This is a genomic window from Candidatus Solirubrobacter pratensis (assembly GCF_000425945.1).
GTDB lineage: Bacteria > Actinomycetota > Thermoleophilia > Solirubrobacterales > Solirubrobacteraceae > Solirubrobacter > Solirubrobacter pratensis.
This window is the reverse complement of record NZ_AUEK01000008.1, coordinates 113,032-167,968: the sequence shown is the minus strand read 5'-3', so window position 1 is coordinate 167,968 and position 54,937 is coordinate 113,032. Positions and strand designations below refer to the sequence as shown.

The following is a 54,937-nucleotide window of genomic DNA, read 5'->3' as shown; positions in this document are numbered from 1 at the left end:
GGCGCGCGTCGACGGCGCGCACGGGCTGCGCCTGTTCTGGCACATCACGTTCCCGCTGTTGCGGCCCATGACGGCGGTCGTGGTGGCCATCACGATGATCAACAACTTCAAGGTCTTCGATCTGATCTGGGTGATGACCCAGGGCGGCCCGTACCGGTCCTCGGAGACGCTCGCGGTGACGATGTACCGCGAGAGCTTCGTGAGCTTCAGCATCGGCTACGGGGCGAGCGTCGCGGTGGTGCTGACACTCGTGGTGCTGCTGCTGTCGGTCTTCTACCTGCGCTCGATGTTCCGGCGCGTGGAGGTGAACCAGTGAGAGTCACCAAGGCGGGCGTGGTCCTGCTGGCGGCGGCGTGGATCGTGCCGCTGGGCCTGCTGGTGATCACGCCGATGAAGTCCTTCGGCGAGTACGCGGCCAGCTCGCAGTGGTCGCTGCCGCACGATCCGCTCCACCTGTTCGGGAACATCAAGACGGCGTGGAACAGCGCCGGGCTCGGCCCGGGCTTCCTGGCCAGCCTCAGCTACGGGCTCGTCGGCGCCGTGGTCGCGATCTTCTGCGGCGCGCTCGGCGCCTACGCCATCACTCGGCTCGAGATCCGCGGGCGGTTCTGGTGGTTCCTGCTGGTCTTCAGCGGCACGCTGTTCCCGTTCCAGATGTACCTGATCCCGCTGTTCCAGATGTACACGGACACGGGGCTCTACGACACCTGGGTCGGGATGGCGCTGTTCTACTCCGCGATCGCCACGCCGTTCTGCCTGTTCGTCCTGCGCGGATTCTTCTCGACGGTCGCGCGCGAGGTGGAGGAGGCGGCGCGGCTGGACGGCGCGTCGTCGTGGGCGGTGCTGTGGCGGATCCTGATGCCGCTCGCGCGCGGGCCGATCGCGGTGCTCGTGCTCTTCCAGTTCACGTGGATCTGGAACGACTTCATGTTCGGGCTCGTGCTCTCGACCTCGGACGGCATCCGCCCGGTGATGCCGAGCCTCGTCGGGCTCCAGGGCCAGTCCTCGAGCGCAGGACCGCCGGTGATCATGGCCGGCGCGCTGATCGGCTCGCTGCCGACGATCGCGCTCTTCCTCGCGCTCGGCCGCTACCTGCTGAGCGGCCTGACGCTGACGACCGCCGGGAGGCAAGCATGAGCCGCGCCATCGCCGACCCGCCGCATGACGTCCCGCCGCGCGAGGATCTCGCCGCGTACGCCGGGCCCGTCTGCGGCCTGCCGCTGTTCCGCTCGCGCGGCGGCCGGCTCGAGCAGGCCGTCCGCGTCACCGGCGCGGCCACGATCGCGCACGAGGGCACCGTGCTCGACCGCACCGACGGCCCGGGCCTGCTGTTCGTGCCGGAGCTCGACGCCCCCCGCGCGTTCGCGGTGACGCTCGACGGCGTCGAGCATCGGGTCGTCCTGGCGCCGCAGCGCAAGTGGGAGGTCTCGGTGATCCATCACTCCCACCTCGACATCGGCTACACCGATCACCAGCCGCTCGTGCTCGCCCAGCACCTCGCGTATCTGGACGCGGCGCTGGACCTCACGACCCAGGACGACGGCTTCCGCTGGAACGTGGAGGCCAACCTGCCGCTCACGCGCTGGCTCGCGACGCGGCCGGGCGCCGACCGCGAGGCGTTCCTCGCCCGCGTGCGCGAGCGCCGGATCGAGGTCTGCGCGCTGCCGTACACGATGCACACGGAGGCGTATTCGCTGGACGAGCTGGCGCGCACGCTGCGGCCCGCCCAGGCGCTGCGCGAGCGCTTCGGGATCGAGATCGTCAGCGCGATGCAGACCGACGTGCCGGGCGCGACGCTCGCGCTGTGCGAGTTGCTGGCGGCGGCGGACGTGCGCTACCTGTCGGTCGCCCACAACTACGCGGGCCGCTCCGTGCCGCACCTCAACGGCGGCCAGTCGCTGCGCCGCCCGTTCTGGTGGCGCGCCCCGAGCGGGCGCCGCCTGCTCGTGTGGCACACCGACAGCCCGCACGGGATCGCGTACATGGAGGGCAACCTCGCCGGGCTCGCCGAAGGCTACGAGGCGACGCTCGAGTACCTGCCGGCGTACCTGCACGCGCTGGCGACGCGGCCGTACCCGTACGGCGCGGGCACCACCGGCTGGCTCACCGGGATCGCCGCCGGCACCGAGCTCACGCGCGCGCCGCAGGAGCACGAGCTGCTGCACCTGCGCGTGCAGAGCGCGTTCGCCGACAACGCCGCGCCGAGCCCGGTGCCGGCCGAGATCGTGCGCGAGTGGAACGCGAGCTGGGCGTATCCGCGTCTCACGATGGCGACGAACCGCGACTTCTTCGAGGCGGCGCAGAAGCGGCTGGGCGACTCGATCCCGACCTACGAGGGCGACTGGACGGACTGGTGGGCCGACGGCATCGGCTCGGCCGCGCGGGAGGTCGCCGTCGCCAGGCGGGCGCAGCGGGACGTGCGGACGGCGCAGACGCTGCACGCGTGGGCGGATGCGCTGGAGGCGGCCGGAGATCCGCGCGGCGCGGCCGCCTCCGGCGCTTCGCCGGCCCCCGCCACCCCCGGCGCGTCGCCGGGCTGGCCCGCCGAGGTCGAGCGGGCGTACGAGGACCTGGGCCTCTTCGACGAGCACACGTGGGGCGCGGCCAATCCCTGGCGCGACCGGCTGGAGCACGTCGACGCCGGCGCGCTGCAGTGGCAGTGGAAGGCGGCGCGCGCGCACGCCGCGGGCGAGACGGCCGGCGCGCTGCTCGAGAGCGCGCACGCCCGCCTCGCGGCGCATGTCCCGCGCCACGCGGGCGCGCTGGCCGGCGTGCTCGTCTTCAACCCGTCCGGGGTCGCGCGCACCGACGCCGTCGAGCTGCTGGTGCCGGAGACGCGCGTGCCGCTGAGCGCATCGCTCACCGTCGTCGATGTGGCGAGCGGCGAGCGCGTGCCGTGCGAGCTCGCGCCGCAGCCGCACGCCGACTACCGGCCGCGCGGGCGGCGGCTGCGCTTCCTCGCGCGAGACGTCCCCGCGTACGGGTTCGCCCGCTACGCGCTCGCCGGCGGCCGGGCCGGCGTGCGCGACCCCGTGCCGGGCGACCCCGCGGCGCTCGAGTCCGCCGGGCTCAGCGCCGGCCTCGACGCTCGCAGCGGCTGCCTCACGTCGCTCGGCGACCTCGTCAACCCCGACAGCGCGTTCGGCAACCAGTACGTCTACGACCGCTACGCGACGGCGTCCCGCGTCAATCACCTCTCCAGCCGGATCGGCGAGCCCGGCCTGTGGCTGCTCGCGTCCCGCGACGTCGCCGGCGACGGCGTGCTGGTCGAGCGCACGAGCAGCGCCCTGCAGGAGCGCGCGACGGTGCGCCTGCGCGCGCCCGGCGCGCACGCGCTGACCGTGACCTACCGGCTCGTGCACGGCGCCGGCCGGCTCGAGATCTCCAACGTTGTCGACAAGGCGCCCGTCACCGACAAGGAGGCGGTCTTCTTCGCCTTCCCGTTCGCGCGCGAGAACCCGCGCGTGCGCTACGAGCTCACCGGAGGCGTGCACGCGCAGGGCGATCCCACGGTGCCCGGATCGGCGCCGCACATGCGCGCGATCCGCGACTGGATCGCGCTCGACGACGCCGTGCTCGCCACGTTCGACGCGCCGCTGGTCCAGGTCGGCGGGATCCACCTGCCGTACGCGCCGTTCCCGCTGACGACGCAGCGCGAGCCGGGGACGGTCTTCTCGTGGGCGATGAACAACGGCTGGGACACGAACTTCCCGCAGTCGCAGGGCGGCGAGGTCGAGCTCGCGTACGCCGTCGGCGGCGCCGGGCCGCCGCTGACCGCGATCCTGTCCTCGCCGCGGGCGGCGGACGGCATCCCCGAACGGGGAACGCTCTGCACGCTTCCGGAGGGGATCGAGCTGATCGCGATCAGCGCGGGGCGCGCCGGCGGGCTCGTCGCGCAGGTGCGCTCCCGCGCCGCCGGACCCGTGGAGCTCGACGCCGCGTTCCCCGACCTGCCCGTCACCGCGCGCGCGGTCGGCGATCACCTCGAGCGCCCGCGCGGCGCGACGGCGATCCTGCCCGGCGAGCTCCTGACGATCGCGCTGGCATGAGGCGCCACCGTCCACAGCGAAACTGGGGCGCACGGATCCACGAGACGAGCGTCTACGGCATCGACGCCGTCGTGCTCGAGAACGCGACGCTGCGGGTCACCGTGCTCGCCGGCAAGGGCACCGACGTCGTCGAGTGCAACTACAAGCCGCTCGATCTCGACTTCGCGCCGCTCAGCCCGGGCGGGATCCGGACGCCGCGCAACGAAGCCGGCGACCCGCAGGCGGCGTTCATGGAGAGCTACCCGGGGGGCTGGCAGGAGGTGCTGCCCAACGGCGGCGCCCCGAGCGCCCACGCCGGCGCCAGCTACGGCCAGCACGGCGAGATCTCGCTCGTCGCGTGGGACCACTGGATCGAGCGCGACGACCCCGACGGCGTCACCGTCGCCTTCGAGATCGCGCTGCGCACCGTGCCCCTGAGGCTGACCAAGCGGCTCAGCCTCGACCGGACGACCCCGACCCTGCGCTTCGCCGAGACGCTCGTCAACGAGAGCGACCTCGAGGTCGAAGCGATGTGGGGCCACCACATCGCGTTCGGCCCGCCGTTCCTCAGCGGCGAGACCAGGGTCGACGCGCCGGTCGAGCTCGGGCGGGCGAGCTCGATCGACTATCTCGAAGGCCTCGACAGCTACACGATCCGCGACGACCGCATAGGCCTGCGCGTGTCCTGGGACGCGCGCACGATGCCCTACCTGTGGATCTGGCAGGAGCACGGCGGCACGACCGCCTACCCCTGGTGGGGACGGCTCCGGACCGTGGGCCTGGAGCCGTTCTCGAGCCGCCCCACCGACGGGCTCGCGGAGGCCGTGCGCAACGGCACCGCGCTGCGCCTGGCCCCGCGCGAGGCGCGCGACTTCGACCTGACCGCCACCGTGCTGGAAGGAACGCATGCAACTGATCATCGGTGACTTGCGGGCGACGACGGTCACCGTGCCGCTCGAGGCACCGCTCCGCCACAGCAACGGCGCCCACTGGGGCCGCTTCGTGCGCACCGTGGTCGAGGTCGAGACGACCGAGGGGCTCGTCGGCCTCGGCGAGCTCGGCGGCGGCGGCGAGAGCGCGCGGATGGCCGTCGAGGGCCTGCGCGGCCACGTCGCAGGCCACAACGCGTTCGATCTCTCGGCGCTGTGGTTCAAGCTCTGCAACCCGACCGCCTCGCTCTACAACAACCGCGTCCAGGTCCACGCCGCGATCGAGTTCGCGTGCCTCGACATCATCGGGCAGGCGCTCGGCGTGCCGGTACACGACCTGCTGGGGGGCAAGCTGCGCGACCGCGTCGCGTTCGCCGGCTACCTCTTCTTCCGCTACGCCAATGAGCACGACGGCACCGGCGAGGTGCGGACCGCCGACCAGCTCGTGCAGCACGCGCGCGAGCTCAAGGCGCTGCACGGCTTCAGCGCGCACAAGCTCAAAGGCGGCGTCTTCCCGCCGGACTACGAGCTCGAGTGCTACCAGGCGCTCGGCGCGGCCTTTCCGGAGGACGACCTCAGATACGACCCGAACGCGGCGCTCGACGTCAAGCAGGCGATCCGCTTCGGCAAGGCGATCGAGCCGCTGCGCAACGACTACTACGAGGACCCGACCTGGGGGCTGAACGGCCTGCGACAGGTGCGCGACGCGGTCGACCTGCGGATCGCGACCAACACGGTCGTTACCTCGATCGAGCAGCTGGCGGCCAACGTGCTGCACCGCGCCGTCGACGTCGTCCTGCTCGACACGACGTTCTGGGGCGGCATCCGGCCGGCGCTGCAGGCGGCGACGGTCTGCGACGCGTTCCAGCTCGGCGTCGGCGTGCACTCGTCGGGCGAGCTCGGCATCCAGCTGGCGACGATGCTCCACCTCGGTGCCGTCCTGCCCGGCAGCCAGTACAGCGCCGACGCGCATTACCACCACCTGACCGACGACGTCATCGCCGGGGGCAAGCTGGCCTACGAGGACGGCTCGATCGCCGTGCCCGACGGGCCTGGCCTCGGCGTCTCGCTCGACCGCGAGAAGCTCGCCGAGTACGCCGCCCTCTACGCGGAGCTCGGCAACTACCCGTACGACCGCGACCCGGGGCGGCCCGACTGGTTCGCCCTGGTCCCGAACGAGAACTGGGCACGGCCATGATCGAGACGCTCTACGTCGCCAACCACACGCACACGGACATCGGGTTCACCGATCACCAGGACGTCTGCTTCCGCCAGCACGCCGAGTTCATCTCGCAGGCGATGGACGTGATCGAGGCGACGGCGGACCACCCGGAGGAGGCCCGCTTCCGCTGGACGTGCGAGGTCACCGGGCCGCTGGAGAAGTACCTCGCCACCGCCTCCGAAGGCGAGGTGGACCGGTTCCTGCGTCACAACGCGAGCGGCGCGATGGACGTCGCCGCCATGCAGTACAACCTCACGCCGCTGCTCGGCGTGGAGCAGATGGTCCGCAGCCTGATGCCCGTGCGGCGGCTGCGCGAGCGCGGCGTTCGCATTCGCAGCGCGATGCAGGACGACGTCAACGGCATCTCGTGGCTGTTCGCGGACCTGCTGCCGGCGATCGGCGTGGACACGCTCACGCTCGCGATCAACCAGATGCGCGGGCGGGCGCCGAAGCCGCTGCCGGGAGCGTTCTGGTGGGAGGGGCCGGCCGGCGGGCGGCTGCTGTGCTGGAACGGGCTGCACTACCTGTTCGGCCGCAGCGTCGCCAAGCTCGCCGACCCGCGCTACGTGGAACGCGACCTCGCCGCGCTCGTGCGGCGAGTGCAGAGCGATCCCGACTACCCGTACGACTTCCTCTACGTCGAGGCCACGCACCCGATGCGCGTCGACAACGGCCCGCCCGAGCGGCGCGTGAGCGACTTCGTGGCGGAGTGGAACGCGGCGGGGAGGACGCCGCGCATCGAGCTGACCACTCCGGCCGCGTTCGGCGACGTGCTGCGCCGGCACGAGCTGCCGACCTGGCGCGGCGATTGGACGGACTGGTGGTCCGACGGCGCCGCCTCGAGCGCGTACGAGACGGGCCTCAACCGCTCCACGCACGAGCTGCTCGGCGCCGCCGAGGCGATCGCCGCCTGGACCGGCACAGGCGACCCCGAGCGCCTCGACGCGCTGTACGAGCAGATGTCGCTCTACGACGAGCACACCTGGGGGGCGTTCGCGTCGGTCGCCCGGCCCGACTCGCTGTTCACGAAGGCGCAGTGGAACCGCAAGTCGGGCTACGCGTACGGCGCCGCGATGGAGACGCACGACGTCCTCGCGCGCGCCGCCGGCGCGCTTGCGCGGCGCGAGGGCGAGCCCGGCGCGGAGTCGCGCTTCAACCTCGGCGATCTCAGCTACGAGGAGGCGTTCCCGCACAGCGGGGCTGACGAGTGGCTCGTCATCAACACGCTGCCGCATGCGCGCAGGGTCCTGGTCGAGGAGCCGGAGGTGCGCGCGGGCGGCGCCCCGCGTGGGATGCTCGACATGTTCTTCCCGCGCGACGTCCCGTGGGGCGGCGCGCGCAGCCTCGAGGACGTGCGCGTGGCGCGCGCGGAGCTCCCGCCGTGCGGCTGGGCGTGGGTGCGCTTCGACGGCGAGCCGGCCGCCGCGGATCTCGCGGTCGCCCCCGGCGTCATCGAGAACGCGCACTACCGGGTGGAGGTCGATCCGGCGACCGGCGGGCTGCGGTCATGGCTCGACAAGGAGCTCGGCCACGACTTCGCGGGCGAGCAGGACGGCCACCGGCTCGGGCAGTACGTATACGAGCGCGTCGAGGGCGACCGCCGGGCGCTGTTCGCCGACGACTTCTCCGAGTGGGACTTCGGCGTCTGGCCGCAGGACGTCCCGCTGCGGCGAAGCGCGCCCGCGCGGGTCACGGTGGGCGAGCCGGAGATCTCACGCGGCCGCGCCTCGATCGCGGTCGCGATCGAGGCCGAGGGCGTGCGCGGAGCGACCTGCCGCTACACGCTCCAGAGCGACCGCCGCGCGCTCGAGATCGACTGGACGCTCGACAAGCTGGCGCAGCCCGAGCCGGAGTCCGTCTACATCGCTTTCCCGTTCGCGCTCGGCGCGCCCGGCTTCCGGGCCGACCTCAACGGCGTCGCGTGCACGCCGGACATCGACCAGCTCAACGGCACGGTCCGCGACTGGTACCCGCTGCGGCGCTGGGTCGACGTCTCCGACGGCGAGCGCGGCGTCACGCTCGCGCCGCTGGACGCGCCGCTCGCGCAGCTCGGCGGCATCACGACCGGCCGGGCGGCGTACGAGCTGCAGCCTGACGGGCCGGCCGTGTACTCGTGGGCGCTCAACAATCACTGGAGCGTCAACTTCCGCGCGTTCCAGGAGGGCGAGATCCCGCTGCGCTATCGGCTCACCACGCACGCCGGCGCGTGCGACGACGCGGCCGCGGCGCGGTTCGCGGCCGAGGCGGCGACGCCGCCGCTGGTGCTGCGTGACTGGCTGCGGCGCGGCGACGAGCGAGGCGGGTTCCTCGAGCTCGACGGCGACGGCGTCGAGCTCGCGCTCAAGCCCGCCGAGGACGGCGACGGGATCGTGGCGCGCCTGCACGACCAGCGCGGGGAGGCACGGGTGGTGCGGCTCAGCTTCGCCACGCCGCCGGCGTCGGTGCACCTGACCTCGCCGCTCGAGCACGACGGCGAGTCGCTCGAGCTGCGCGACGGCGCCGTCGCGGTCCTGCTCGGCGCCCGCGCGCTCGTGAGCCTGCGCGTCCGATGAGGGCGAAGCCTCGGCCTGCGGCCTCGTTTCGCTGGGAGTGTTCGCCCAGGGGGCGAAACTCCCGCCGGGGCGAGACTCCCGCCCCGGGGGCGCGCCGATGAGGGCGAAGCCTCGGCCTGCGGCCTCGTTTCGCTGGGAGTGTTCGCCCAGGGGGCGAAACTCCCGCCGGGGCGAAACCCCCGCCCCCGGGGTGCGCGGGTGACCATGGACGTCCTCGTCATCGGCGAGGTGCTCGTGGAGGTGTCCTCGCCCGTGCCGTTCGCCGCCGGCGTGCCGGCCACGCTGTCGTTCTCCGGCGACGCGCTCAACGCCGCCGCGGCGGCGGCGGACGCGGGCGCGTCGGTGGCGCTGCTGACCAAGGTCGGCGACGACGAGCTGGGGACGGCGCTGCTGCGCCACGTCGAGCGGCTCGGCGTCGACACCTCGCTCGCCGCGCGGGTGGCGGCGCCGAACGGCGTCTACTTCAGCGTCGCCGACCTCAATGGCGGGCGCGAGTTCGTCTACGTGCGCCGCGGCAGCGCCGCCTCCACGCTCTCGCCGGATGACGTCGAGCGGCTCCCCGAGCATCGAGTGCTGCTGGCCGGCGGCATCGCGCAGGCGATCTCCGCCGGCGCGGCCGCCGCGGTTCAGCGCGCCGCCGAGCGCGCGCCGCTGCTCGTCTACGACCCGAACTTCCGCCCGCGCCTGACGACGCCTGAACGCGCGCGGGCGGCGCTGGCGAGGATCGCCCCGTTCGCCCGCGTGGTGACGCCGTCATGGCCCGCCGACGGGCTCGGGGACACACCGCGCGCCGCCGCCGAGGCGGTGCTCGCGCTCGGCGCGCAGGCCGCCGCCGTGACGTGCGGCCCCGACGGCGTGCTCGTCCGCGACGGCGCCGAGACGGCCGAGATCCCGGCGGCGCCGGCGGAGCGGCTGGTCGACGCGACCGGCGCGGGCGACGTCTTCGCGGGCACCCTGGCCGCGCACCTGGCCCGCGGCGCCACGGTCGTCGAGGCGGCGCGCGAAGGCGTGGTCGCGGCCGCCCGCTCGCTCGGCGGCCAGGGCGGCACGGGCCATCTCGCATACGCAACCCAAGGAGAGCCGGTATGAGATTCGCGGTCCCGTCCATCGTCGTCGCGCTGCTCGCGCTGCCGGCGACCGCCTCGGCGGCGTCCTGTCGCCTCGATCCATCCACGCCGGCGCAGGCGCGCCCCGCTGTCGCCCTGAATCAGATGTTCGCCGCCTACGGCGACTCCAACCGGCGGCTCGACGACTGGACGGGCGCCGACAACACGGCGTCGGTGCCGCTGCCCGACGGCCGCACCGCGTGGGTGTTCGCCGACACCTTCCTCGACAAGGTCAATCCCGACCACTCGCGCGACAACGAGGACTTCATCCAGAACTCGATCGTGCTCCAGCGCGGCGACCGGCTGACCGACACGCTGACCGGCGGCACGCCGCGGCATCCCGAGACGCTGATCCAGACCGATGACGGCCACCAGTCCGACGGCAAGGAGCAGGTCGGCGACTCGTGGTACTGGGCCAACGGCGCGACCGTCGACGGCGGCAAGCTGCACGTCTTCGTCAACAAGTACTGGATGTACTCCGACGAGGTCTTCGGCTTCGAGTGGCTCGGCAACGCGATCGCCACGTTCTCGCTGCCCTCCCTGAAGCTGGAGGCCGTCCGCCAGATCGTCTCGGCCGACGGCGTCACCTGGGGCTCCACGGTCGTCCACGAGGGCGGGTACTCGTACGTCTACGGCAACAAGGCCAACGCGCTCATGCTCGCCCGCGCCAAGCAGGGCGACCTGCTCGGCCGCTGGGAGTACTGGACCGGCAGCGGCTGGTCGATCCACTTCAAGGATTCCGCGCCGCTGTTCCAGGGCATCGGCACCGCCGTGGGGATCCAGAAGGTCGGCGACGCCTACGTGCTCGTCACGTTCGACAACCGCAGCCTGCTGCCGGCCGACATCGTCGCCTACAGCGCCTGCAGCCTCACCGGCCCGTGGAGCGGACCCACCACCGTCTACCGGACGCCGGAGACGGGCGGGAACCTCTTCACGTACGACGCCCGCCTCCATCCCCAGCTCAGCCGCGGCGGCAAGCTCGTCCTCTCCTACAACGTCAACAGCTTCGCCTTCGACGACCTGATGCGCGACGTCCGGATCTACCGGCCCCGCTTCGTCGAGGTTACGCTCCCGCCGCTGGTTCCGTGAGATTCGAGGGCAAGACCGCGCTGGTCGTCGGCGGCACGCTCGGCATCGGCCGGGCCGCCGCCGAGCGGCTCGCGCGCGAAGGCGCGACGGTGATCACGGGCGGCCGCGAGCCGGAGGCCGGCCTGGCCGGCGACGTCCGCGACGAGGGGTACGCGCAGGCGCTCGTGGAGCGGTGCGGGACGCTCGACGTGCTCGTCTACACCGCCGGCGTGCAGCGCTACGGGACGGTCGAGACGACCGCTCCGGAGACGTGGGACGAGGTCTTCGGCGTCAACGTGCGCGGCGCCTACCTGGTCGCGCGCGCCGCGGTGCCCGCGCTGCGCGAGCGCGGCGGGGGCGCGATCGTGATCGTCTCGTCGGTCCAGGCGACCGCGTCGCAGACCGGCGTGGCCGCCTACACGGCGAGCAAAGGGGCCCTGAGCGCGCTCGTGCGCGCCATGGCGCTCGACCACGTGCGCGACGGGATCCGGGTCAACGCCGTCGCCCCGGGCTCGGTGGACACGCCGATGCTGCGCTGGGCGGCCGAGCGCTTCCGCGGCGACGGGAGCGCCGAGGACCAGGTCGCCGCGTGGGGACGCATGCACCCGCTCGGCCGCGTGGCGTCGGCCGACGAGGTCGCCGCGGCGATCGCGTACCTGGCAAGCGACGACGCGTCGGCCATCACCGGCGCGGAGCTGCGCGTCGACGGCGGGCTGCTCGCGGGCCTGTCCGTGGAGCTGCCGGAGTGATCGCGCTCGAGCGGGCGTCGATCTTCTTCGACGGCACGACGAGCGAGCCGCGCCTGAGCCATCCGGAGTGCCTCGCCTTCGACGCCGAGGGCGCCGCCTGGTGCGGCGGCGACCGCGGCGAGCTCTATCGCGTCGCTCCCGACGGCTCGGCGATCGAGCAGGTCGCGACGACGGGCGGCTTCACGCTCGGCGTGGCGCTCGACGGCGAGGGCGCGCTGTACTCGTGCGACCTCGCGCACCGCGCGGTCTTCCGGCTCGACCTCGCGAGTGGCGAGATCTCGCGCTTCGCGGAGGGGATGCGAACGCCGAACTTCCCCGTCGTCGACGCCAGGCGCGGCTGCCTGTGGGTGTCCGACAGCCGGGATCCGGCCGGCCCGGGGATCTGGCGGGTGGACCTCGAGACCGGCGCGGCGGAGCTGTGGCACGAGGGACCGCTGCACTTCGCCAACGGGATGGCGCTGGAGCCCGGCGGCGACGCGCTCTATGTCGTGGAGACATGGGCGCAGCGGGTCGTGCGGATCCCGATCGCCGGTGGCGCGCCGGAGCCGGTGGTCGAGGGCATCGAGCGCGTGCCGGACGGCATCGCCCTCGACGCCGGGGGCTTGCTGTACATCGCGTGCTACGAGCCGTCGCGCGTCTACAGGTGCGACCCTGCCACGGGCGCGCTCGAGCTGCTGCTCGACGATCCGACCGCGCACGTGCTGTGCCATCCGACCAACTGCGCGTTCCGCGGGACCGAGCTGTTCATGGCCAATCTCGGCCGCTGGCACCTGACCCGCGTCGACGTCGGCGTCGAGGGGGCGTCAACCCGTTAGGAAGGCCGCCAGCGCGCGCTTGACCGCCGCGACGCCCTGGGTCTGCAGCGAGTGTCCCGCGCCGGGCACGACCACGAGCTTCCCGCGCGGCGCGTGCGCCCGCTCCGCCCGCGCCCACTCGAGCGGGGTCGAGAGGTCCTTGGTGCCGGCGAGCAGCAGCGTCGGGACGGCGGGGAGGTTCGCGGCGAGCCGGGGCGGCGCGACCGGGGTCGTGGGCCAGTAGAGGCACTGGAGCGCGATGCCGTTCGCGCTCGCCGTCTCGCGGTCGTACGGACCCACGTCCACGCCGGCGGCCGCCGTGCGCAGCTTCTGCGCGCGTCCCGCCGCCGGCGCGTCCTCGCCGCCCCAGGGAGCGCGCGTGTCGGCGCACAGCGTGCTGGCGTGCAGGCCCTGGCTGAGATCGGAGGCCTTGAACGCGCGCTCGCCGCGCAGCACGGCGGCGGCGAGCCCGTCCAGCGGCCGCCGGTCCCCGGCCGCGGCGCTGCGGAGCGCGCGCACGGCGACGCCCAGGTGCGGGCGCCCGATCGAGAGGCTGGTGAGCATGTCGAGCAGCTCGGGGCCGTCGTGGCGCGAGCGGACGACGGCGGCGAGGTCGCGCGTCGCCGCGGGGCCCAGGACGCGCGGCGTCGCCTGCATCGAGACCTCCGACATCAGCGTCACGCCCGCGTGGGGCACGACGGAGTCGAGCACGAGCCGGCTGACGTTGGCGGGGTGCGCGAGCGCGTAGCGCTCGGCGACGTAGGTGCCGTAGGAGACGCCGTCGAGCGCGAGCTTGCCGGCGCCGAGCGCCTGGCGCAGCAGCTCGAGGTCGGCGACCGTGTCGCCGGTGGTGAAGTAGCGCCGCTTCTCGCCGATCCGCGCCGCGCACGAGCGCACCGCCGCGGCCGTCGGCCGGGCCAGGTCCGATGCCCCCATCTGCCGCTGCAGGGCCGGGCAGCGGAGCGCGCCGCGGCCGGTGCCGCGCTGGTCGATCACGACGAGCCGGTAGCGCTTGGCGATCGCGCCCAGCCGGCTGCGCGCGGTAGCGAGGAACGGGAGCCCCGGCTGGCCAGGGCCGCCGCTGAGGAAGACGAGCACCGGCGCGCCGTCGGGTCCCGACATGGCCACGCACAGGTCCAGCGTTCCCGCCGTGCGCCCGCTGTGGTCGAGCGGCACCTGCAGCACGGCGCAGCTGGCGCGCGTGATGCTCGTGCACGGCGCGACCTGGCTCAGCCGCGGGACGTCGCGCTCGAGCGCGGCGGGTTTCGCGGTGGCGGCGGCGCGATGCGCTCCGCCGCCGCAGCCCGCGGCCAGCAGCGCCAGGCACACCAGCAGCCGCCTCATGAACGCCACCGTACCCCGCCACTCCACGCACCTGCGCGTCCGTTTCATCCCTTGGCGTTCAGGAGATCCCGGACCATGAGCGAGGAGAACATCGAGACCCGGTCCCGGCCCGGATGGACCGGCTGCCGTGGAGCGGCTGGCACTGGCTCGTGATCCTCGGCCTCGGCAGCGTCTGGATCCTCGACGGGCTCGAGGTGACGATCGTCGGCGCGATCGCGAGCCGGCTGAGCAAGAAGGACGCGCTCGGCATCAGCGAGTACCAGGTCGCCGTCGGCGGCAGCTTCTCACATGAACAGCCGCTTGCGGCCGAAGCGGTCGGTCAGGTAGCCGAAGAAGAGCGCGCCGACGGCCGCGCCGACGATGTGGGTCGATCTCTCGATCAACGGCTCCTACTGGCTCGGCGCCGCGAGATCGCGCGCACGCTGTTCAGCCGCTACCCGAAGCGCTCGGTGCTCGGCTTCACCGAGCCGCTCTCCGCGACCTGAGCGACTAGGCCGCGGCGGACTCGGGGACCTGGGCTGGCCCACAGCCGAGCAGGTCCCCGATCAGCCGATCCACCGTCTCCTCGAGCCAGCGGCCCGAAGCGACGAGCGCCTCGGCGAGCTGGCCGATGTCGCGCAGCGCTTCACGCGTCTCCTCCGCGCCGGAGGCGAAGATGAGGGTGTCGGCGGCGTCGCGGATGCGAGCCTGCTCGCCGGCCAGAAGCTTGGTGGGCCCCAGCTCGTCGAGTGTCTTTACGACGCGCCCGTAGGCGTGAGTGCGATCGTTGGTCATGACACGAGGTCTCCTGGGCGAGTAGTCGTCACCAAGACAACGTTCTGAAGCCGAACGACCATCGGTTCTGTGAAATACCTCCACGAGTGTTCGATGCCCCCGGGACCGTCCCGGGGTCCCTAAGGGTCATCCCCAATGGTCTGAAGGGCCGCTTGGAGGCAGCCTTCACCACATGAGCTCGACCCCCGCCACACCCCCTGCCAAGCGGCTCGCGCGCTCGACCTCCGACCACATGGTCGCGGGCGTCGCGGGCGGCCTCGGCACCTACTTCGGCCTCGATCCCGTCCTGTTCCGGATCGCCTTCGGGATCTCCGTCTTCTTCGGCGGCATCGGGCTGCTCGCGTACGTCGCGCTTGTTGCGTTCCTGCCCTATGACGACGGGCGACCTTCGTGGATCGACGGGCGCTCGCGCGCCACGACGATCGTCGCGACGGTCTGCCTGGCGATCGCCGCGGTGTCGTTTCTCGGTCCGCCTGCATTCGTCCTCGGGCCGGGGCTGCTCGCGCTGGCGGTCCTGGGGCTCCTCGCCGTCCTGCTGTATCGCGCCTTCGGCGGCGAGCGCGGCGACGACGCCGCGCAGGTGATCGCGCGCGGGACGCTCGTGCTGCTGGTGCTGATCGCGTCGCTCGGCGCGGCCACCGGCGTCGGCTTCGTCGCGGCGATCGGCGGCGGCGTCGCGGTCGCCATCATCGCCATCGCCGCCGGCGTGACGCTGCTCGCGGCCGGGCTGCTCGGCGGTCCACGCTGGCTCATCCTTCCCGCCATCGTGCTCGTGCTCCCGCTCGCCGTCGTCTCGGCCGCCGACATCGACCTGCGCGGCGGCGTGGGCGAGCGCGACTACCGGCCGGCGAGCGTCGCCGCGCTGCGGCCCGAGTACCGCGTCGGCGCGGGCCAGCTGAAGCTGGACCTGCGCGCGCTCGAGCTGCCGGCCGGGCGCACCGACGTCAAGCTCGTCGTCGGCGTGGGCGAGGCGGTCGTGCGGGTGCCCGAGGATGCGTGCGTGTCGACCGACGCCCAGATCGGCGTCGGCCAGGCCGACCTTCCCGGCGGCGACGGCCACGGCGGCCTCGACGTCTCGGTCGCGGACGCCGCGCCGCGGGCCGGCCATCCGGTCGTGCACGTGAACGCCGACATCGGCGTGGGGCACCTCCAGATCGAGCGCGACGGCCTCACCTCCGGCACGGAGCCCGTCTGCGCGTGAGGTCCAGGCGCGCCGACCGCACGCTGATCGCCGCCGGCCTGGTGACGATCGCGCTCGGCGCGCTGTTCCTCCTCGACCGGCTCGAGATCATCGACGTGCGCTTCGGCTATGCCATGCCCGCCGTGCTCGCCGCGGCGGGCATCGTGTTGCTGGTCGCGGGGATGACGGGATGAAGCGAGACCCCGAGCACGGCTACCTCGGCGGCGTCTGCACCGGCTTCGGCGCGCGACTGGGCATCGATCCGCTGCTGATCCGGATCGGCTTCATCGCGACGATCTTCGCCGGTGGCGTCGGCATCCCGCTGTACGTGCTCGCCTGGATGCTGATCCCGGCGGAGGGGCCGGAGAAGCCGATCGTCTCGCGCCTGCTCGACCGCCGCGACGCGTGGCTGGTGGCCGCCGGAATCGGCTGCCTCGTGCTCGCGCTGATGCTGCTGCTGCGCGAGTGGGGGCTGTGGTTCGGCGACAGCCTCGCGTGGCCGGCGGCGATCATCGCGGCCGGCGGGGCCCTGATCTGGCGCCAGTCGCAGGCCGTGGACCCGGATGAGCGGCCGTCGCTGGGGTTCACGCTGCCCGCGCCGGCTGCGGGGCGCGCGGGCGTCGGCATCGCGCTGGTGGTCGGCGGCGCGCTGATCTTCCTCTGGCTCAACGACGCGCTGGCGCCGGCGCGTGACGTGCTGCTGCCCGTCGCCGTGGTCGTGCTGGCGGGCGCGATCATCCTCGCGCCGTGGTGGATCCGGCTCGTGCGCGGGCTCGCCGCCGAGCGCGCGGCTCGGATCCGCTCGCAGGAGCGCGCCGAGGTCGCCGCGCACCTGCACGACTCCGTCCTGCAGACGCTTGCGCTGATGCAGAAGCGCGCCGGCGATCCGCGCGAGGTCGCCGCGCTGGCGCGCCGGCAGGAGCGAGAGCTGCGGGCGTGGCTCAACGACAGCCGCCCCCACGGCGACGCGACGCTGGCCGCCGCGCTGGAGAAGGCGGCGAGCGACGTCGAGGGCGACTTCGGCGTGCCGATCGACGTCGTGACGGTCGGCGACGCGCCGCTCGGCGACGCGACGGGCGCGCTCGTCGCCGCGGCGCGCGAGGCGCTCGTGAACGCGTCCAAGTTCGCCGGGCCGGAGCCGATCGCGCTCTATGCCGAGGTCGCGGGGGAGCGCGTCGAGGTGTTCGTGCGCGACCGCGGGCCCGGCTTCGAGCCCGCCGCGGTGCCGGGCGACCGGCGCGGCCTGCGGGAGTCCATCATGGGACGCATGGAGCGTCATGGCGGCCGGGCGGCGGTGCACTCCGTGCCCGGTCAGGGGACGGAGGTCGAGCTGGTGATCGAGCCATGACGTCGGTCGTGCTCGTCGACGACCACCAGCTGTTCCGCTCCGGCGTGCGCGCCGAGCTGGACGGGCTGGTCGAGGTGCTCGGCGACGCCGCCACGGTCGAGGACGCCGTGCGCGAGATCCTCGAGGTCGAGCCCGACGTGGTCGTGCTCGACGTTCACATGCCGGGCGGCGGCGGCCTGGAGGTGATCCGGCAGGTGAGCGAGCGCCGGCCGGCGCAGCGCTTCCTCGCGCTCTCGGTGTCCGACGCGCCGGAGGACGTGATCGCCGTCATCCGCGCGGGCGCGCGCGGCTACGTCACCAAGACGATCTCGGGCGTCGAGCTCGCGGACGCGGTGCGGCGCGTGGCCGACGGCGACGCCGTGTTCTCCCCGCGGCTGGCCGGCTTCGTGCTCGACGCGTTCGCTTCGCTGGCGCCCGCCGAGGTCGACCCGGAGCTCGACCAGCTGACCACGCGCGAGCGCGAGGTCCTGCGCCACATCGCCCGCGGCTACCTCTACAAGGAGATCGCGGCACGGCTGGGGATCTCGACCAAGACCGTCGAGGCGCACGTCTCCGCCGTCCTGCGCAAGCTCCAGCTCTCCTCCCGCCACGAGCTGTCGCGCTGGGCGGTCCAGCGCCGCCTGGTCGACTGATCATCCGCAACGGCTCATCTGCGCCGCCTACCGTAGGATCCGTGTTCACCGGCCTGGAAAGTCCCGTCCACTGGCTCATCGTCGGCGTGATCGCGCTGATCGTGCTGGGCCCGAAGCGCCTCCCCGAGGCCGGGAGGTCGCTCGGCTCGGGCATCCGCGGGTTCCGCGAGGCGCTGACCGGCAAGGACGAGGACTCCAAGAAGGAGCCCGAAGAGGGCAGCTAGCCTCGTGCCGCGAGATGGACCTCGCGGCGCTGCACGATGAGATCGTCGCCCATTCGGGTTGCGGCTTCGAGCCGTGCGAGAAGGCGACGCGGATGGTTCCCGGCGAGGGCTCGCCGGACGCCGCCGTGATGTTCGTCGGCGAGGCGCCGGGCGCGAACGAGGACCGGCTCGGGCGCCCGTTCGTGGGGCGCGCGGGGATGCTGCTCGAGGAGCTGCTGGAGGCGGCGGGGATGCGGCGCGAGGACGTCTGGATCACGAACGTCGTCAAGGCGCGGCCGCCGAAGAACCGCGATCCGCGCGCGACCGAGGTCGCCCACTGCATGCCGTGGCTGGAGACCGAGGTCGAGCTGATCTCCCCGCGCGTGATCGTGCCGCTCGGCCGCCATGCGCTCAAGCACTTCGCGCCGGCGGCCAAGATCGCCGAGGTGCACGGCACGCTGCTGCACGAGCGGCTCTTCCCGCTCTACCACCCGGCGGCGGCGATGTACAACCAGTCGCTGCGGGCGACGCTGTTCGACGACGCCCGCGCGCTGGGCTCAGTGCTCCGCTAGGGCGAAGCCTCCCGGAGGGATCACGACCGCGCCCCCGCGCGAGCGGGCGTAGACGCGGCCCTCCGTGTCGTAGCTCGTGGCGGTGCCGTGGACGGCGACAGTGCGCCGGCCGAGCGCGAAGGATCGGAGCAGCGTCTGGCCTCGACCGTCGCCGGCGAGCGAGAGCGACTCGATCAGCGGCTGGAACAGCACGGCGTCGAGTGCGGTCGTCCCGCGGGCGGCCTGCGTCGCAACCGGCGAGGCGCCGGGCTTCGGAAGCGTTTGCGCCTCGAGCACCCCGGGGATGGCCGACGCACCCTGCGCGCCCGCGTTCGCATGCTGCAAGGTGCCGAGCGGGCCCCAGCGCGTAGCGCCTCCGCTGCCGTCGGCGGTGCGCAGCGCGACCGGCTGGATCAGGCCCGGCGCGTCGGTGCCGAACGCGACGCTGCCGCCCGGCGGGAGCGTGACGTAGCGGCCGCCGCTCCACGCGCTTTCGCCCGTCCATGCCGCGGGCGGCGTGACGACCGAGGCGCCGCCGGCGAGCGTCGCGTCCTCCGCCTCGAGAATCCGCTGCGTGCGGCGGGCGACCGGCCGGGCGATCCGCGCCTGCGCCGCGACGTCGGGCGCCGCGTCGAGCGCGAGCATCGAGAGCAGCCCGTGGACGGTCGACTCGGCGCCGCTGTTGCGGTTGATCGCGCCGTCGCCGGACACACCGTCGTACGTGACGCCCGTGGCCGGGTCGTACATCGGCGCTCCCGCGGGGTTGTTGCCGAAGTACCACGCGGCGGCGATGCCGGCGAGCCGGCGCGGGCCGGGGTTGCCGACCGCCAGGAGGCTCTGGAGCCGGCTGTCAGCGCCATAGGCGATCTGCGTGTGGTCGGTCGGCGCCGGATTCCACCCGTTCTCGGGTCCGGCGGCGACGAGCAGGTGTGGCGTGAAGGACGCCGCATCGGCGAGCGCGGGGGCGAGGAGGTCGCGGCGGCCGAGGGCGGCGGCGGCGTGGGCGAGCGCCTCGGGCATCTGCGAGGCCCAGGCGTGCCACACGGAGCGGGTCGTCGCGGAGGGGAGGAGCGCGCCGTAGGGCCATGTGCGCGGATCTCCGCCGCCGAGCGCGGCGACGCCGTCGGCGAATCTCGCAAGCGCGCTCCGGGCCGCATCCGAGCCGCCGGCCTCGACGTACGCCGCCAGCCCGAGCATCGCCTCGGCGGTCGCGTCGGCGCCGTCGACGATCAGCCACCCGGGCACGCGGCGGCCGTCGGCCACCTGCCACCCGTGGCCGAGCACCTCGCGGTCCAGCGCGCCGAGCGCCAGCTCCAGCCGGTCGCGCAGGAACGCGGCGAACGCCGGATCGTCGCGCCGGAACGCCGCGTAGCCCTCGCCGAGCGCCCAGATCGTGCGTGCGAGCCAGTACGACGCGCCGCTGTCGGACGGGTCCGGCGTCTCCGGCGGGTCGGCGCTGACGTTCAGCGTCCCGTCGGGCTGCATCCACAGCACGACGTTCCCATTCGGCGACTGCAGGTATGTCAGCCCGCGCAGCAGCGCGACGGCGCGCTCGCGGCTCGCGGCCGAGCCCGTCTGCCGCCAGTGCCGCACGTATACGACCGCCGCGCGGGCGATGTCGTCGGCGTTGAACGCGCCCTGCCCGTAGGTGTTCGAGGCGGCGTCGTACGCCCCGCCGCCCACGCGGCGGTAGGAGCCGTCCGCCTGCCGGTCAGCGTACGTCCACAGCACGCCGATCGGATCCGCTCCATACGTGGAGTGCCCCGCCTGCTCCGGCGGCGACACGGTCGTCCCCAGGAAGTCGAGATGCGCGGTGTTGGTCAGCGGCGCGGCGCGCGCCGACCCGGGGACGAGCAGCAGCAACGACACGGCGAGCAGGGCAAGACGCACGACGAACCTCCCTCTGGACTTAAACGTTTTATGCCCACGCTCGCCGGGCACAAACCAGTTCGTGGGAGCTGAGCGAAACGCGCGTCCCGGCCGCAGCAAGCGCCGGCGCGGGCCGACGATCGTCGACGTCGCGCGCCATGCCGGCGTCTCGACGACCGCGGTCTCGTTCGCGCTCAACAACCGGCCCGGCGTCGCGGACCACACGCGCGCCCGCATCCTCGGGGTCGCGCGGGACCTCGGGTGGGAGCCGAGCGCCTCCGCCCGCAGCCTCGGCGGCCGGCGCGAGTACGCGCTCGGCCTCGTCATCGCGCGCGATCCGCTCGTCCTCGGCGCCGACCCGTTCTTCCCCGCGTTCATCGCCGGCGTCGAGCTGGAGCTCGCCGAGCGCGGCGTCGCGCTCCTGCTGCAGGTCGTCAGCGAGGACACCGAGGCCGACCGCTACCGGCACCTCGCGCGCAGCGAGCGCGTCGACGGCGTCTTCCTCACCGACCTGCGCTTCGACGACCCGCGGATCGCGCTGCTGCAGGAGCTCGGCCTCGCCGCCGTCACGCTCAACCGCCCCGACGTCCCGAGCCCCTTCCCGGCCGTCTGCCAGGACGACGGGCCCGGCGTCGCCGCCGCCGTCCGCCACCTCGCCGAGCTGCGCCATGAGCGCATCGCCTATGTCGCCGGCCGGCCCGACATGCTCCACGGCGCCCATCGCCGCGCCGTCTGGACGCAGGCGATGATCGACCAGGGCCTCGCGCCCGACCTCGTCGCCGTCGCCGACTTCACCGCGGCCTCGGGAGCCAGCGCGACGCGCGAGCTCCTGAGCCGCCCCGACCGCCCCACGGCGATCGTCTACGCCAACGACGCGATGGCGATCGCCGGTCTCACCGTCGCGCACGAGCTGGGCTTCGCCCCGCCGCGCGACCTCTCCCTCGTGGGCTACGAGGACTCAGAGCTCGCCGCCCACGTCTATCCGTCACTCACGAGCGTCCGCTCCGACCCCGTGTCCTGGGGCCGGACGGCAACCCGCGTCCTGCTGGACGCCATCGAGGGGCACCCGAGAGACGTCGAGCTGGAACCGGCTCGGCTGGTGGTGCGCGCCTCGACCGAAGAGAGGAGACCGTCATGAACCCTCGCCTCGTCCCGGCCGTCGCCGCCGTCGTGGCCCTCGCCGCAGCCTGCGGCGGCTCGGGCGGCACGTCGTCGAAGGACGCCGCCGCCGCCCGCGGCCCGATCAAGGTCTGGTACTCGAACAACCAGGAGGAGGTCGCGTGGGGAAAGGCAATGGTCGCCGCCTGGAACAAGGCGCATCCCGGCGAGCGGGTGACGGGCCAGGAGATCCCGACCGGCAAGAGCTCCGAGGAGGTGATCGGCGCCGCCATCACCGCCGGCAACGCGCCGTGCCTGGTCTTCAACACGTCACCCGCCGCGGTGCCGCAGTTCCAGAAGCAGGGCGGTCTGGTCGCGCTCGACGACATGCCCGGCGGGCGGCGGTACGTCGAGAGCCGCACCGGTGCGGCGGCGGGGCAGTACCGGTCGCCGGACGGCAAGTACTACCAGCTGCCGTGGAAGTCGAACCCGGTGATGATCTTCTACAACCGCAAGCTGCTGAAGAAGGCGGGCGTCGACGCGAAGAACCCGCCGCTCTCGACGTACGCGGAGTTCCTCGACACCGCGCGCAAGATCGTCAAGAGCAAGGCCGCGCCGGCCGCGATCTACCCGGCGCCGACGAGCGAGTTCTACCAGTCGTGGTTCGACTACTACCCGCTGTTCATCGCCCAGACCGGTAAGCAGCTCGTGCAGGACGGCAAGCCGCAGTTCGACTCGCCTGAGGGCCGGCAGGTCGCGGACTTCTGGAAGACGCTCTACAGCGAGCACCTCGCGCCGAACGAGAAGTACAACGGTGACGCGTTCGCCGACGGCAAGGCGGCGATGGCGATCGTCGGCCCGTGGGCGGTCGCGGTCTACGGCGACAAGGTCGACTGGGGCGTCGCGCCCGTGCCGACCGCCGACGGCAAGCCGGCGGGCGACATCCACACGTTCTCCGACGAGAAGTCGATCGCGATGTACAGCGCGTGCAAGAACCGCGGCACGGCGTGGGACGTCCTGAAGTTCGCCACCTCCAAGCAGCAGGACGGCGAGCTCCTGCAGAAGACGGGCCAGATGCCGATGCGGCCGGACCTGCCCGCCGCCTACCCGGACTACTTCGCCGAGCGCAAGGAGTACAAGACGTTCGCCGAGCAGGCCGCGCGCATCGTCGAGGTCCCGAACGTCGCCAATTCGGTGACGATCTGGCAGACGTTCCGCGACGCCTACTCGAAGTCGGTGATCTTCGGCAAACAGGAGCCGCAGCAGGCGCTCAGCCAGGCGGCCGGCAAGGTCGAGGGCCTCGCGAAGGAAGGGTCCTGACGTGGGAGCGGCGACGATCGCGCGGCGCCCGCTGCGGCGCCGCGTCCTGGGGCGACATCCGCTGGGGCTGGCGTTCGTCAGCCCCTACGTCCTCTTTCTCGCGGCGATCTTCGCGTACCCGCTGGGGTTCGCGGTCTACATGTCGCTGCACGACTACTTCTTCGCCGCGCCGGGAGCGGTGGTCGACCGGCCGTGGGTCGGGCTGCACAACTTCTCGACGGCGCTCGGCGACCCGGACGTGCGCGCGTCGTTCGTGCACGTCGGCGTGTTCATCGCGATCAACGTCCCGCTGACCGTGATCATCGCGCTCGGGCTCGCGGTGGCGCTCAACGCCGCGGTGCCGTTCCGCGGCTTCCTGCGCGCCGCGTACTACATCCCGTACGTGACGGCCAGCGTCGCCGTGGTCGCCGTCTGGCTGTGGCTGTTCAGCCGCACCGGGCTGGTGAACACGGTGCTGGGGCCGCTCGCGCCGAGCCCGTCGTGGCTGGTCAACTCGCACCTGGCGATGCCGATGATCGCCGTCTACGTCGCCTGGAAGCAGGCGGGCTTCTTCATCCTGCTCTACCTCGCGGCGCTGCAGAACGTGCCGAAGGAGCTCTACGACGCGGCGGCCGTGGACGGCGCGACGCGCTGGCGCTCGTTCCTGAGCGTGACCGTGCCGGGCGTGCGGCCGGCGACCGTGCTGGTCGTCGTGCTCGCCGTCATCACCGGCGGCAACCTCTTCACCGAGCCGTACCTGCTCACGGGCGGCGGCGGGCCGGACGGCGCGTCGACGACGCCCGTGCTGCTGATGTACCAGCGAGGGATCGAGCAGGGGCAGCCGGACGTCGCGGCCGCCATCGGGATCATCCTCGTGGCGATCGTGCTCGCGCTCTCGCTGCTGAGCCGCAAGCTGCTCGAGGGGCGTGACTGACATGGCGATCGAGACGATCGAGCGCAGCTCCGCCACCGCCAGGTCGCGCGCCAAGGCGCGCCCCCGTCGCGGGACCCGCGGCCGCGCGGTGCGGCTGCTCGTGCTCTTCGCGGGCGCGCTGCTGTTCCTGTTCCCCTTCTACTACATGCTGATCGGCTCGCTGCAGGCCGAGCCGGACACCGGGATCGGCGGCGCATGGCCCGATCCCGGCAACCTCACGCTGCACAACTACCGGCAGATCGACGGCGCGATCTCGCTCGGGCGCACGCTGATCAACTCCGGCGTGTTCACCGGCGGCGTGATCCTCTGCACGGTCGTCTTCGGCCTGCTCGCCGGCTACGCGCTCGCGGTGCTCGAGTTCCGCGGCAAAGGCTCGGTGTTCGCCGGCGTGATGCTGGTCCTCGTCGTCCCGTTCCAGTTGCTCACGATCCCGCTCTACGTGCTGATCGTGCGCGACTACAGGCTCGCCGACAGCTACCTCGGGATGATCCTGCCGTTCGCGATCAACTCGACGGCCGTGTTCGTCTTCCGGCAGTTCTTCCTGCAGCTGCCGCGGGAGCTCTTCGACGCCGCGCGCGTCGACGGCGCGAGCGAGCTGACGATCCTGCGCAGGATCGCCGTCCCCCTCTGCAAGCCGGCGCTGCTGACCGCCGTGCTGGTGACCTTCATCGGCCCGTGGAACGAGTTCCTCTGGCCCTTCCTCGTGACCAAGGAGCGCTCGATGCAGCCACTCGCGGTGGCCCTGGCCAACTACATGGACACCGTGTCCGCGCGCGCGGCGAATCCGTTCGGCGCGATCCTCGCCGGCGCGTGCGTGCTGGCGGCACCCGCCGTGATCCTCTTCATCGCCTTCCAGAGGCGGTTCGTCTCGGCCAACATCGGCTCAGGGGTGAAGGGATGACGGTGGCGACGATCCCGTTCACCCTGAGCCGCGCCGGCGTCGTGATGTCACCGGCCGGCGACCCGCGCGAGGCCGAGGGCGTGCTCAACCCGGCGAGCGGGCGCACGCCCGACGGCCGCCTGCATCTCCTGCCCCGCCTCGTCGCCCGGGGCAACGTCTCGCGCGTGGGCCTCGCCGAAGTGGTGATCCGCGACGGCGCGCCCGCCGGCGTCGAGCGCCGCGGCGTGGTGCTCGAGCCCGACGAGGGCTGGGAGCGCGGCAATGGCCACGCCGGCGTCGAGGACCCGCGCGTGACGTGGATTCCGTCGCTGGGCCTGCACGCGATGACCTACGTCGCGTACGGCCCGCTCGGTCCCCGCCCGGCGCTCGCGGTCTCACGCGACCTCGTGCGCTGGGAGCGGCGCGGGCCACTGCACTTCGCCTACCAGCCCGAGCTCGACACCGACCTCAACCTCTTCCCCAACAAGGACTGCGTCTGGTTCCCGGAGCCGGTGCCGGATCCGCACGGCAACCTGGCGTACGCGATGCTGCACCGGCCGATGTGGGACCTCTCGTGGATCGTCCCCGGGGAGGGCACGATGCTGCCGGCGGGGCTCGAGGACGACCGGCCCGGGATCTGGATCTCGTACGCCGACGGCGATTCGCTCGTCCACCTTCGCGACCACCGGCTCGTGGCGACGAGCGAGTACGGCTGGGAGGCGCTGAAGATCGGCGCCGGCCCGCCGCCGGTCCGCGTGGAGGAAGGCTGGCTGGCGATCCACCACGGCGTCACCGGCGAGATGCACCCCGGCACCGACCAGCAGCAGCGCGTGCGCTACGAGGCCGGCGCGCTGCTCCTGGACCCCGAGGACCCCGCGCGCGTGCTCGCCCGCACGGCCGAGCCGTTGCTGAAGCCGGAGTCGCCCGAGGAGCTGGCGGGCACGGTGCCGAACGTCGTCTTCCCGACCGCGATCGAGGAGATCGAGGGCTCGCTGTTCGTCTTCTACGGAATGGCGGACACGCACATCGGCGTCGCGCGGCTTGCACGGGCGTAGGCTTGATTGGTGTCCCGCCGGTGCTCGACGCGGAGCGCTTCGATCCCCAGCCACCCACGCCCGACTCGACGGGCGCGATCGACGCGAGGCCGTTCTACGCCGCGCAGGCCGCCGGCGCCGTCAAGGCGATCCAGCCGGCGGCCGAGATCGTCGCCGAGCTGCTCGGCTAGCCTCCGGTCCGATGATCCGGGTGGCGGGCCTCGAGGACGTCGACCACATCGGCCGGCTCCTGCACGCGTTCAACACCGAGTACGACGATCCGACGCCGTCGCCGGCGCAGCTCGCCGAGCGCTTCCGCACGCTGCTCGACCTCGACACGAGCGTGCTGCTGGGCGGCGGAGGACCGGACGCGATCGCCGTGCTGCGCTTCCGCCCGTCGATCTGGAGCGAGGCGCTCGAGTGCTACCTCGCGGAGCTCTACGTCGTGCCGCCGCTGCGCGGGCGGGGGATCGGGCGCGCGCTGCTGGAGGCCGCGATCGAGCACGCGCGCGAGCGCGGCGCCGACCACATGGACCTCGGCACGAGCGAGGACGACGTCGCCGCCCGCGCGCTGTACGAGAGCCTCGGCTTCATCAACCGCGAGCGGGCGGGCGGCCCGATCACGTACTTCTACGAGCGGGAGCTGTGAGCCGGTGCCGCGCCGCCATCCCCGCCGGCCGGTCGCGCGCCACGCCGGCGTCCCGCGCGTCGATGCCGGGCTGGAGCGCGAGCGGCGGGCGCGCGCCGCCTGCGCGGCGAAGGATCGCTACGAGACCGAGAGCGAGGCGCGCGCGATGTCGCTCATGCACGTGCCCGGCCGCGGCAACCGCTCGGTCGCCTACCAGTGCCCGGTCTGCGGCGGCTGGCACCTGACCTCGCCGCGCCCATGATCGTCGTCGGCACCGGAGGCTGGTCGGTCCCGGGCTGGTACCCGAAGGGCGTCGAGGCGCGCGACCGGCTCGCGTCGCTGGCGGAGCGCGTCGACGCGGTCGAGGTCGACTCGTCGTTCTACGCGCTGCCGTCGCGGCGGACGGTCGAGCGCTGGGTGAAGATCACCCCTGGCGGGTTCTCCTTCGCCGTCAAGCTGCATCGCGCGCTGTCGCGCCACGCCGCGCCGCTGAAGTCGCTGCCGACGGCGCTGCGCGACGACGTCGAGGTCACCGAGCGCGGGCGCGTGGTGCTCGACGACGCGCTGCAGGAGGGCCTGCTGCAAGCCACGCGCGACGTGTTCGAGCCGCTGCACGGGGCCGGACGCCTGCGCACGTTCCTGCTCCAGCTCACGCCCGCGTTCCGGCCGCCCGACCACGCGCTCGAGGAGCTCGAGCCGGTGATCGGAGGGCTCGCGCCGGTGCCGGTCGCGGTCGAGCTGCGACACAAGGCGTGGCTGGGCGACGCGGAGGCGACGCTGGCGTGGTTCCGGGAGGCCGGCGCGGTGTGGGTGGCGGTCGACGCGCCGGAGGTCGACGCGCCGGTCGCGATGCCGGCGGTCGACGCCGTCACGCGCTCGGACCTCGCCTACCTGCGTGCGCACGGGCGCAACGCCGAGGGCTACCTGCACGGCCGCTCGGCGGCTGAGCGCTTCGACCACCGCTACACGGACGAGGAGCTCGCCGACCTGACGCAGCGGGTCGAAAACGCTCGGGGCGCAGGCCGAGGACGTCGTCTGCATCCTCGCCAACGGCGAGCACGCGCTGGACTCGGCGGCGCGGCTGCGCGAGCTCACGCGCTGACCTCCTGGAGCGAGCGCTCCAGCGCGGCCATCAGGTCCTCGATCGGCGACGGCTTCTCCTCGGCCTCGGGCACCTTGACGGTCTTGCCCTTCTCCTTGTCGCGCACGATCTTCTTGAGCCGCTTCTCGTAGTCGTCCTCGCAGCGCTCGGGCTCCCACGGGCAGCCGAGCGCCTCGATCAGCGCGACCGCCCGGTCGAGCTGCTTCTTCGCCGGCTTCTTCCTGCGCGGCTTGGGCGGCTCGCGGACCTCGTCGTGGAAGCGCATCGTCGTGAGCACCAGCCGCTCGCGGCGGGCCCGGACGAGCACGAGGTACTCCTTGGTGCGCAGGACGAAGCGGCCGAGCGCCGCCCGCTCGCTGCGCTCCATCACCTCGACGAGCAGCCGGTAGGCGCGCTGGGTGCCCTCGCTCTCGCCGTCGGGCATCAGCACGTACGGGTGATCGAAGTAGATCGGGTCGATCTCTTCGAGGTCGGCGAACGCCTCGATCTCGATCGTGCGGGTCTTGCGCGGGGCGGCGGTGGCGAGCTCGGCGTCGGTCAGGACGATCAGGTCCCCGTCGTCGGTCTCATAGCCGTGCGCGATCTCCTCGAACGGGACCTCGGCGTCCTCCTCGGCGCAGAAGCGCCGGGTCTCGACGGGCGTGTGGTCGTTCGCGTGCAGCTGCCGGAAGTGCAGGTCGGTGTCCCGCACGCCGCTCAGCAGCGCGACCGGGACGTTGACGAGCCCGAAGCTGAGCGAGCCCTTCCACAGCGAGCGCGCCATCAGCCTTTCACGCTCGCTTCCAGCGCGGCGAGCAGGTCCGAGGAGTCGTCCGCCTCCTCCGGCTCCGGCGCCTCGATGTTGCGGCCCTCGGCCTTCGCCTTGACGACCTCGAGCACGGCGTCGCGGTACTCGTCCTCATAGTCCTCGGGCTTGAAGCGGACGTGCAGCCCCTCGACGAGCGAGGTCGCCATCTTGATCTCGCGGTCGGTGGGCTTCTTGCGCACGCGTGGGAGATCGAAGTCCTCGGGGTCCACGAGGTCGGCCGCGAAGCGCAGCGTGTGCAGGGCGAGGGCGGAGTCATGCACACGGATCACGACCGTGCGCTCGCGATCGTGGAAGACCCATTTGCCGACCGCGGCGCGGCCGGTCTTCTCCAGCGCGGCATGCAGCAGCGCGTAGGCCTCGTCGCCCTTGTCGCCCGCGCCGACGTAGTAGCCGCGCTCGTAGAAGTCGGGGTCGATCTCGCCGGCGGGCACGAAGTGGTCGACGTCGATGAGCTTCGAGCGCGGGCCCGCCGCGGCGGCGATCTCGTCGTCGGTCAGCTCGACCCACTCGCCCTGCTTGACCTCGAAGCCCTTGACGATCTCGTCGTAGGGGACCTCCTTGTCCTCGTGCGGGCAGATGCGGCGGTGCTCGATCCGGCTGTCGTCTTTGGCGTGGACCTCGTGGAAGTGCACGGTCTTGGACTCGGTCGCCGAGTACACCTTGATCGGGACCTGCACGAGCCCGAACGCGATGGCGCCGTTCCAGATCGAGCGTGGGGCCATACGCGGATGGCTACCCGGGGCGCGGGCGGTGCTACACGCGGCTCAGAGGCCGAGCTCGTCCAGCGACTCGCGCAGCTCGGCCGCGTCGCGGTAGACCAGGTACGCGCCGGCGCGGTAGAGCTCGTCGGCGCCGTAGCCGCCGGACAGCAGGCCGATCGAGAGCATGCCGGCGCGGCGCGCGGCGAGCAGGTCCCAGACCGCGTCGCCGACGACGAAGCAGATCTCGGGATCGGCGCCCAGGCGACGGGCGCACTCGATGAACAGGTCCGGCTCGGGCTTGGCGCGGGCGACGTCGCCGCGCTGGACCACGACCATCTCGTCCGGGACCTCGAGCGACGCGAGCGAGGGATCGATGCCGGGGCGGCGGCCGGAGGTCGCGATGCCGTGCGTGACGCCCTTCTGCCGCAGCTCGGCGAGCAGCCCCTTGGCCCCGGGGAGGGGGCGGCGGGCCGCGGGCGGGAGCAGCTCGCGGAACAGCCGGTCGTGGCGGCCCTGGAGCTCCTCGGCCTGCGCTTCGCTGAGGTCGTGGCCGAGCTCGCGCCCGACGGCGCGCGTGAAGAGCCCGCCGCTCATGCCGATGCGGCGGTGGATCCGCCAGCCGGGGATGTCCATGCCGTGGTCGGCGAGCGCGCGCTGCCAGCTGAACACGTGCGCGTAGACGGTGTCGACGAGCGTGCCGTCGAGATCGAAGATCAGGGCGGGCATCTCAGTTCGGCTCCACGTTCGATCCGGCGCTGCGCAGCGAGGCGGCGTACTGCCGGGCGCCGAGGGCGAAGCGCGGCGGCAGCGGCGCGCCGTCGCGCCAGGCGGCCGTGATCCGCTCGGCCATCGCCGGGCCGTGCTTGAAGCCGTGGCCGGAGCCGCCGCCGACGAGCCAGACGCGGTCGTGCTCGGGATGCGGCGCCGCGATGAAGTGCGAGTCGGGCGAGATCTCGTAGCGGCAGCGCTTGGAGCCGGTCAAGAGCGCTTCTGCGAGGGCCGGGAAGCGCTGCGCGGCGTACTCGCGCGAGATCCGCTCGACGTGCTCGGACGGGCCGGGCAGGTCGGCGTCGGGATCGAGCGGCGGGCCCTCCTGATCCCATGCGATCTTGACGCCGAGCCCGTCGAGGTCGCCGGTGCCGTAGAAGGCGCGGTCGTAGTCGACCCAGCCGGGCGCAGCCTGCCAGGCGGGGCCGCCGTCGAAGAAGAACAGCTCCTGGCGGGTGACCCGGAGGGTCACGTGCTCGGGGAACAGGCCCGCGAGCCAGCCGCCGCAGGACCACACGACCCGGTCGCCCTCGAGGATCTCGCCTCCGGCCCGCACGCGGTCGCCGTCCGGCGTCGCGCGGGCGTTGAGGATGCGGGCGCCCTGGGCTCGCGCCTGCGCCGTGAGCGTCTGGACGGCCTTCTGGGCGCGCAGCACGCCGGCCTCGGGCTCGTGCAGGACCCATTCGAGGTCGTCGCCGTCGAACGAGGGGAAGAGCCTCGCGGCCTCCTCGACGCTGAGGCGGTGCACGGGGATCCCCAGCTCGTCGAGGACGCGCAGCGACTCCGCCTCCCAGCCGGCCTCGCGGTGCGCGAACCAGCTCACCCCGCACTCGCTCATCAGGTCCGCGCCGGACTCCTGCTCGAGCTCGCGCCAGAGCGTGCGGGCGCGGCGCGCCATCCGCGTGTAGTCGGCGTCCGCGCCGTGCGTGCAGCGAATCAGCCGCGTCTCGCCGCCCGACGTGGCGCGGACGTCGCCGGGCTGGAACTGGTCGACCAGCACCACGTCGTCGCCGTCGCGGGCGCACCACCAGGCGAGCGAGGCGCCGAACGTCCCGGCCCCGACGATGACGACGCGCTCCATTGCCCCGAGACGCTACAACGCGAGCGTGAGGCGAGCGGCCGCGATCGCGTGCTTGGGGGTGGCGACGATCGCGCTGCCTTCGCGCGTCTCCTCCTCGATCGTCGCCGGCCACTCGGTCCGGGGCCGCGCCATCGTCGCGACGCGGGTCGGCGACCCGGCGGCGCCCGTGCGGGTCCTCGTCGTCGGCGACGTCCACGGGAACGAGCCGGCCGGCGAGGCGATCGTCGCGCGGCTGCGGCGTGCGCGGCCCGACGGCGTCGTCCTGTACCTCGTGCGGAGCGCGAATCCCGACGGCCGCGCGCTCGGCACGCGCCAGAACGCGCGCGGGGTGGATCTGAACCGGAACTTCCCATGGCGCTGGGGCCCGGGCGCCCGCGGGACCTACTACCCCGGTCCGCGGGCGGGATCGGAGCCGGAGACGCGCGCGCTCATGCGGCTCGTGCGCCGGGTGCGCCCGCAGCTCGCGATCTACTACCACCAGCACATGGGGATCACCGTCCGCGAGCGCGGCGCCGACCCCGCGATCCAGCGCGAGTACGCCCGCCGGACCGGGCTCCCGCTGCGCTCGCTGCCGGACTATCGCGGCACGGCGGTCGGGTGGGAGAACCACCTGATCCCCGGCGGCAGCGCGTTCGTCGTCGAGCTCCGCTCCGGCCCGGCCGACGCGGGGCGCCACGCCGGCGCGGTCCTCGCGCTCGCGCGCCGGTACCGTGCGTCGGCGTGAAGATCGTCCTCGTCCGCCATGGCCAGACCGAATGGAGCCTGTCCGGCAAGCACACGTCCTTCACCGATCTCCCGCTCACCGAGCACGGGCGCCGCGCCGCGCGGGCGCTCAAGCTGCGCGACCGCCGGTTCGCGCTCGCGCTCACCTCGCCCCTCGCCCGCGCCCGGGAGACCTGCGCGCTGGCGGGGATGCGCTGCGAGGTCGACGAGGATCTGGTCGAGTTCAACTACGGCGAGTACGAGGGGCTGACGACGCAGGAGATCCGCGCCACCCGCCCTGACTGGTCGCTCTGGGTGGATGGTGCGCCGGGGGGCGAGCTGCCGGCCGACGTGGGCGCGCGCGTCGACCGCGTGATCGCGCGCTGCCTCGCCGCCGGCGGCGATGTCGCGCTGTTCGCCCACGGGCACGTGCTGCGCGTGCTCGCCGCCCGGTGGCTCGGGCTGCCGCCGTCGAGCGGCGCGAGCTTCGCGCTCGACACGGCAGCGGTGTGCGAGCTCGGCTTCGAGCGGGAGAACCGCGTGGTGCGGAAGTGGAACCTGGTCAGCGGCGGGCAGTGAGGAGCGCGACGAGCGCCTCGAGCCCGTCGCCGGCGAGGCGCACGGTCTCGTAGCCGCGCCCGGAACCGAACCGCGGCACGCGGTGTAACCGGACCGTGATCGCACAACCGCCATGCCCGCCGCCCGACCGCGGCGTCCTTCCCGTGTGGGCGCGCACCGGGTTCTCCGAGAAGCGGCCGAAGGTACCCCACGTGCTCGGGCGCGACGGGGAGATCGTCGCGATCCTCTTCGGCGACCTGACGGCGCCGCCGAGCAACGACGCCGGCAACAAGATCCTGTGGGTCGCCAAGGACCCGGTCAAGCCGCTGTCGGACCTGCGCATCAGCGCCCGGCGGATCGTGCACGGGCACTACAGCGGCCGGACCGTGCACCGGACCGTGGACGGCGGCCCGGGTCCCTCGGGGATCGAGATGCCCGTGCCGGGGTGCTGGCGGATGACGCTCAAGTGGTCCGGCCGGACCGACCGCCTGGACCTGCGCTACCGCAGGTCGGCCAGCAGGGGAGCGTGATCGGAGGGCTTCTTGCCCTTGCGGAAGTTGCGGTCGATGCCGCACTCGGTCAGGCGCCCGGCGAGGCCGGGGGAGAGCAGGAACGCGTCGATGCGCAGGCCCATCTTCTTGTGGAAGTGCCCCGCGCGGTAGTCCCACCAGGTGAAGCCGGGCTCGTCGGGATGGAGGCTGCGGAACGCGTCGACGGATCCCGCCTGCACGAGCGCGGCGAAGCGCTCGCGCTCCGGCGGAGTCACGTGGGTCGATCCGACGAACGCCGCGGGGTCGTAGACGTCGAGGTCGGTGGGGCAGACGTTGAAGTCGCCGGCGACGAGGAAGTCGCTGCCGCCGAACGTGCGAAGGCGCTCCGCCATCGCGTCCAGGAAGCGGAGCTTGTCCTCGTAGAACGGTGAGCCGACGGCACGGCCGTTGGGGACGTAGACGGCCGCGACGCGGATGCCGTCGACGGTCGCCTCCAGCCAGCGCGCCTCGTCGGCGGCCGGCTCGCCGTCTAGGCCGGCGCACGGGTCCTCGATCGCGACCTGGAGCGGCGCCGCGATCGCCACGCCCGCCCAGCGCCCCGCGGAGTGGTGGACGGCGTGGTAGCCGGCGGCGGCCAATTCGGCGTCCGGGAACGCGTCCGGCTCGGTCTTGGTCTCCTGCATCAGCAGCAGGTCCGGGTGATGCAGCTCGAGGAGCTCGAGCACCCTCGGAAGGCGGGCGTTGAGCGAATTGACGTTCCAGGTGGCGATCTTCACGGCGTTCCAGGTGTTCAGACAAGGATGGAAAAGCACCCTATTGCGTCATGACCCGGATCCTTCCCATCCTTGCCGCGCTCGTGATCGCGGACGCGGCGAAGGTGACCGCGGCCCTGCGCGCGCTGATCTCGGAGCGCCTGGACTCGCTCGTGAGCGACGGCTGGCTGACGACCGCCCAGCGCGACGCCAGGCTCGCCTGCTTCGACGGCGCGCCGAGCTGCAAGGGCGGCGCCGGACCAGCCTGGCGTTCCTCCGGGTGCGGTGATCACGCTCACCGTACGGCCCGCGGAGTGGTGAAGCTCGCGGAGCCGCTACGGTCACGCGGGTGAAGGTCTCCGCAAAGGCCGACTACGCCGTCCGCGCCGCCGCCGAGCTCGCCGCCGCCCAGCCGGGCGGCGCGCCGGTGCGCGCCGAGGCGATCGCCACCTCCCAAGCCATCCCGCAGCGCTTCCTCGAGAACATCCTGTCCGACATGCGCCACGCCGGGCTCGTCACCAGCCTGCGCGGCGCCGAGGGCGGCCACCGGCTCTCCAGGCCCGCCGCGGAGATCACCGTCGCGGACGTGATCCGCGCCGTCGACGGCCCGCTCGCGGCCGTCCGCGGCGAGCGCCCGGAGACGGTGAACTACACCGGTCCGGCCGAGCCGCTGCAGCGCGTGTGGATCGCGGTGCGCACGAACCTGCGCGACGTCGTCGAGCGAGTCACGCTCGCCGACCTCGCCAGTGGGGACCTGCCGGACAAGGTCACCGCGCTCGCCAAGGACCCGGAGTCCTGGGTCACGCGCTGAAGACCGGCGCGGCCGTCGGACGCACGTGGACGATGTCGCCCGCGCGCACCTCGAGCTCGTCGGCCTCGGCCTTGGTCAGCTGCACCGAGATCACGCCGTCCGGCGCGAGCTCCAGCTCCACGCGCACCTCGAAGCCGAGGTAGACCACGCGCGTCACCATCGCCTCGACCGAGTCGTCGCCCGGCTCGCTGGAGAGCACGAGGTCGTGCGGGCGCACGAGCCGGTCGTGCAGCGTCGACACCGGGCCGAGGAACTTCATCACGAACGCGTTCGCCGGCTGCTCGTAGAGCTCGCGCGGCGCGCCGGTCTGCTGCACGCGCCCCTTGTCCAGGACGACGATCCGGTCCGCGATCGCCATCGCCTCCTCCTGATCGTGCGTGACGAGCACGGTCGTGACGTGGACCTCGTCGTGCAGCCGCCGCAGCCACTCGCGCAGCTCCTGCCGGACGTTCGCGTCCAGCGCCCCGAACGGCTCGTCGAGCAGCAGCACCTTCGGCTGCACCGCGAGCGCCCGCGCCAGCGCCATCCGCTGGCGCTGGCCGCCCGACAGCTGCGACGGGTAGCGGTCGGCCCAACCGGTCAGGCCGACGATCTCGAGCAGCTCGTCGACCCGCCCGCGCACGACGTCCTGCTTCTCGCGCCGGATCTTCAGGCCGAACGCGACGTTGTCGCGCACGCTCATGTGCTTGAACGCGGCGTAGTGCTGGAACACGAACCCGATCCCGCGCTTGCGCGCCGGTACGAGCGTGACGTCCTCGCCGTGGATGACGACCGCGCCCGCGTCCGGCGTCTCCAGCCCGGCGATGATCCGCAGCAGCGTCGACTTGCCGGAGCCCGACGGGCCGAGCAGCGCGACGAGCGAGCCGTCGGGAACCTCGACCGACACGTCGTCGAGCGCGACGAAGTCGCCGAAGCGCTTCGTCACTTCGGTGGCGGCGATCATGCTTCGGACCTCCGGGGCTTGAGTCGGGTCATGAGCAGCAGCGTCGCGAGCGCGATCACCGCGAGCAGCGCCGAGGCGGCGTAGGCGCCGGCCAGGTCGTAGTTGTTGAAGCGCTGCTCGACGAGCAGCGTGAGCGTCATCGTCTCGCCGGCGATCTTGCCCGACACCACGCTGACCGCGCCGAACTCGCCGATCGCGCGCGCTGTCGACAGCACGACGCCGTACGCGATGCCCCAGCGGATCGCCGGGAGCGTGATGCGCCAGAACGCCTGCCAGCCGCTCGCGCCGAGCGTCGAGGCGGCCTGCTCCTGCTCGTCGCCGACCTCGCGCAGCACCGGTGTGACCTCGCGGACGACGAACGGGAGCGAGACGAAGACGGTCGCGAGCACGATCCCCGGCAGCGAGAAGATCACCTGGAACGGGAGTTGGATCCAGCCGCCGCGGCCGTACACGAGCACCAGCGCCAGGCCGATCACGACCGGCGAGACCGCGAACGGGAGGTCGATCAGCCCGTCCAGCAGCGCCTTGCCGCGGAACCGCCCGCGCGCGAGCGCCAGCGCCGTGATCACGCCGAACGCCGTGTTCAGCGGCACCGCGATCAGCGCGACCTCGATCGTGAGCCAGAACGCGCTGATGGCCGCGGGCGTGGTCACGGAGTCAAAGACGGCGCCGAGCCCGTGCTCGAACGTCCGATAGAAGATCAGCGCGACCGGGAACAGCAGCAACGCGGCGAGGTAGCCGAGCGCGACGACGCGAAGGCCGATGCGGCTCATCGCGTCCTCCCGAGCGAGCGGATGCCGAGCAGCACGAGCAGGGAGAGCGCCAGCAGCACGACCGAGATCGCCGCCGCGCTGGCCGTCGCGTCGCTCTCGATCTGCGCGAACGCGAACACCGAGACGACCTCGGTCTTGCGCGGGATGTTGCCGCTGATCAGCACGACCGAGCCGAACTCCCCCACCGCGCGCGCGAACGCCAGCGCGGCGCCGGAGACGATCGCCGGCCACAGGTTCGGCAGCACGATGCGCCGGAACGACTGCGCCTCGGTGGCGCCCAGCGACGCCGCGGCCTGCTCCATCTCCGGATCGAGCTCGATCAGCACCGGCTGGACGGACCGCACGACGAACGGCAGCGTCACGAACAGCAGCGCAAGCAGGATCGCCCAGCGCGTGTAGGAGATGTCGATCCCGAACGGCGACGACTTCCCGTACAGCGCCAGCAGGGTCAGTCCCGCGACGATCGTCGGCAGCGCAAAGGGGAGGTCCACGAACGCGTCGACGACGCCCTTGCCGAAGAAGCGGTCGCGCACGAGCACCCACGCGATCAGCGTCCCGGCGGCGGCGTTGATCGCCGCGACCGCCAGCGAGATCCCGATCGTGAGCTCGAACGCCGAGATGGCCCGCGGCGAGGTGACCACGGACCAGAAGTGCGCCTCCGTCGACTTCACGACCACGGACGCGAGCGGGATCAGCACGATCAGGCTCAGCCAGATCGTGCTGATCCCGAGCCCGAGGTTCCCCCGTGCCCGTCGTGCGGCGCGCGGGACCCTCGGCAGGGCGACGGTCTCACTTGTCAGTGGAGACCCCCGCTTCGGACTCGATCTTGGCGAACGTCCCCTTGTCGGGGTCGAAGAACTCGTCGTTGACCTTCGTCCAGCCGCCGAGGTCGTCGATCGTGAACAGCTGCTTCGGCGTCGGGAACGCCGGCGTGACGCCGTCGATCACGGGCCGGTAGCCGTGCTTGGCGAAGAGCTCCTGCGCCGGCTTGGAGAGCGCGTAGTCCACGAACGCCTTGGCCTGCGGCTTGGCCTTCGCGGTGACGGCGATCGGGTTCTGGATCAGCAGCGTCTGGTCCGGGATCACGTAATCGACGTCAGAGCCCTTCTGCTGGGCCGTGATCGCCTCGTTCTCGTAGGAGATGCAGACGTCGCCGTTGCCGCCGAGGAAGTTCTGCACCGACTCGCGGCCGCTCTTGTCCTGCACCTTGACGTGCTCGGTGAGCAGCCGGCGGACGTAGTCGGTCGCCTGCGCCGGCGACTTGCCGAGCTTGAGCTGTGCACCGTAGGCGCCCATCAGGTTCCACTTCGCGCCGCCCGAGGTGAACGGGTTCGGCGTCAGCACCTCGACCCCGGGCTTGAGCAGGTCGGCCCACGTCTTGATGTGCTTCGGGTTGCCCTTGCGGACCATCAGCACGACGACCGAGTTCGAGACGAAGCCCTTGGTCGGCGTGTCTGCCCAATCGTCGGCGACGAGGCCCGTCTTGACGAGCTTGTCGACGTCCGGCGCGAGCGAGAAGGCGACGACGTCGGCGGGCTGGCCGGCGGCGACGGCGCGCGACTGATCGCCTGAGGCGCCGTAGGACTGCGTGAAGGAGACGCCCTGGCCGGCGGAAGTCTTCGCGAACGCCGGGATCACCTCGTCGTAGACGACCTGCGGCGTGGAGTAGGCGACCAGCGAGAGCTTCGCCTTCGAGCCCGAGCCGCCGCTCGCGGCGCTCGACGCACCGGAGTCCTTCGTATCGGCGGCTCCGCCGCATCCGGCGATGACTGCGGCGAGGACTGCGATGCCTACGAAATATCTCAAACCCGACATGGGTTCGGTCTTATACCAAAGTCGACTTCCCCGGTCGAGTTTATGAGGCGCGTCTGGGGATTGCAATCCCCGAGTTTGAGGTCGAACGTGGTCAGCATCAGGACCTGCATCGCGTGGTCGCCGGCCTCGGCGAGCACCCGCCGCGTCGCCTCGATGCCGCGTCGAAGGGCGATCGACGCGGTCGACCCCGTGACGAGCGCGCTCGCCTACGAATGGGCCGCGCGCGTGCGGGCGGCGCCGTCGAGCGTCGCCCGCACGGCGCGCAGCAGGTCGTCGCCGTCGAACGGCTTGGCGAGGAAGGCGGTCGCCGGGTCGCTCGGCGAGGCGATCGTCTCGTTGCCCGTGTAGCCCGAGACGAACACGACCGGCAGGCCTGGCCGGAGCTCGCGCGCCGCGGTCGCCAGCTCGACGCCGGACATCCCCGGCATAACGACGTCGGTCACGAGCACGTCGGCGCCGTCCAGCCGCTCCAGCGCGACGGCCCCGTTCTCCACCGGGATCACCTGGTAGCCGGCGGAGTAGAGGATGCGGCCGGTGAGCACGCGCACGGCGTCGGCGTCCTCCACCACCAGTGCCGTCTCGCCACGCCCGCGCGGCGCTCCGGAGGGCGGGCGGTACGCGGGCGCGCCGCGGCGCGCGGCGGGAAGCCAGACGGTCACGGTCGTGCCGCGGCCCGGCTCGGACACGAGCCCGACGCGGCCGCCGGCCTTGGTCACGATGCCGTGCACCGTGGCGAGGCCGAGCCCGATGCCGCCGGCCGGCTTGGTCGTGAAGAACGGCTCGAAGGCGTGCGCGATCACCTCGCGCGCCATCCCGCGGCCGCTGTCGGTGACCTCGAGCCGCACCGCGCGGGAGGAGTCCGTGTCGGTCCGCATCACGTCGTTGTGCGCCTCGATGCGCAGCCTGCCGCCCTCCGGCATCGCCTCGCGGGCGTTGAGCGTGAGGTTCATCAGCACCTGCTCGAGCTGGTTGCGGTCGGCCTCGACCTCCCACAGGCGCTGGTCGCAGTGCACGTGCAGCTCGACGTCGGCGCCGAGCGTCTGGCGCAGCACGGTCTCGACGCCCTCGATCACGCGCCGGATCGAGAGCACCTCGGGCGTGCCGGACCGGCGGCGCGAGAACAGCAGCAGCCGCCGCGTGAGGTCCGACGCGCGCCGGCTGGCGGCGAGGATCTGGTCGGCGTCGCCGGCGGCGCGGCTGCCGTCGGGCAGCTCCTTGCGCACGAACGCGGCGTAGTTCGCGATCACCGCGATCAGGTTGTTGAAGTCGTGCGCGACGCCGCCCGCGAGCTGCCCGACCGCCTCGAGCCGCTGCGCGTCGCGCAGCCGCGCCTCCAGGCGCAGGTGGTGCGTGATGTCGGTCGCGACCCCGCCGACGCCGTAGAGCGCGCCGTCGCCGTCGAGGAGCGGGAACTTGACGGAGAGGAACGTGCGCGTCTCGTCGCCGTGCGTGACCTCCTCCTGGATCTCGATCGGCTCGCGCGAGCTCATCACGCGCAGGTCGTCGATGCGCATGCGCTCGGCGACCTCCGGCGCGAGCTGCTCGCGGTCCAGCCGGCCGACGAGCTCGTCGGGCGGGCGGGCGTGCAGGCGCGCGAAGGCGCGGTTGACGAGCAGGTAGCGGCCCTCGGGATCCTTGAGGTAGATCACCGACGGGCTGTTGTCGAGCGCCGCGCGCAGCTGCTCGACGGCCGGCTCCGCGGGGCGCATGACGAGCAGCTCGAGCTCGCCCATCGGACTCCGCGTGACCGTCAGGCTCGCGGGCAGCGGGCCGAGGGCCGCACCCACCGGGTCGCGGCCGAGGAGCGTCTTCGCGCGGGCGTTCGCGAACACGGCGCAGCCGGCCGCGTCCACGCCTACCATGGCGTCCGGCGCAGCCTCCAGCAAGTCCTCGAAGCGCAGTGGGCCGTCGGGCATCGTGCCTGTCCGTGCCCGAGTGTAGGCGCGATCTACGCGCGCATGCGCCGGGCGGCCTTCACGCGGTCCACCGCGCTCAACGCGACCTTGCGCAGGCGCACGGCAGCCGGGGTCACCTCGACGCACTCGTCCTCGCGCACGAACTCCAGCGCCTGGTCGAGCGAGAGCTTGCGCGCCGGCACGAGCCGCACGAGCACGTCGGAGGTCGACGAGCGCATGTTGGTCAGGTGCTTCTCCTTGACGGCGTTGACGTCGAGGTCCTCCGCGCGCGCATTCTCGCCCACGATCATGCCCTCGTAGACGTCCTCGCCGGGCTCGACGAACATCACGCCGCGCTCCTGCAGGTTGAACAGCGCGAACGAGGCCGTCTTGCCGGCGCGGTCGGCGACGAGGCTGCCGGTCGGCCGCAGGCGCATGTCGCCGGCCCACGGCTCCCAGCGGTCGAAGACGTGGTGCAGCAGGCCGGTGCCGCGCGTCTCGGTGAGGAACTCGGTGCGGAAGCCGATCAGCCCGCGCGCGGGGACGAGGTAGTCCATCCGGACCCAGCCCGTGCCGTGGTTGATCATCTGCTCCATGCGGCCCTTGCGCAGGGCGAGCATCTGCGTGATCACGCCGACGTAGTCCTCCGGCACGTCGATCGTCAGGCGCTCGACGGGCTCGTGGCGCGTGCCGTCGACCTCGCGGATGACGACCTGCGGCTTGCCGACGGTCAGCTCGAAGCCCTCGCGGCGCATCAGCTCGACGAGGATCGCCAGCTGGAGCTCGCCGCGGCCCTGGACTTCCCAGGTGTCGGGACGCTCGGTGGGCAGGACGCGGATCGAGACGTTGCCGATCAGCTCCTGCTCGAGCCGGCTCTCGATCTGGCGCGCGGTCAGCTTGTCGCCGTCCTTGCCCGCCAGCGGCGAGTGGTTGATGCCGATCGTGACCGAGATCGACGGCTCATCGACCGTGATCACGGGCAGCGGGCGCGGATCGTCGGAGTCGGCCAGCGTCTCGCCGATCGTGACGTCCGCCAGGCCGGCGACGGCGATGATCTCGCCCGGGCCCGCCTCCTCGGCGTCGACGCGGTCGAGCGCCTCGGTCACGTACAGCTCGGCGACGCGCGCGCTGGTCACGGTCCCGTCGGCGCGGCACCAGGCGATCGGCTTGCCCTTGCGGATCGTGCCGTTGTGGACGCGGCAGATCGCGAGCCGGCCGACATAGGGCGAGGCGTCGAGGTTGGTGACGTGCGCCTGCAGCGGCTTGGACTCGTCGTACTCCGGCGCCGGGATGTGCTCGACCAGCAGGTCCAGCAGTGGCTGCAGCGTCGTTCCGGGATCGGTCGGGGTCAGCGAGGCGCGGCCGGCCTTCGCGTTCGTGTAGACGATCGGGAACTCGATCTGGTCCTCGCTCGCGCCGAGGTCGATGAACAGCTCGTAGACCTCGTCGACGACCTCGGAGATGCGCGCGTCGGGACGGTCGACCTTGTTGACGACGAGGATCACCGGCAGGTGGCCCTCGAGCGCCTTGCGCAGCACGAACCGCGTCTGCGGCAGCGGGCCCTCGGACGCGTCGACGAGCAGCAGCACGCCGTCGACCATCGTCAGCCCGCGCTCGACCTCGCCGCCGAAGTCCGCGTGCCCGGGCGTGTCGACGATGTTCAGCTTCACGCCGTCGTGGCGGACGGCCGTGTTCTTCGCGAGGATCGTGATGCCCTTCTCGCGCTCCAGGTCCATCGAGTCCATGACCCGGTCATTGACGTCCTGGTTCTCGCGGAACGCGCCCGACTGCCACAGCATGGCGTCGACCAGCGTCGTCTTCCCGTGGTCGACGTGGGCGATGATGGCGACGTTTCTCAGATCCTCACGGCGTTGCATGCGGCCCGTGAGGATAGGCGCCTCAGTCCGGGCGCTCCTTGATCCGGTTCACCACTTCGACACGGTCCATGACGCTCCAGCCGATCAGCGTGCCGGGCTTGTAGTCCTTCTGCCAGTAGCCGGTCCATGCCCCCTATAGCTTCGCCGCCGCGATCGAGTTCTCGGACGAACTCCGACCGCGTTGGTAGGCTTTACGGCCGATGATCTTCACGACCAAGGCGGAGTACGGGGTCAGGCTGCTCATCCAGCTCGGCCGCCAGGAGAGCGGGCAGCCGGTGTCCCTGAAGGCGATCGCCGAGGTCGAGAACCTGCCGCTGGCGTACTGCGAGCGCATCGTCGCCCTGCTCAAGAAGGCCGAGCTCGTCGCGGCGACCCGCGGGGCGCACGGCGGCTACGTGCTCGCCCGCCCGGCGGCGGAGATCACGATGGACCAGGCGGTGCTGGCGCTCGAGGGCGCGATCGCCCCGATGGACTGCTTCCTCGACGACCACGACGGCCACGTGCTTTGCTCGCATGGCTTCGACGGCGGCGCCTGCGCGACGAAGCTGCTGTGGACGCGCGTGCAGATGGGCGTGATCGCCTCGCTGCAGCGGACCACGCTGGCCGAGCTCGTCGAGTTCGACGCGCGCCCTGCCGTGACTGTATGAGGCGGCAGCCCCTCCGCCCCACCCCGATCATCCGACCTCACTAGGACATAATGGCCGAGCTCCAGATCAAGAACCTGCACGTCAACGCGGCGGAGAAGCAGATCCTCAAGGGGGTCGACCTGCACGTCCGCCCGGGCGAGATCCACGCGCTCATGGGTCCGAACGGCTCCGGCAAGTCCACGCTCGCGAACGCGATCATGGGCCATCCGAACCTCGAGGTCACGGAGGGCCAGATCCTCTTCGACGGCGAGGACATCACCGAGGCCGACCCGGACGAGCGCGCCCGCGCGGGCCTCTTCATGGCCTTCCAGTACCCGGTCGCGATCCCGGGCGTGACAGTGGCGAAGTACCTGCGCATGGTGATCAACGCGCACCGCGAGGGCCGCGGCGAGGCCGCGATCTCGCTGAAGGACTTCCGCAAGACCGTCGAGGCCGCGATGGAGCTCACCAACGTCCCGCGCGAGTTCTCCAACCGCTACCTCAACGACGGCTTCTCGGGCGGCGAGAAGAAGCGCATGGAGATCCTGCAGCTCGCGCTGCTCACTCCTTCGCTGGCGGTGCTGGACGAGACCGACTCGGGCCTCGACATCGACGCGCTCAACACGGTCGCCGAGGGCGTCAACACGGTCGCCTCGGGCAGCCACATGGGCGTGCTGATCATCACGCACTACCAGCGCATCCTGCACATGGTCAAGCCGCAGTTCGTGCACATCCTCTTCGAGGGCCGGATCGTCAAGGAGGGCGGCCCCGAGCTCGTCGAGACGCTCGAGAAGCACGGCTACGGCTGGATCCGGGACGAGGTCGCGGCGGGGGCGACGGCGTAATGAGCCTCGCGGTCCCGACCTCGGCCGAGTTCCCGGTCCTGGCGCGGGAGGGCCTGGTCTACCTCGACACGGCCGCCACGTCGCAGACCGTGCGGTCGTCGATCGAGGCGATGGACCGCTACTACGAGACCTACCGCGCGACCATCCACCGCTCCGTCTACGCGATCGCCGCGGAGGCGACGGAGGCGTACGAGACCGCGCGCGACAAGGTCGCCGCGTTCGCAGGCGCCGCGCCGGGCGAGACCGTGTTCACGCGCAACGCGACGGAGGCGATCAACCTGGTCGCCTACGCGTGGGGCCGGGCGAACGTGGGCCCCGACGATCTCGTGGTGACGACGCAGATGGAGCACCACTCCAACATCGTCCCGTGGCAGATCCTGGGCTCCAAGCTCGCCTACATCCCCGTCGGCGACGACGGGCTGCTGGACCTCGGCGCGCTCGACGAGCTGCTGGAGCGCCGGCCCAAGCTGGTGTGCGTCGGGCACGTGTCCAACGTGCTTGGGACGATCAACCCGGTCGAGGAGATCGCCCGGCGCGCGCATGCCGCCGGCGCGCTCGTGCTGGTGGACGGGGCGCAGGCCGTGCCGTCGCTGCCGGTGGACTTCTCGGCCCTCGGCGCCGACTTCTACGCCTGGACGGGTCACAAGGCCTACGGGCCGACGGGCATCGGCGTCCTGCACGGGCGGCGCGAGCTGCTCGAGGAGATGCCGCCGTTCCTCGGCGGCGGGCACATGATCGCCCGCGTCGGCGAGCTCGAGTCGACCTGGGCCGATCCGCCGGCGAAGTTCGAGGCGGGCACGATGCCGGTCGCCGAGGCGATCGGGCTCGGCGCCGCCGTCGACTGGCTGTCGGGCATCGGCATGGACAATGTGCGCGAGCACGGGCGCGACGTGACGTCCTATGCGCTCGAGCGGCTGTCGGAGATCGACGGCCTGACGATCCACGGCACGCACGACATGGACCGTCGCGGCTCGCTGGTCTCCTTCGTCCTGGAAGGCGTCCACCCGCACGACGTCGCCGAGATCATCGGCCGCGAGGGCGTGTGCGTGCGCGCCGGCCACCACTGCGCGCAGCCGCTGATGCGGCGCCTCGGCGCCCCGGCCTCGACGCGCGCGTCGATCGCCGTCCACAACACGCGCGAGGACATCGACCGCCTGATCGACGCCCTGGGAACCGTGCAGGAGGTGTTCGCCTGATGGACGACCTGTATCGCGAGAACATCCTCCAGCACTACAAGAACCCCTCAAATTGGGGGGAGCTCGACGCGCCGGACCTCGAGTTCTTCGACTCCAACCCGCTGTGCGGGGACGAGCTCAAGGTGCAGCTGCAGGTGGGCGAGGACGGCGTGATCTCCGATGTCCGCTTCTCCGGCCACGGTTGCGCGATCTCGCAGGCGTCGGCGTCGATGGCCTCGGAGGAGATCGTCGGGATGAAGCTCGACGAGGTGCTCAAGCTCGATCGCTCGTTCGTGCTCGACCTCCTGGGCATCGACATCTCCGCCACGCGCATCAAGTGCGCGCTGCTCTCGCTCAAGGTGCTCAAGTCGGCGAGCCTCGGCCAGGCCGCCGCCTGGGAGACCGAGAACGCGGCCTGAGCAAGGCGGTTCCGCCGGATCGTCGAGATCGACATCATCCGCAACCCCGACAAGGTCCGCGGGGTGGTCGCATGATCGCCCGTGTCGCGCTCTGGTGCCTCGCCGTCTCCAGCGCGCTCACCGGCCTGCCGGCCGCCTTCGCGCCGCGCTCGTTCTACGACGGCTGGCCGCTCGGCCGCGGCTGGGTCAAGCTGCTGCCCCCGTACAACGAGCACCTCGTCACCGACGTCGGCGGCTTCTATCTCGCGTTCGCGCTGCTGTTCGCGTGGGCGGCGCTCACGCCCTCACGCGAGCTGGTGCTGCCGCTGTGCGGTGTCTGGAGCGTCGCGGCGGTGATCCACTTCGTCTACCACGTCACCCACCTCGGCGGCTTCGGCACCGGCGACGCGATCGCCCAGACGGCCGCCCTCGCGCTCGTGCTCGCGCTGCCGCTCATCGCCGCGGCGGCCGTGCCGCGGCATCCGGCCCCACGCGCTGCGCCTCCTCGGTGAACGCCGCCTCCATCCCCGGCACCAGCCGGGAGGTGATGCGATCCGACACCCCGTTGTCGAGCAGCCCGCGCAGCGCCATCAGCCCGTGCACGAACGGCGGGTACGCGATCCGCCGCGCGCGCCGCTCGATGCCCCGCGAGGTCGCGTCGATCGCCGGCTCGAGCGGCCATGTGCGCGAGATCGGGTTCGGCAGGCCCTTCTTCATCCTGTTGAAGCCGGCCATCCGCTCGCCCTCGCGCACCATCGGCGTGTCGAGGAACAGGTAGTAGCCGACGCCGACGGCCACGCCGTGCGGGAGCAGCTCCGCCCGCAGCGCGCGGCCGAAGCCCTCCACGCCGGCCTTCGACGCGCTGTAGGCGGCCAGCCCGGGCGCCGGCACCACGGCCGCCGCGGACGCGACCAGCAGCAGGTAGCCGCGCTGCTCGAGCACGTACGGGATCGCGCTGCGCGCGGTGCGCCAGACGCCGAGCAGGTTGACGTCGATCGTGTCCTCGAACGCGTCCGGGCCGACCATGCGGGCCGGGCCTCCGGTCGCGATCCCGGCGTTGGCGACCGCCACGTCGAGCCGCCCGAGCCGCTCCACGATGTCCTCGACCGCGGTGTCCAGCGCGGCCCGGTCGCGCACGTCCGCGACCTCCGTGACCGCGCCGGGCAGCGTCGCGGCGACGCGAGCGAGCGCGTCGCCGTCGACGTCGACCAGGCCGAGCCGCATCCCGCGCGCGGCCAGCGCGCGCGCAAGCGCCGCGCCGATGCCCGAGGCGGCGCCGGTGATCAGCGCCGTGCGCCCATTGAGCTCCCACGCCATGCGCGCAACGTACCGGTTTGACAGGCGGCCCCGCGCCGGAGGAGGCTGTCCTCGCCGGGGGTGTCCCTCTATCCTGTAAAACCTGAGCGGAAATACGTTCAAAGCCAGCAGAGGAGCGAGCGACATGGCACTGACGATCGGGTCCGACGCCCCGGACTTCGAGGCCGAGACGACTGAAGGCAAGATCAGGTTCCACGACTGGATCGGCGACTCGTGGGCCGTCCTGTTCTCGCACCCGCGCGACTTCACGCCGGTGTGCACGACCGAGCTCGGCTACATGGCGAGGATCGAGCCGGACTTCGCGAGCCGCAACGTCAAGATCATCGGGCTGTCCGTCGACAAGCTCGACAACCACGAGGCGTGGGCCGAGGACATCAAGGAGACGCAGGGCACCGCGCCCAACTACCCGATCATCAGCGACTCGGACTTCAACGTCTCGAAGCTGTACGGGATGCTGCCCGCCGACGTCGAGGGCGATCCGACCGAGCGCACGCCGGCCCAGAACCAGACCGTGCGCAACGTCTTCGTGATCGGGCCCGACAAGAAGATCAAGCTGATCCTCGTCTATCCGATGACGACCGGCCGCAACTTCGACGAGGTCCTGCGCGTCATCGACTCGCTGCAGCTGACGGCCGAGCACAAGGTCGCCACGCCGGCGCAGTGGCAGCCGGGCGAGGACGTGATCATCTCCGGCGCGGTGTCCGACGAGCAGGCGAAGGAGATCTACCCGGACGGCTGGAAGGCTCCGCGGCCCTACATCCGCATCGTACCGGCGCCGAGCAAGTAGCGCGGCGCGCGCCCGGCCCGTTCAGGCGAACAGCGACGTCTGGGTGAAGCCGGGCGCGGCGCCCACGGCGCGGGCCGCGCCGGGCGCCTCGACGCGTCGCGCGATCTCCCCACCCCGGGACGCGATCACGCCGCCAGCGGGACCTGCTGCTCGGACGCCGCGCGCACGAGCGCCTCGAACAGCCGCACGTGCGGCCCCTCGGGCTGGTCCAGCGTCTCGGCGTGCCACTGGACGCCGAGCACGAAGCGCTCGCCGTCGCCCTCGATCGCCTCGATCGTCCCGTCCTGCGCCCACGCGACGGCATGCAGTCCGCTGCCGAGCGCGGCGACCGCTTGATGGTGGAAGGAGTTCGCGCCCAGCGTCCGCGTCCCCAGGATGGAGGCGAGCCGCGAGGCGGGGGCCACCTCCACATGGTGCGTCTCGGTCCAGCCCGGTGCGGTCTGTCGGTGGTCGATCGAGTTGTCGGTGACCGCCGGCAGGTGCTGGTGCAGCGTTCCTCCGCGGGCCACGTTCAGCGCCTGCGCGCCGCGGCAGATGCCGAGGATCGGCAGCCCGAGCGCGTCGGCGTGGCGCGCGACCGCGAGCTCGAACCGGTCCAGCGCCGGCTCGATCGGCCCGAGGTCGGGCGAGGGGGAGGCGCCGTACGCGGCGGGATCGAGGTCCGGCCCCCCGGACAGGCAGATCCCGGCCAGCGGAGCCAGCAGCGACCGCACGGCGGCCTGCGGCAGCGGCGGCAGCACCACGGGCACGCCACCCGCGCGTGCGATCGCGCGCACGTACGGCATCCCGAGCGCCATCTCGTGCTGCTGCGGCTCGCCCTCGTCGAGCGGGTGCGTGCGCTCGGCCCTGCGGACCTCCGACGTCGTGACACCGATCAGCGGGTTCACGGCTCCGAGGCTACCTCCAGGGCCGGTCGATAGAATCCGTACCTCCGGAATCGGAATTTCATGAGTCCCCTGTTCGACATCTGCCTCCTCGAGGAGCTGCCGCCGGGCGAGAAGCGTCTCGTCGAGGTGGATGACCTCGAGATCGGCGTCTTCAACTGCAACGGCACGCTGTTTGCGATCGAGGACCGCTGCTCGCATGACGACGGCGAGCTGGTCGATGGGGAGTTCGACACGGAGGACTGCACGGTCGAGTGCCCGCGCCACGGCTCGCGCTTCGACCTGCGGACCGGCAATCCCGTGAACCTGCCTGCGTACGTTCCCGTCGACACCTTCCCGGTGCTCGTCCAGGACGGCGTGATTCGAGTGGAGGTCGATTGACCATGGCTACTCCCGAAGTGATCGCCGAGCAGCAGGCGCTGGTCGGCATCAACGCGGATTACAAGGAGAAGTTCGGGTTCCACGACCCGGAGACCGGCTACGCGTTCAAGGCCCCCAAGGGCCTCTCGCGCGCGCTGGTCGAGCAGATCTCCGAGTTCAAGGGCGAGCCCGGATGGATGCGCGACTTCCGCCTGAAGGCGCTCGAGTACTTCCTCTCGCGCCCGCAGCCGACCTGGGGCTCGGCGATGCTCGCCGAGGTCGACTACGACGACATCCACTACTTCGTGCGCGCGTCCGAGAAGTCCTCGCGCACGTGGGACGACGTCCCGGATGACATCAAGAAGACGTTCGACCGCCTGGGGATCCCCGAGGCCGAGCGCAAGTTCCTCTCCGGCGTCGGCGCGCAGTACGAGTCCGAGGTGGTCTACCACCAGGTGCGCGAGGACCTCGAGAAGCAGGGCGTCGTCTTCATGGACATGGACTCGGGGCTGCGCGAGCACGAGGACATCGTGCGCGAGTACTTCGCCTCGGTGATCCCGGCGAACGACAACAAGCTCGCCGCGCTGAACTCCGCGGTCTGGTCGGGCGGCTCGTTCGTCTACGTGCCGCCGGGCGTGCACGTCGAGATGCCGCTGCAGGCCTACTTCCGGATCAACACCGAGAACATGGGCCAGTTCGAGCGCACACTGATCATCGCCGATGAGGGCTCCTACGTGCACTACGTCGAGGGCTGCACCGCGCCGGTGTGGACCTCGGACTCGCTGCACTCCGCCGTCGTCGAGCTGATCGCCAAGCCGGGCGCGCGGATCCGCTACACGACCGTCCAGAACTGGTCGCAGAACGTCTACAACCTCGTGACCAAGCGCGCGATCGCGCAGACCGACGCGACGGTCGAATGGGTCGACTGCAACCTCGGCTCGAAGCTGACCATGAAGTACCCGAGCGTCTACCTGATGGGCGAGCGCGCCCACGGCGAGGTGCTGTCGATCGCCTTCGCGGGCAAGGGCCAGCACCAGGACGCCGGCGCGAAGATCATCCACGCGGCGCCGAACACGACGTCGAACATCTTCGCCAAGTCGATCTCCAAGGACGGCGGGCGCTCGAGCTACCGGGGGCTGCTGGAGGTCGCCAAGGGCGCCCACGGCTCGCGCTCGAAGGTCGTCTGCGACGCGCTGCTGCTCGACGAGCACTCCCGCTCGGACACGTACCCGACGATCCGGATCGGCGAGGACGACGTGGACGTCGGACACGAGGCGTCCGTCTCGAAGATCGGCGAGGAGCAGCTGTTCTACCTGATGGCCCGCGGCATCCCCGAGGACGAGGCGGGCAAGCTGATCGTCAACGGCTTCATCGAGCCGATCGTCAAGGAGCTCCCGATGGAGTACGCGGTCGAGATGAACCGCCTCATCGAGCTCCAGATGGAGGGCTCCATTGGCTGAGCTGGCTGCCGTTCGCGAACCCCAGTGGCTGAAGGAGCGGCGCTCCGGCGCCGCTTCGCGCGCCGCCGCCCTGGACCTGCCGCGTCACAAGGGCCACGTGGGCTGGGAGTTCACGGACCTCGGGAAGCTGGATCTCGCAAGCTTCACGGCCGCCGCTCCCGGCGACGGCGACGCGTCCGCGGTCGACCGCGTCGAGACGCTGCTGGAGGCACCTGAGGGCGCCATGCACCTCGGCCAGGTCGACGGTCGCGTGGTCGACGGCGGGGGGCTCTCGCCCGACGACGGCGTGATCGTGCTCCCGCTGACGCTGGCCTGCGAGCACCACTCCGAGCTGGTCGAGCAGCACTTCGGCACCGTCGTGCCGGCCGGCCAGGACGTCTTCACCGAGCTCAACGACGCGGGCTGGACCGGCGGCGCGTTCGTCTACGTCCCGCGCGGCGTGCGCGTCGAGGCGCCGATCGTCCTGACCGCGATCTCCGACGCCGCGGGCGTCGCGCTGCACCGCCGCGTGCTGATCGTGCTCGAGGAGGGCGCCGAGGCCGAGGTCTGGGAGCAGCACCTCTCCGGCTCGCCCGACGCCGAGTCGATGCTGAACTCCGTCGTCGAGCTGCGGGTGGGCCAGAACGCCCGGCTGCGGTTCGTCGGCGCGCAGGACATGAACGAGAAGTCGTGGGTCTTCGGCGCCCAGCGCGCCGAGGTGGCGCGCGACGGGTCGCTGGACTGGGTGGTCGTCGGCTTCGGCTCGGGCTCCGGAAAGGTGCGCACGGAGACGCTGCTGGCGGGCGAGGGCTCGCACGCGAAGGTCACGGGCGCCTACGCGCCGCACGCGCGCCAGCACATCGACTTCCACACCACGCAGGAGCACGGGGCCCCGAACACGACGTCGGACCTCGCCTTCCGCGGGATCCTGGCGGACCGGGCGAGCGCGGTGTGGCGCGGGATGATCAAGGTCGACCCGGGCGCCCAGCAGACCGACGCGTTCCAGGAGTGCCGCAACCTGCTGCTGTCCAAGCGGGCGCACGCCGATGCGATCCCGGGCCTCGAGATCCTCGCGAACGACGTCCGCTGCACGCACGCCGCCGCGATCGCCCAGATCGACAAGGAGCAGCTCTTCTACCTCGAGTCGCGCGGACTGCGCGAGGCGGCTTCCCAACGGCTCGTGATCGAGGGCTTCATGGCCGAGCTCGTGCAGCGCTTCGAGGAGGGCCCGATCCGCGAGGCGATGTCGGCCGCGCTCGAGCGCCGGCTCTCAGTCCTGCTGGACTGACCCTCCGCCGTCGGCGCGGAGCCGGTAGCCGGCTCCGCGCACCGTCTCGATCGACTCGGTGCCGAACGGGCGGTCGATCTTGGCGCGCAGCGCGCCGACGTAGACCTCGACGACGTTCGAGCGGTCCTCGTACGCGTAGTCCCACCCGTGCTCGAGGATCGCGCGCTTGGCGAGCAGCTCGCCGGGACGGCGCATGAACGCCTCGAGCACGGTGAACTCCTTCGCGGTCAGCCGCAGCTCGGCCTCCCCGCGCCAGGCGCGGTGGGCGGCGGGATCCAGGCGCAGCTCGCCGGCGGTGAGGACGGTTGGCTTCTCGCGTGCGCCGCGGCGGAGCAGCGCGCGGATGCGCGCGAACAGCTCGTCGAACGAGACGGGCTTGATCACGTAGTCGTCGGCGCCGCCGTCGAGGCCGGCGACCCGGTCCTCGACGCTGTCGCGCGCGGTCAGCATCAGCACGGGCGCCCAGACGTCCTGCTCGCGCAGGCGGCGGCACGTCTCGAAGCCGTCGATGTCCGGGAGCATGACGTCGAGGACGATCGCGTCGTAGCTCGCGGTGGTGGCCATCCAGATCGCGTCCGCGCCGGTGACCGCGACGTCGGCCAGCATCCCGTCCTCGCGCAACGCGCGGCGGGTGAGGCTCGCCATCTTGACCTCGTCCTCGACGACCAGCACGCGCATTGCTCCCAATCGTGGCGCGCCGTGGCTGAAATTGGGCTGAACGCGTGCTTCAGCGGGGCTTCAGCCGAGGGCTCGTAGCTTCGGCCGGGCCTTGTTCCCAACCGAAAGGTGAAGTTGCAATGCTCAAGCGATTGAAGATCGGCGTAGCGGCCGTGGCAGGGCTGCTCGCGCTCGGATTCGGCGGCGCGGCGCTGGCCGGCGCGACGCAGACCAGCGGGAACGCGCCGTCCGCCACCCCCGCGCAGTCCACGCCGGCACCCGACACCCAGACGGGTGACAACCACGGCGAGCACCTGGGCCCGGGCGAGGTCGCCGGCGGCCCCGAGACGGCGGATCCGAACGAGAAGCCGGACGCCAACGAGAAGGCGGACGCCAACGACAAGGCGGACGCCAACGACAAGGCGGACGCCAACGACAAGGCGGACGCGAACGGCGGCCAGGACGCCGAGACCAACGACGGCCCGGACACGGGCACGGCCAACGTCCAGCAGTAGCACCATTGCTCCCGGCGCCCCACGGGCGCCGGGAGCCCCATCTTGACCCGCCTGCCCATCCGCATCCGCGTGACCCTCGCATTCGCCGTCGTGATGGCGATCGTGCTCGGGGCCACGGGGCTGTTCCTCTACCTGCGGATGGCCTCGGAGCTCGAGGCCTCGATCGATCGCGGCCTGCAGTCCCGGGTCGCGGACCTGACCGCCCTGGTGCGGGAGTCCGACAGCGGGCTCGCCGAGTCGCCGCTGCACGAGGACGACATCGCGCAGATCCTCGCGCCGTCGGGCGGGGTCCGCGACTCGCCGCGCGCGCTCCGCGACCCGCTGCTCAGCGCGGCTGAGGCGCGCCGCGCGGCCAGGGCGCCCGTCCACGTCGCGCGCGACGAGATGCGCTACCTCGCGTCGCCCGTGCGCGGGCAGGACGGCGTGCTCGCCGTGATCGTCGTCGGCGCGTCGCTCGAGGAGCGCGACGCGGCGCTCTCCAATCTGGCGACGCTGCTGCTGGTCGGCGGCCTGGGCGCGCTGGCGCTCGCCTCGCTGGCGGGCTACGGGGTCGCCGCGGCCGCGCTGCGGCCGGTCGACGCGATGCGGCGGCGGGCGCGCGAGATCCAGGCGTCCGAGCCGGGTCAGCGGCTGCCGGTCCCGCGCGCCGGCGACGAGCTCTCGCGCCTCGGCGAGACGCTCAACGCGATGCTGGCGCGGCTCGAGACCGCGCTGGCGCGCGAGCGGAGGTTCGTCGCGGACGCGAGCCACGAGCTGCGGACGCCGCTGGCGATCCTCAAGGGCGAGCTCGAGCTCGCGCGGCGCCGCCGCCGCACCCGCGCCGAGCTGGAGGACGCGGTGCGCTCGGCCGAGGACGAGACCGACCGGCTGGCGCAGCTTGCCGAGAGCCTGCTCGTGATCGCCCGCGCCGACCAGGGAGAGCTGCCGCTGCGGCGCTCGCAGGTGGACGCGGGTGAGCTGCTCGCCCGCGTGCGCGGCCGGTTCGCGGTCGCGGCGGCGCAGCGCGGCGCGGAGGTGCGCGTCGACGCGCCCGCCGGACTGTGGCTGGACGCGGACGAGCTGCGCGTGGAGCAGGTGCTCGGCAACCTCGTCGACAACGCGCTGCGGCACGGCGCCGGACCGGTCGTGCTGGCGGCGCGCGAAGGCGAGCTGTCGGTGCGCGACCACGGCCCGGGCTTCGGTGACGGCTTCATCGACTCCGCGTTCGAGCGGTTCTCGCGCGGCGATCCCGCGCGCGCCGGCGGGGGCGCCGGGCTGGGCCTGGCGATCGTCGCCGCCATCGCGCGCGCCCACGGCGGGACCGCGAGCGCGTCCAACGCGCCGGGCGGCGGCGCCGAGATCCGCGTCACATTTCCCGACGATCCTCCCGGCGGCGGTTAGGGTGGGCCCGGAAGCCCACGAGGAGGAAGGACCCGATGCCGAACCTGGCGGATCTGCTGACGCGCGCGGCCGAGCAGCACGGTGACCGCATCGCGCTCAAGCTCGACGACCAAGAGGTCAACTACGCGTTCCTCGACGAGGCCGCGTCGCGCGTCGCGGGGCTGCTGAAGGCAAAGGGGATCGTGCCGGGCGACCGGGTCGGGATCATGCTCCCGAACGTCCCCTACTTCGCCGTCGTCTACTACGGCATCCTGCGCGCCGGCGGCGTCGTGGTGCCGATGAACGTGCTGCTCAAGGGGCGCGAGGTCGGGTTCTATCTCGAGGATCCCGGCGCCAAGCTGCTGTTCGCGTGGCACGGGTTCGGCGACGCCGCGCGCGAAGGGGCGCAGAAGGCCGGCGCCGAGCTGGTGCTCGTCACGCCCGGGGAGTTCGAGCAGCTCGTGATCGCCGCCGAGCCGTCGCGCCAGGACGCCGAGCGCGACGGCGACGACACGGCGGTGATCCTCTACACGAGCGGCACGACCGGCACGCCGAAGGGCGCCGAGCTCACGCACGACAACCTGCGCACGAACTGCGAGGTGACCGCGCACACGCTCGTGCAGATCACCGAGGACGACGTGATCCTCGGGGCGCTGCCGCTGTTCCACTCGTTCGGGCAGACCTGCGGCCTCAACGCCGGCGTCAGCTCCGGCGCGTGCCTGACGCTGATCCCGCGCTTCGACCCGGCGAAGGCGCTCGAGATCATCCAGCGCGACAAGGTCACCGTGTTCGAGGGCGTGCCGACGATGTACCACGCGATCCTCAGCGTCGCCGATCGCGAGCGCTACGACGTCTCGAGCCTGCGGCTGTGCGTCTCCGGCGGCTCCGCGATGCCCGTCGAGGTGATGCGCGGCTTCGAGCAGGCGTTCGACTGCAAGGTGCTGGAGGGCTACGGGCTCTCGGAGACGTCGCCGGTCGCGTCCTTCAACCACCCCGACCGCGAGCGCAAGCCGGGCTCGATCGGGACGCCGATCGAGGGCGTCGAGATGCGGCTCGTCGACGAGGACGGCGGAGAGGTCGAGCAGGGCGGCGTCGGCGAGATCGCGATCCGCGGCCACAACGTGATGAAGGGCTACCGGGACCGCCCGGACGCGACCGCCGACGTGCTCGACGCCGACGGCTGGTTCCGCACCGGCGACTTGGCGACGGTCGACGAGGACGGCTACTTCTTCATCGTCGACCGCAAGAAGGACATGATCATCCGCGGCGGCTACAACGTCTACCCGCGCGAGATCGAGGAGGTGCTCTACGAGCATCCGGCGGTCTCGGAGGCCGCGGTCGTCGGCGTGCCCGACGACGCCATGGGCGAGGAGGTGGCCGCCGCTGTCGTCCTGCGCTCGGAGGCGAACGCCGAGGACATCCGCCTGTTCGTCAAGGACCGCGTCGCCGCCTACAAGTACCCGCGCCGCATCTGGTTCCTCGACGAGCTGCCGAAGGGCCCGACCGGCAAGATCCTCAAGCGGGAGATCAAGCCGCCCGCGGAGTGACGATCGTCAGGCCGTCGCGGACGCCGAGCAGGAGCGAGTCGACGCGCTCGTCCGCCGCGATGCGGTCGTTGAGCGCGGCGGTGACGCGCGTGGACTCGTCCTGCGGATCGAGCACGCGGCCGCCGCGGAGCATGTTGTCGAGCAGGAGCAGCCCGCGGGGCGCCAGCTTCGGCACGAGCGCGTCGTAGTAGGCCGGATAGGCGTCCTTGTCGGCGTCGACGTAGGCGAAGTCGACGGTGTCGAGGTCCGCGAGGTGCTCGGTCGCCGGGCCCATCACGAACGTCACCTTGTCCAGCTCGCCCGCGGCGTCGAGGTTGCGGCGCGCGATCCCCGCGTACTCGTCGGAGACCTCGAAGATCGTAAGGCGGCCGTCCGCGGGCAGGCCGCGGGCGATGCAGACCGCGCCGTAGCCGGTGAACGTGCCGATCTCGATCGCCGTCC

60 protein-coding genes and 2 pseudogenes (2 of these 62 running past the window's edge) are annotated in these 54,937 nt (G+C 72.3%); 43 read left to right on the top strand and 19 right to left on the bottom strand.

What is annotated here, in order from left to right; all coding sequences use genetic code 11:
- The 10 genes from H958_RS36480 to H958_RS0111150 all read left to right on the top strand — a co-directional run.
- Positions 1-316: the 3' end of a carbohydrate ABC transporter permease gene (locus H958_RS36480; protein ID WP_051324103.1), read on the top strand. It extends 638 nt beyond the left edge of the window; only the last 316 of its 954 coding nucleotides appear in the window; its start codon lies off the left edge, out of view; its stop codon occupies positions 314-316.
- Positions 313-1,137 carry a carbohydrate ABC transporter permease gene (locus H958_RS36475; protein ID WP_037409897.1) on the top strand — a complete coding sequence of 275 codons (825 nt, stop codon included), beginning with the start codon at positions 313-315 and terminating at the stop codon, positions 1,135-1,137. The genes H958_RS36480 and H958_RS36475 overlap by 4 nt, the downstream gene beginning before the upstream one ends.
- Complete coding sequence (locus H958_RS36470) at positions 1,134-4,049, top strand: glycoside hydrolase family 38 N-terminal domain-containing protein (RefSeq protein ID WP_051324102.1); 2,916 nt, start codon at positions 1,134-1,136, stop codon at positions 4,047-4,049. Before H958_RS36475 ends, H958_RS36470 begins: the two co-directional genes overlap by 4 nt.
- A complete protein-coding gene (locus tag H958_RS0111180) occupies positions 4,046-4,954 on the top strand; it encodes a DUF4432 family protein (RefSeq protein WP_028058739.1) in 909 nt (302 codons plus the stop codon). The genes H958_RS36470 and H958_RS0111180 overlap by 4 nt, the downstream gene beginning before the upstream one ends.
- Entirely contained in the window at positions 4,935-6,155 is a 1,221-nt protein-coding gene (locus H958_RS0111175) for an enolase C-terminal domain-like protein (RefSeq protein WP_037409896.1), read from the top strand. Before H958_RS0111180 ends, H958_RS0111175 begins: the two co-directional genes overlap by 20 nt.
- Positions 6,152-8,731 carry a glycoside hydrolase family 38 N-terminal domain-containing protein gene (locus H958_RS0111170; RefSeq protein ID WP_028058737.1) on the top strand — a complete coding sequence of 860 codons (2,580 nt, stop codon included), beginning with the start codon at positions 6,152-6,154 and terminating at the stop codon, positions 8,729-8,731. The genes H958_RS0111175 and H958_RS0111170 overlap by 4 nt, the downstream gene beginning before the upstream one ends.
- A gap of 204 nt (positions 8,732-8,935) precedes the next feature.
- Positions 8,936-9,820, top strand: coding sequence for a PfkB family carbohydrate kinase (locus H958_RS0111165; protein WP_037409895.1), 885 nt, complete (start codon positions 8,936-8,938; stop codon positions 9,818-9,820).
- Complete coding sequence (locus H958_RS36465) at positions 9,817-10,926, top strand: DUF5005 domain-containing protein (RefSeq protein ID WP_037409894.1); 1,110 nt, start codon at positions 9,817-9,819, stop codon at positions 10,924-10,926. Before H958_RS0111165 ends, H958_RS36465 begins: the two co-directional genes overlap by 4 nt.
- Entirely contained in the window at positions 10,923-11,654 is a 732-nt protein-coding gene (locus H958_RS0111155) for an SDR family NAD(P)-dependent oxidoreductase (protein ID WP_028058735.1), read from the top strand. Before H958_RS36465 ends, H958_RS0111155 begins: the two co-directional genes overlap by 4 nt.
- Entirely contained in the window at positions 11,651-12,469 is an 819-nt protein-coding gene (locus H958_RS0111150; protein ID WP_028058734.1) for an SMP-30/gluconolactonase/LRE family protein, read from the top strand. Before H958_RS0111155 ends, H958_RS0111150 begins: the two co-directional genes overlap by 4 nt.
- Here the strand turns inward: H958_RS0111150 and H958_RS0111145 are convergent.
- Positions 12,458-13,792 (bottom strand): alpha/beta hydrolase, encoded by a 1,335-nt coding sequence (locus H958_RS0111145; protein WP_196807310.1) that lies wholly within the window; start codon positions 13,790-13,792, stop codon positions 12,458-12,460. The two genes, H958_RS0111150 and H958_RS0111145, sit on opposite strands and share 12 nt — an antisense overlap.
- A gap of 113 nt (positions 13,793-13,905) precedes the next feature.
- Here H958_RS0111145 and H958_RS49040 point away from each other — a divergent pair.
- A pseudogene (locus tag H958_RS49040) lies at positions 13,906-14,058 on the top strand (MFS transporter); the annotation flags it as partial.
- A 223-nt stretch (positions 14,059-14,281) separates the two neighbouring features.
- Here the strand turns inward: H958_RS49040 and H958_RS0111135 are convergent.
- On the bottom strand, positions 14,282-14,566 hold the full coding sequence (locus H958_RS0111135; protein WP_028058731.1) for a hypothetical protein: 285 nt from the start codon (positions 14,564-14,566) through the stop codon (positions 14,282-14,284).
- A 172-nt stretch (positions 14,567-14,738) separates the two neighbouring features.
- On the opposite strand from H958_RS0111135, the gene H958_RS0111125 reads away from it, so the two are divergent.
- Genes H958_RS0111125 through H958_RS0111100 form a run of 6 tightly spaced genes read left to right on the top strand, consistent with a single transcriptional unit; the run spans position 14,739 to position 18,501 of the window.
- Positions 14,739-15,767 (top strand): PspC domain-containing protein, encoded by a 1,029-nt coding sequence (locus H958_RS0111125; protein ID WP_081685784.1) that lies wholly within the window; start codon positions 14,739-14,741, stop codon positions 15,765-15,767.
- Complete coding sequence (locus H958_RS46195) at positions 15,764-15,940, top strand: LiaI-LiaF-like domain-containing protein (RefSeq protein ID WP_156027910.1); 177 nt, start codon at positions 15,764-15,766, stop codon at positions 15,938-15,940. Before H958_RS0111125 ends, H958_RS46195 begins: the two co-directional genes overlap by 4 nt.
- Positions 15,937-17,094 (top strand): ATP-binding protein, encoded by a 1,158-nt coding sequence (locus tag H958_RS0111115; protein WP_028058729.1) that lies wholly within the window; start codon positions 15,937-15,939, stop codon positions 17,092-17,094. The genes H958_RS46195 and H958_RS0111115 overlap by 4 nt, the downstream gene beginning before the upstream one ends.
- Entirely contained in the window at positions 17,091-17,726 is a 636-nt protein-coding gene (locus tag H958_RS0111110; protein WP_028058728.1) for a response regulator, read from the top strand. The genes H958_RS0111115 and H958_RS0111110 overlap by 4 nt, the downstream gene beginning before the upstream one ends.
- Before the next feature lie 41 nt (positions 17,727-17,767).
- Positions 17,768-17,950, top strand: a complete 183-nt coding sequence (locus tag H958_RS0111105; protein WP_028058727.1) for a Sec-independent protein translocase subunit TatA/TatB — start codon at positions 17,768-17,770, stop codon at positions 17,948-17,950.
- Positions 17,951-17,964: 14 nt separating this feature from the next.
- The gene (locus H958_RS0111100) at positions 17,965-18,501 is read left to right on the top strand and encodes a uracil-DNA glycosylase (protein WP_028058726.1); all 537 of its coding nucleotides are present in this window, start codon (positions 17,965-17,967) and stop codon (positions 18,499-18,501) included.
- Here H958_RS0111100 and H958_RS0111095 read toward each other — a convergent pair.
- Complete coding sequence (locus H958_RS0111095; RefSeq protein ID WP_156027908.1) at positions 18,487-20,370, bottom strand: hypothetical protein; 1,884 nt, start codon at positions 20,368-20,370, stop codon at positions 18,487-18,489. The genes H958_RS0111100 and H958_RS0111095 overlap by 15 nt on opposite strands.
- Positions 20,371-20,431: 61 nt before the next feature.
- On the opposite strand from H958_RS0111095, the gene H958_RS0111090 reads away from it, so the two are divergent.
- The 9 genes and pseudogenes from H958_RS0111090 to H958_RS45010 all read left to right on the top strand — a co-directional run.
- Complete coding sequence (locus tag H958_RS0111090; protein WP_051324100.1) at positions 20,432-21,487, top strand: LacI family DNA-binding transcriptional regulator; 1,056 nt, start codon at positions 20,432-20,434, stop codon at positions 21,485-21,487.
- Entirely contained in the window at positions 21,484-22,767 is a 1,284-nt protein-coding gene (locus H958_RS0111085) for an extracellular solute-binding protein (RefSeq protein ID WP_028058723.1), read from the top strand. Before H958_RS0111090 ends, H958_RS0111085 begins: the two co-directional genes overlap by 4 nt.
- 1 nt (position 22,768) lies before the next feature.
- Positions 22,769-23,680, top strand: a complete 912-nt coding sequence (locus H958_RS36460) for a carbohydrate ABC transporter permease (RefSeq protein ID WP_051324099.1) — start codon at positions 22,769-22,771, stop codon at positions 23,678-23,680.
- A gap of 1 nt (position 23,681) precedes the next feature.
- A complete protein-coding gene (locus H958_RS0111075) occupies positions 23,682-24,581 on the top strand; it encodes a carbohydrate ABC transporter permease (RefSeq protein ID WP_037409893.1) in 900 nt (299 codons plus the stop codon).
- The gene (locus H958_RS0111070; protein ID WP_028058721.1) at positions 24,578-25,615 is read left to right on the top strand and encodes a glycoside hydrolase family 130 protein; all 1,038 of its coding nucleotides are present in this window, start codon (positions 24,578-24,580) and stop codon (positions 25,613-25,615) included. The genes H958_RS0111075 and H958_RS0111070 overlap by 4 nt, the downstream gene beginning before the upstream one ends.
- Before the next feature lie 20 nt (positions 25,616-25,635).
- Positions 25,636-25,785 (top strand): hypothetical protein, encoded by a 150-nt coding sequence (locus H958_RS46190; protein ID WP_156027906.1) that lies wholly within the window; start codon positions 25,636-25,638, stop codon positions 25,783-25,785.
- Positions 25,786-25,796: 11 nt separating this feature from the next.
- Positions 25,797-26,243 carry a GNAT family N-acetyltransferase gene (locus H958_RS0111060; RefSeq protein ID WP_028058720.1) on the top strand — a complete coding sequence of 149 codons (447 nt, stop codon included), beginning with the start codon at positions 25,797-25,799 and terminating at the stop codon, positions 26,241-26,243.
- 4 nt (positions 26,244-26,247) lie between these two features.
- Positions 26,248-26,484, top strand: coding sequence for a hypothetical protein (locus H958_RS36455; RefSeq protein WP_037409892.1), 237 nt, complete (start codon positions 26,248-26,250; stop codon positions 26,482-26,484).
- Positions 26,481-27,233, top strand: a pseudogene (locus tag H958_RS45010) (DUF72 domain-containing protein); the annotation flags it as partial. The gene H958_RS36455 and the pseudogene H958_RS45010, both read left to right, overlap by 4 nt.
- A gap of 80 nt (positions 27,234-27,313) precedes the next feature.
- Here H958_RS45010 and ku (H958_RS48165) read toward each other — a convergent pair.
- From ku (H958_RS48165) to H958_RS0111030, 4 genes are read right to left on the bottom strand one after another with little or no spacing between them, the layout of a single operon-like run.
- Positions 27,314-28,087: a non-homologous end joining protein Ku gene (gene ku, locus H958_RS48165; RefSeq protein ID WP_081685782.1), complete on the bottom strand. Its 774-nt coding sequence runs from the start codon at positions 28,085-28,087 to the stop codon at positions 27,314-27,316.
- Positions 28,087-28,854: a non-homologous end joining protein Ku gene (ku, locus tag H958_RS36440; RefSeq protein WP_051324098.1), complete on the bottom strand. Its 768-nt coding sequence runs from the start codon at positions 28,852-28,854 to the stop codon at positions 28,087-28,089. Before ku (H958_RS36440) ends, ku (H958_RS48165) begins: the two co-directional genes overlap by 1 nt.
- A gap of 42 nt (positions 28,855-28,896) precedes the next feature.
- Complete coding sequence (locus H958_RS0111035; protein WP_028058719.1) at positions 28,897-29,559, bottom strand: HAD family hydrolase; 663 nt, start codon at positions 29,557-29,559, stop codon at positions 28,897-28,899.
- A gap of 1 nt (position 29,560) precedes the next feature.
- Entirely contained in the window at positions 29,561-30,682 is a 1,122-nt protein-coding gene (locus tag H958_RS0111030; RefSeq protein WP_028058718.1) for an FAD-dependent oxidoreductase, read from the bottom strand.
- Positions 30,683-30,707: 25 nt separating this feature from the next.
- Here H958_RS0111030 and H958_RS43155 point away from each other — a divergent pair, with 25 nt between their 5' ends.
- From H958_RS43155 to H958_RS36430, 3 genes are all read left to right on the top strand, one after another.
- Entirely contained in the window at positions 30,708-31,406 is a 699-nt protein-coding gene (locus H958_RS43155) for a M14 family zinc carboxypeptidase (RefSeq protein ID WP_196807309.1), read from the top strand.
- Entirely contained in the window at positions 31,403-31,963 is a 561-nt protein-coding gene (locus tag H958_RS0111020; protein ID WP_028058717.1) for a histidine phosphatase family protein, read from the top strand. Before H958_RS43155 ends, H958_RS0111020 begins: the two co-directional genes overlap by 4 nt.
- Before the next feature lie 95 nt (positions 31,964-32,058).
- Positions 32,059-32,472, top strand: a complete 414-nt coding sequence (locus H958_RS36430; RefSeq protein ID WP_156027904.1) for a hypothetical protein — start codon at positions 32,059-32,061, stop codon at positions 32,470-32,472.
- On the opposite strand, the gene H958_RS0111005 is transcribed toward H958_RS36430, so the two are convergent.
- Positions 32,442-33,209 carry an exodeoxyribonuclease III gene (locus H958_RS0111005; RefSeq protein WP_028058716.1) on the bottom strand — a complete coding sequence of 256 codons (768 nt, stop codon included), beginning with the start codon at positions 33,207-33,209 and terminating at the stop codon, positions 32,442-32,444. The genes H958_RS36430 and H958_RS0111005 overlap by 31 nt on opposite strands.
- A gap of 47 nt (positions 33,210-33,256) precedes the next feature.
- On the opposite strand from H958_RS0111005, the gene H958_RS0111000 reads away from it, so the two are divergent.
- Positions 33,257-33,538 carry a hypothetical protein gene (locus H958_RS0111000; RefSeq protein ID WP_028058715.1) on the top strand — a complete coding sequence of 94 codons (282 nt, stop codon included), beginning with the start codon at positions 33,257-33,259 and terminating at the stop codon, positions 33,536-33,538.
- On the top strand, positions 33,535-33,996 hold the full coding sequence (locus tag H958_RS0110995; RefSeq protein ID WP_028058714.1) for an RrF2 family transcriptional regulator: 462 nt from the start codon (positions 33,535-33,537) through the stop codon (positions 33,994-33,996). Before H958_RS0111000 ends, H958_RS0110995 begins: the two co-directional genes overlap by 4 nt.
- Here the strand turns inward: H958_RS0110995 and H958_RS0110990 are convergent.
- The 6 genes from H958_RS0110990 to typA form a co-directional block, all read right to left on the bottom strand.
- Complete coding sequence (locus H958_RS0110990) at positions 33,986-34,939, bottom strand: sulfate/molybdate ABC transporter ATP-binding protein (protein WP_028058713.1); 954 nt, start codon at positions 34,937-34,939, stop codon at positions 33,986-33,988. The two genes, H958_RS0110995 and H958_RS0110990, sit on opposite strands and share 11 nt — an antisense overlap.
- Complete coding sequence (locus H958_RS0110985) at positions 34,936-35,712, bottom strand: sulfate ABC transporter permease (RefSeq protein ID WP_028058712.1); 777 nt, start codon at positions 35,710-35,712, stop codon at positions 34,936-34,938. Before H958_RS0110985 ends, H958_RS0110990 begins: the two co-directional genes overlap by 4 nt.
- Complete coding sequence (gene cysT / locus H958_RS0110980; RefSeq protein ID WP_081685781.1) at positions 35,709-36,512, bottom strand: sulfate ABC transporter permease subunit CysT; 804 nt, start codon at positions 36,510-36,512, stop codon at positions 35,709-35,711. The genes H958_RS0110985 and cysT overlap by 4 nt, the downstream gene beginning before the upstream one ends.
- On the bottom strand, positions 36,502-37,527 hold the full coding sequence (locus tag H958_RS0110975; protein WP_028058710.1) for a sulfate ABC transporter substrate-binding protein: 1,026 nt from the start codon (positions 37,525-37,527) through the stop codon (positions 36,502-36,504). The genes cysT and H958_RS0110975 overlap by 11 nt, the downstream gene beginning before the upstream one ends.
- Before the next feature lie 206 nt (positions 37,528-37,733).
- Complete coding sequence (locus H958_RS0110970) at positions 37,734-39,443, bottom strand: ATP-binding protein (RefSeq protein WP_051324095.1); 1,710 nt, start codon at positions 39,441-39,443, stop codon at positions 37,734-37,736.
- Positions 39,444-39,475: 32 nt separating this feature from the next.
- Positions 39,476-41,299: a translational GTPase TypA gene (gene typA, locus H958_RS0110965; RefSeq protein WP_028058708.1), complete on the bottom strand. Its 1,824-nt coding sequence runs from the start codon at positions 41,297-41,299 to the stop codon at positions 39,476-39,478.
- Between the two features lie 200 nt (positions 41,300-41,499).
- On the opposite strand from typA, the gene H958_RS36425 reads away from it, so the two are divergent.
- The 5 genes from H958_RS36425 (at position 41,500) to H958_RS0110940 (ending at position 44,855) form a co-directional block, all read left to right on the top strand.
- Positions 41,500-41,946, top strand: coding sequence for an RrF2 family transcriptional regulator (locus H958_RS36425; protein WP_037409891.1), 447 nt, complete (start codon positions 41,500-41,502; stop codon positions 41,944-41,946).
- A gap of 50 nt (positions 41,947-41,996) precedes the next feature.
- Complete coding sequence (gene sufC, locus H958_RS0110955; RefSeq protein ID WP_028058707.1) at positions 41,997-42,770, top strand: Fe-S cluster assembly ATPase SufC; 774 nt, start codon at positions 41,997-41,999, stop codon at positions 42,768-42,770.
- On the top strand, positions 42,770-43,966 hold the full coding sequence (locus H958_RS0110950; protein ID WP_028058706.1) for a SufS family cysteine desulfurase: 1,197 nt from the start codon (positions 42,770-42,772) through the stop codon (positions 43,964-43,966). Before sufC ends, H958_RS0110950 begins: the two co-directional genes overlap by 1 nt.
- Positions 43,966-44,364, top strand: coding sequence for an iron-sulfur cluster assembly scaffold protein (locus H958_RS0110945; RefSeq protein WP_028058705.1), 399 nt, complete (start codon positions 43,966-43,968; stop codon positions 44,362-44,364). The genes H958_RS0110950 and H958_RS0110945 overlap by 1 nt, the downstream gene beginning before the upstream one ends.
- 71 nt (positions 44,365-44,435) lie before the next feature.
- On the top strand, positions 44,436-44,855 hold the full coding sequence (locus H958_RS0110940; protein WP_028058704.1) for a hypothetical protein: 420 nt from the start codon (positions 44,436-44,438) through the stop codon (positions 44,853-44,855).
- Here H958_RS0110940 and H958_RS36420 read toward each other — a convergent pair.
- Positions 44,797-45,660, bottom strand: coding sequence for a short-chain dehydrogenase/reductase (locus H958_RS36420; protein ID WP_037409889.1), 864 nt, complete (start codon positions 45,658-45,660; stop codon positions 44,797-44,799). The genes H958_RS0110940 and H958_RS36420 overlap by 59 nt on opposite strands.
- A gap of 124 nt (positions 45,661-45,784) precedes the next feature.
- Here H958_RS36420 and H958_RS0110930 point away from each other — a divergent pair, with 124 nt between their 5' ends.
- Positions 45,785-46,447 carry a peroxiredoxin gene (locus H958_RS0110930; RefSeq protein ID WP_028058703.1) on the top strand — a complete coding sequence of 221 codons (663 nt, stop codon included), beginning with the start codon at positions 45,785-45,787 and terminating at the stop codon, positions 46,445-46,447.
- A gap of 21 nt (positions 46,448-46,468) precedes the next feature.
- Here H958_RS0110930 and H958_RS48160 read toward each other — a convergent pair whose 3' ends face one another.
- Positions 46,469-46,576 carry an MGMT family protein gene (locus H958_RS48160; RefSeq protein WP_231379222.1) on the bottom strand — a complete coding sequence of 36 codons (108 nt, stop codon included), beginning with the start codon at positions 46,574-46,576 and terminating at the stop codon, positions 46,469-46,471.
- Entirely contained in the window at positions 46,573-47,334 is a 762-nt protein-coding gene (locus H958_RS0110920) for a gamma-glutamyl-gamma-aminobutyrate hydrolase family protein (protein ID WP_051324094.1), read from the bottom strand. Before H958_RS0110920 ends, H958_RS48160 begins: the two co-directional genes overlap by 4 nt.
- 60 nt (positions 47,335-47,394) lie before the next feature.
- Here H958_RS0110920 and H958_RS0110915 point away from each other — a divergent pair, with 60 nt between their 5' ends.
- Genes H958_RS0110915 through sufD form a run of 3 tightly spaced genes read left to right on the top strand, consistent with a single transcriptional unit; the run spans position 47,395 to position 50,418 of the window.
- Complete coding sequence (locus tag H958_RS0110915; RefSeq protein ID WP_028059032.1) at positions 47,395-47,712, top strand: Rieske (2Fe-2S) protein; 318 nt, start codon at positions 47,395-47,397, stop codon at positions 47,710-47,712.
- A gap of 2 nt (positions 47,713-47,714) precedes the next feature.
- On the top strand, positions 47,715-49,151 hold the full coding sequence (gene sufB / locus H958_RS0110910; protein WP_028058701.1) for a Fe-S cluster assembly protein SufB: 1,437 nt from the start codon (positions 47,715-47,717) through the stop codon (positions 49,149-49,151).
- Entirely contained in the window at positions 49,144-50,418 is a 1,275-nt protein-coding gene (sufD, locus tag H958_RS0110905) for a Fe-S cluster assembly protein SufD (RefSeq protein WP_028058700.1), read from the top strand. Before sufB ends, sufD begins: the two co-directional genes overlap by 8 nt.
- Here the strand turns inward: sufD and H958_RS0110900 are convergent.
- Positions 50,401-51,096, bottom strand: coding sequence for a response regulator transcription factor (locus H958_RS0110900; protein ID WP_028058699.1), 696 nt, complete (start codon positions 51,094-51,096; stop codon positions 50,401-50,403). The two genes, sufD and H958_RS0110900, sit on opposite strands and share 18 nt — an antisense overlap.
- 119 nt (positions 51,097-51,215) lie before the next feature.
- Between H958_RS0110900 and H958_RS0110895 the strand changes: the two genes are divergently transcribed.
- From H958_RS0110895 to H958_RS0110885, 3 genes are read left to right on the top strand one after another with little or no spacing between them, the layout of a single operon-like run.
- Positions 51,216-51,590 (top strand): hypothetical protein, encoded by a 375-nt coding sequence (locus H958_RS0110895; RefSeq protein ID WP_028058698.1) that lies wholly within the window; start codon positions 51,216-51,218, stop codon positions 51,588-51,590.
- Positions 51,591-51,632: 42 nt separating this feature from the next.
- The gene (locus H958_RS36415) at positions 51,633-52,970 is read left to right on the top strand and encodes a sensor histidine kinase (RefSeq protein WP_051324093.1); all 1,338 of its coding nucleotides are present in this window, start codon (positions 51,633-51,635) and stop codon (positions 52,968-52,970) included.
- Between the two features lie 35 nt (positions 52,971-53,005).
- Positions 53,006-54,496 (top strand): long-chain-fatty-acid--CoA ligase, encoded by a 1,491-nt coding sequence (locus H958_RS0110885; RefSeq protein WP_028058697.1) that lies wholly within the window; start codon positions 53,006-53,008, stop codon positions 54,494-54,496.
- Here H958_RS0110885 and H958_RS0110880 read toward each other — a convergent pair.
- Positions 54,477-54,937 carry the 3' portion of an O-methyltransferase gene (locus tag H958_RS0110880; protein WP_028058696.1) on the bottom strand. The gene runs 154 nt beyond the window's last position, so 461 of the gene's 615 nt are visible here — the last part of the coding sequence; its start codon lies beyond the right edge, outside the window; the stop codon is at positions 54,477-54,479. The two genes, H958_RS0110885 and H958_RS0110880, sit on opposite strands and share 20 nt — an antisense overlap.

Bases quoted from the DNA above. Each gene is read 5' to 3' on its own strand.
- H958_RS36470 (WP_051324102.1), top strand. From the start codon at position 1,134: ATGAGCCGCGCCATCGCCGACCCGCCGCATGACGTCCCGCCGCGCGAG.
- H958_RS0111180 (WP_028058739.1), top strand. From the start codon at position 4,046: ATGAGGCGCCACCGTCCACAGCGAAACTGGGGCGCACGGATCCACGAG.
- H958_RS0111175 (WP_037409896.1), top strand. From the start codon at position 4,935: ATGCAACTGATCATCGGTGACTTGCGGGCGACGACGGTCACCGTGCCG.
- H958_RS0111170 (WP_028058737.1), top strand. From the start codon at position 6,152: ATGATCGAGACGCTCTACGTCGCCAACCACACGCACACGGACATCGGG.
- H958_RS0111165 (WP_037409895.1), top strand. From the start codon at position 8,936: ATGGACGTCCTCGTCATCGGCGAGGTGCTCGTGGAGGTGTCCTCGCCC.
- H958_RS36465 (WP_037409894.1), top strand. From the start codon at position 9,817: ATGAGATTCGCGGTCCCGTCCATCGTCGTCGCGCTGCTCGCGCTGCCG.
- H958_RS0111145 (WP_196807310.1), bottom strand. From the start codon at position 13,792: ATGAGGCGGCTGCTGGTGTGCCTGGCGCTGCTGGCCGCGGGCTGCGGC.
- H958_RS0111135 (WP_028058731.1), bottom strand. From the start codon at position 14,566: ATGACCAACGATCGCACTCACGCCTACGGGCGCGTCGTAAAGACACTC.
- H958_RS0111125 (WP_081685784.1), top strand. From the start codon at position 14,739: ATGAGCTCGACCCCCGCCACACCCCCTGCCAAGCGGCTCGCGCGCTCG.
- H958_RS0111115 (WP_028058729.1), top strand. From the start codon at position 15,937: ATGAAGCGAGACCCCGAGCACGGCTACCTCGGCGGCGTCTGCACCGGC.
- H958_RS0111110 (WP_028058728.1), top strand. From the start codon at position 17,091: ATGACGTCGGTCGTGCTCGTCGACGACCACCAGCTGTTCCGCTCCGGC.
- H958_RS0111100 (WP_028058726.1), top strand. From the start codon at position 17,965: ATGGACCTCGCGGCGCTGCACGATGAGATCGTCGCCCATTCGGGTTGC.
- H958_RS0111085 (WP_028058723.1), top strand. From the start codon at position 21,484: ATGAACCCTCGCCTCGTCCCGGCCGTCGCCGCCGTCGTGGCCCTCGCC.
- H958_RS0111075 (WP_037409893.1), top strand. From the start codon at position 23,682: ATGGCGATCGAGACGATCGAGCGCAGCTCCGCCACCGCCAGGTCGCGC.
- H958_RS0111070 (WP_028058721.1), top strand. From the start codon at position 24,578: ATGACGGTGGCGACGATCCCGTTCACCCTGAGCCGCGCCGGCGTCGTG.
- H958_RS0111060 (WP_028058720.1), top strand. From the start codon at position 25,797: ATGATCCGGGTGGCGGGCCTCGAGGACGTCGACCACATCGGCCGGCTC.
- ku (WP_081685782.1), bottom strand. From the start codon at position 28,087: ATGGCGCGCTCGCTGTGGAAGGGCTCGCTCAGCTTCGGGCTCGTCAAC.
- ku (WP_051324098.1), bottom strand. From the start codon at position 28,854: ATGGCCCCACGCTCGATCTGGAACGGCGCCATCGCGTTCGGGCTCGTG.
- H958_RS0111035 (WP_028058719.1), bottom strand. From the start codon at position 29,559: ATGCCCGCCCTGATCTTCGATCTCGACGGCACGCTCGTCGACACCGTC.
- H958_RS0111030 (WP_028058718.1), bottom strand. From the start codon at position 30,682: ATGGAGCGCGTCGTCATCGTCGGGGCCGGGACGTTCGGCGCCTCGCTC.
- H958_RS0111000 (WP_028058715.1), top strand. From the start codon at position 33,257: ATGACCCGGATCCTTCCCATCCTTGCCGCGCTCGTGATCGCGGACGCG.
- H958_RS0110990 (WP_028058713.1), bottom strand. From the start codon at position 34,939: ATGATCGCCGCCACCGAAGTGACGAAGCGCTTCGGCGACTTCGTCGCG.
- H958_RS0110985 (WP_028058712.1), bottom strand. From the start codon at position 35,712: ATGAGCCGCATCGGCCTTCGCGTCGTCGCGCTCGGCTACCTCGCCGCG.
- H958_RS0110975 (WP_028058710.1), bottom strand. From the start codon at position 37,527: ATGTCGGGTTTGAGATATTTCGTAGGCATCGCAGTCCTCGCCGCAGTC.
- H958_RS0110970 (WP_051324095.1), bottom strand. From the start codon at position 39,443: ATGCCCGACGGCCCACTGCGCTTCGAGGACTTGCTGGAGGCTGCGCCG.
- typA (WP_028058708.1), bottom strand. From the start codon at position 41,299: ATGCAACGCCGTGAGGATCTGAGAAACGTCGCCATCATCGCCCACGTC.
- H958_RS36425 (WP_037409891.1), top strand. From the start codon at position 41,500: ATGATCTTCACGACCAAGGCGGAGTACGGGGTCAGGCTGCTCATCCAG.
- sufC (WP_028058707.1), top strand. From the start codon at position 41,997: ATGGCCGAGCTCCAGATCAAGAACCTGCACGTCAACGCGGCGGAGAAG.
- H958_RS0110950 (WP_028058706.1), top strand. From the start codon at position 42,770: ATGAGCCTCGCGGTCCCGACCTCGGCCGAGTTCCCGGTCCTGGCGCGG.
- H958_RS0110945 (WP_028058705.1), top strand. From the start codon at position 43,966: ATGGACGACCTGTATCGCGAGAACATCCTCCAGCACTACAAGAACCCC.
- H958_RS0110940 (WP_028058704.1), top strand. From the start codon at position 44,436: ATGATCGCCCGTGTCGCGCTCTGGTGCCTCGCCGTCTCCAGCGCGCTC.
- H958_RS36420 (WP_037409889.1), bottom strand. From the start codon at position 45,660: ATGGCGTGGGAGCTCAATGGGCGCACGGCGCTGATCACCGGCGCCGCC.
- H958_RS0110930 (WP_028058703.1), top strand. From the start codon at position 45,785: ATGGCACTGACGATCGGGTCCGACGCCCCGGACTTCGAGGCCGAGACG.
- H958_RS0110915 (WP_028059032.1), top strand. From the start codon at position 47,395: ATGAGTCCCCTGTTCGACATCTGCCTCCTCGAGGAGCTGCCGCCGGGC.
- sufB (WP_028058701.1), top strand. From the start codon at position 47,715: ATGGCTACTCCCGAAGTGATCGCCGAGCAGCAGGCGCTGGTCGGCATC.
- H958_RS0110900 (WP_028058699.1), bottom strand. From the start codon at position 51,096: ATGCGCGTGCTGGTCGTCGAGGACGAGGTCAAGATGGCGAGCCTCACC.
- H958_RS0110895 (WP_028058698.1), top strand. From the start codon at position 51,216: ATGCTCAAGCGATTGAAGATCGGCGTAGCGGCCGTGGCAGGGCTGCTC.
- H958_RS0110885 (WP_028058697.1), top strand. From the start codon at position 53,006: ATGCCGAACCTGGCGGATCTGCTGACGCGCGCGGCCGAGCAGCACGGT.